The sequence below is a fragment of the Stutzerimonas stutzeri genome, assembly GCF_002890915.1.
In the GTDB taxonomy this organism is placed as follows: Bacteria; Pseudomonadota; Gammaproteobacteria; order Pseudomonadales; family Pseudomonadaceae; genus Stutzerimonas; species Stutzerimonas stutzeri_AF.
In genome coordinates this window covers 229,705-284,097 of sequence record NZ_POUT01000003.1, presented here as the reverse complement: position 1 = coordinate 284,097, position 54,393 = coordinate 229,705, and the positions used below count along the sequence as shown (strand labels likewise).

Genomic DNA, 54,393 nt, shown 5'->3' with positions numbered 1-54,393 from the left:
GAGGATGGGCTCGACCTTGCCCTCGATCAGGCCGGGTACGCGGATGCTGGCGGTCAGCGAGTCCCGATCGCTCAGTACCTCGACCGGGACGAACAGTGGCTCGTGCATGGTCGACAGCGTGCTGGCGAAGATCGCGAAGAGCGCCGTCGGCTCCTGTTCCTGGCCGCTGAGGATGGTCAGCAGCGCCTGGCGCTGAGGCTCACTGGCACGCTCGTCGATGAATGCCTGGCATTGCCCGTTCCCTTCGTGGATCGCCCCCGGCCAGGCGAAGGTACAGGCCACGTGCAGATCGTCGAGCGAGGTCTCGCCGAAATGCCCCTCGACGATGTGGAAGCCGACCGCCGCCTCGCACTTGCCATCCGTCGGAGGTGCGTTGAACTGACAGGGGCAGCCATAGTTGCAGTTGCACAGATCCACGCCGGGGCCGTGCAGACGCCAATCGGTATAGGTGGCCATGATCGTCTCCTCGCCGAGCGGAACGCTCTTCTAACAGCTTATGATGCGCAGCGGCGGACATTAGACGGAATCGGCATCTGGCCACCCGGGCTGAGCCATGAGCCGAATAACCTCGGGCGGTCTATGGCCAAAGGCCGGGCATGAAAGCGACGCCATCTCGATTCGGCGAACTACCGCGTTGCAACAGCCCCGCCGTTCGATCGGCCCGAGCATCCCGCTGCGGCCGCCCAGAACGGCAAGGCGGCCACGGTGAAGGCCATTCGAGGAGAATTCCCGGACGCAGCGGGCGGCGGATGGAGCAGCACCCGGGCGACGGAGAGTGGGAAGCCCCGGCACGGGTACCTGATGCAGGACGTGGCGGCAGCGCTCACCACGTCAAGGTGAAGGTAAGACGGCTAGATGAAGGTTTGCCGTGAGATGCCACGGGGAAGGCGATTGCGCCCCGGCAGTTGCTCAAGACGTTTCTGCCATTCGGCGCGAGGTGTCAGGACGGCCGCCGGCTTCGCAACCGCGGCACTCGCTTTCGCAGCTTTTGCGGCAGCTCTGAGCTCGGCAAGGCTGGGTGTCTTGCGCACCGGCTCATTGGCCCCTTTCTCAATGACGCGAAGGCAGAGCTTGCACGAAACCTGCGTTTGTTCCCGAGAGCTGTTCAGCCTGGATCCGGTTCGCCCACATGCGACATGCTCATTGGACGCGGAGTAATGAATCACCAACGTATTGTCTCCTGGATTTTGGGGCGCGGGATTCTACACCCTCTGTATCCATATGCGACCCCGGCAGTAGCTTGCCGATGCCGGGATGCCGCATACGAGAAGCCGTCCCAGGGTTCAGGCAGAGCCGGCAGAGGCGCGAGACCACGGCATTGGCCTGGCCCTCATGGGCCCGCTACAGCGGCGGTTACGGCATCGATGGCAGCGAGGTAGGCTGGTCAATGACCATATCCGGCGTAGCCGCCGCAATCGCATCGCGGACCGCCTGGCGGTCGAAGGCATCGACGATGGCCGCAGAGGTGCCAAGCTCGCGCAGGCGATCGACGCCCGGCCCGGCCCGCATCATCCCGATGACCCCGATGACCCCGATGACCCCGATGACCCAGGATGCACAGCGCGCGCACCAGGGGAAGGCCCACCGCACCGGTGGCCCCCGCAACAAAGACTCTCATGAGAGGAACGCCTTCGTAGTGCGAGCGCCGCGGTGCGCTTCACTCAGCTCTTGATTGCCGCCTGGGGCGTATTGCGGAAGCTGATCGCCATGCGGTTGAAGGCGTTCATCAGGCTGATCGCGATCGTGAGGTCGACCAGCTCTTTCTCACCGAAAAACTCACGCGCAGCCTGATAGGCGTCGTCCGGCACTCCGGTCTGGGCCACACGCGTCACCGTCTCGGCCCAGGCCAGCGCGGCGCGCTCAGTGTCGCTGAAGAGCTTGCCGCCTTCCGCCCAGGCCTGAACCAGGGCGAGTTTTTCGATCGACACCCCCTTCTTCACCAGGTCCCGGGTATGCATATCGAGGCAGTAGGCGCAGTTGTTGATCTGCGAGACGCGCAGATAGACAAGCTCCACCAGCTCGGCGGGCAGGCCGCTCTGCATGACATAACCATAGACCCCGCCGAGGGCCTTGGCACCGTTCGGCGCAATCTGGTTGTAGTCCAGTCGTTTGCTCATGTTGCTCTTCCCTCGAAGGTCATTTAGTGGGAGTGGTCAGCGGGTTGTCGCCGGTGTCGAGGACGAAGACCGCGAGCAGCTTCGCCGGCTCGGTCTTGCTCGCGTTGCGGCTGATCGAATGGCGCGCGTTCGGCGGTTCGGCAAAGCTCTCGCCGGCCTGATAGATACGCGTCTCGCCATCGTTCACCTTCGACTCGATCGCGCCCGAGATCACGTAGGCGTAGATGAAGGCCGATTTCGCGTGAGTATGGGCCGGGGAAGCCGCGCCGGGCGCATAATCGACTTCCACGGCGATCAACGACTTGCCGGGAAGATTGGGAATGGGCTGCTCGAAGTTCTGGGTGACGCTTTCGGCCTGGGCTTCGTGAGCCAAGACCGACGACGCACTGGCAACTGCGAGGGCCGCGCAGGTAGCGGTAACGATGGATCGCATCTTCATGGACTTTCTCCTTCTGCCACACGCAAGATAGCGCCGCACAGGACCAGAAAAAAGAACCAAAAACGCTGAAAAATACTGTACTACGACAGCATGACGAAGCCCCTGAACCTGAACCTTGACCGCTCCGCCAAGACGCCGCTCACCGAGCAAATCCGGCGCGGCATTGCGACCGCGATCGAAAGCGGCGTGCTGGAACCGGGCGCCCGCCTGCCCTCTTGGCAAGACCTCGCCGCCCAGCTCGGCGTCGCCCGGGGCACCGTGCAGGCAGCCTATGAGAAGCTGGATGCGGGCCAGCTGATCGTCGCGTCCCGCGCGAGTGGAACCCGCGTCGCCCCGCGTCCTCGCGCGGTGGTGAAGAGCGAACCGCGGCCGGATCCCGGGTCCTTCATGGAGATCTACCAGGAGATGACCCAGGGGCCGGCCCTCTTCCAGATGGGCGTCCCGGCAACGGAGACCTTTCCGGCCACGCTCTTCGCACGCATCCGCGCCAATGCGGTGCGCGCCGAAGCGAGCGCGGCGCCCCGCTATCCGGACCCGCGTGGCGAGCTCGAACTCAGGCGCGAGATCGCAGGCTACCTCGCCATCGCCCGCGGCATCGACTGCTCGCCGTCGCAGATCATCGTCACCGGTGGCTATGCCGCGGGACTGGGACTGGCGCTCCGGGTGCTGGGTCTCGAAGGCGAGCAAGCCTGGATGGAAGAGCCGGGCTTCCCGTTCACCCGCAAGGGGCTCGAACTGGCTCGCTTGTCTCTCTCGCCGATCCCTGTCGATGCTGACGGTATCGACATCGACCATGGCCTGCGCCACGCCCCCGACGCCAGGCTGGTGGTGGTGACGCCCGGGCAGCAGGCGCCGCTCGGAACGACCTTGTCACTCGAACGGCGCCTGCGCCTGCTCGACTGGGCCGCCGCGAGCGGGGCCTGGGTCATCGAGGACGACTATCTGAGCGAGCTGCAACTGGCCGGGCGGGCCGCGCCGGCGCTGGCATCGCTCGATCGCGCCGGGCGGGTCATCCACATCGGCTCGTTCAGCAAGACGATCAGCCCGACACTCCGCCTTGGGTTTATCGTTGCGCCAGTCGAGCTCATGGCCCGCTTTGCCGAGGTTGCAGCCTGTCTCGCCCCGCCGCCGGGCCCCTCCACGCAACTCGCGACTGCGGAATTCATGCGCGAAGGCCATTATCTGCGCCACCTGCGCCGTTTGAAGCGCGCCTATGCCGCCAAACGGGAAGATCTGCTGGCGGAGCTGCGGCCCCATTTCGACACCGATGGCCTCACGGCGACGGGCCTGGCCGTCCTGCTGCGGTTGCCCGATGGCACGTCGGATCTCAGCATTGCGCGTGAGATGCTGGCTTTCGGCATGCTTCCGGTCCCGCTCTCGGCTTGGTATGCCTCTACGCAGAGCAGCCGGTCCGGACTCTTGTTGGGCGTTGCGACATCACCGACCAAGGAACTCGCGAAAGCCTGCGATCGCTTGGTCGATATCGTCCGGCGTCTCGGCTTCAACCCGCGCCCATGAAAAAACCGGCCTAAGCCGGTTTCTTCATGCAGCGTTGCGGGATCACTCCCACTCAATTATCAACGAGAAGGCCGTAAACCGCATAAATGCTGGGCCTCCAGCTCAAGCCCCTTGAGAACAGGCGTCATATTTACCGTCCATCGGGAAATGTGCTCGGCCCTGTCGCTTGAGAGGGCGACGTTTGCAATGGTCGCAGACACGCAACACCTTGGCCAGCGCTCGTAGACTGCGTGACCGTAAGCGGCTCGGGGGCGCGGTACTGCAGAATGGCAGAGGCAACCGACACGGTAAGCGCCAGGATGGCCAGCCAGACGGTCCAGATGTGGCGCGCCCGCTGCTCATTCTGCCGTGCCAGCTCGGCAGCCAAGTATGGGATGTTAACGACGTGCTTGTCCGTCCCGACCTTAAGCTCGAACAACGATGCAGCAACCAACGTCGAGTTGTTCGGGTCACGCACGCGCAGCCGGTGCGCCAGGTCGTAGTAAAGCCGACCGAACAGCATGTCGGCGTTCATACCCAAGGAAGACGCGACAGCGCGGACGTCGATAGGGATCATGGGTCTCCCGTCGCCTGCGTTGACCTTGGTTATGAAGTCCTCTTTGTACAGATCGTGGACCGCTTCGAGCACTTCGCGGTCGGTGTGAACGTGGCCTGTCATGCCCCAGCGCACACGGCGCTGCGCCCATTTGATCGCCCGCCATCCTTTCATGCCGCCCCCGGCTCCGTTGCGAAGCCGGGAGTTATAGCGCAATGGCGGTGCAATTACCTACGCCCCAGGGCGCCGAGTGGATCGTAGCCTCGGCGCTTGTCGCCGCGCGGCGTGCTCGCATACGGGTTGTACTCGCGGCGCTGGTCGTTCCGCTCCAGATGCTCCTGCCCCGGCACGGTCAGCGCCACCGGCACAGCGAAGGTGACGGCCAGGGCGTCCGCCGAGTCGGGCGAGGCCAAGCCGCGCGCCTTCATCGACTCCTTCTTCTCCAGCAGGATCGCGTCGGCGGCGTTGTAGCCGTATTCCACCGCGCACAGGTCCGTCGCCAGTCCCTCGTCGCGCGGGATCGCACCACCGGCCAGCCATTCGCGCATCAGGCCCCAAATCTCCGCGCGCCGGTTGGCCCAGCGGCGCGGGTCCAGCGCCCTCGATCCGAACTGCACCTCGTTCACGTCGAAGCCGACCGACCGCAGCCGGTCAATCACTCCGCCGCCCACGCCGCCGCCGTCCACGTTGATGATGACGCTATGTCCAGCACCGCGCAGAAAGTTCGCGTGCTCAGCCACTCGCGCGGCCAGGGTCATCGTGTCCACACCCTGCAGGCGGATCGGAGGAATGTCCCGCGCGTTCCTCCCCTGCCGGGTCCAGATGACCGAGGCGTCGCCGCCGAAGCGGGCCGGGTCAACGCCGAGAATGACGGGCTGGAAACGCTCGATCTCGACCTCCCGCACCTGGGCGTCGTTGACCAGCTCGCGCCCGATGAACTGCAGGCTGCTGGCGCTCGGGAACTGGCCGAGCACGCGGACCTTCACGAAGTCGGAGCCGATGCCGTAGTCGTCGATCCACTCCTGAATCTGGTTCTTGTTGGTGATCTGGCAACTGCGGCTGTCGATCTGCCGGCTGTGCCAGCGGTGCCGCTGGCCGTTGAACGCCTCGAAGAAGCGCCCGCTGTTCCGGGTCGGGTTGCCGAAGGCATAGACGTGCGGCTCGCCGTCGGTCAAACCGCCCTCCAGAACCTCCCAAATCGCAGCCGGGATAGCGGACGCCTCGTCGAGCACGTAGAAGGCCGTCGAGTCGGCGGCGTGCAGGCCGGCGAAGCTCTCGCTGTTCTCCTCCCGGCACGTCTGCGCATCGCAGCGCCAGGACTCAGCGAAGCCCTTGGCCGTCATCCGCATGGACCCCTTGCCGGTCGTCACGTCGAACCATGCGCAGAACACGCTGCGCTTCGTCCACTTGCCGATCTCCGCCCAGGTCTTCGATTCGAGCTGCGGGGCGGTGTTGGCAGTGACCACGCCGCGCGCGTTCGGACGGGTGGACATGATCCAGTTGACCAGCCAGGCGGTAATCGCAGACTTGCCGATACCGTGGCCGGAGCTGATGGCCTCGCGGATCGCGTCCACCGCGTTGCGCCCATCGAAGCCGCGAGCGCGCACCGAGTCGCCCAAGTGCTCCAGCAGCTCGCACGCCCACGCATCCGGCCCGTGCTCGCTGTCGTAGATCAGCCTCCACCGTTCGGGCAGCTCAACGACGGCCAGCGAGCGGTCGCGCGTCCAGTCATAGGCGAACAGCACAAACTCTAGCGGTTTGTCGTACAGGTAGCCTGCCATTGCCGGCAGTGCCGTGGCAGGGTCGATTGCCGGCGTCTGCTCCCCACGTGGGCGCCCTGGCAGCACGTAGCCAATGCGCAGCCAGCCGCGCGCAATGCGCCCGGTGGCGTTGTCGCCCTCGGCCAGTTCCTGCAGCTCGTCGCGGGTGTGCGTCGGCGCAGGGCCAACGGTACGGGCGTGCAGGATCTGCTGGCGCAGGTCGCCCGTGCCCGCCGATGCCTTCGCCGCCTCCAGGGTCGCCAGCCGGCGCTCGAATGCTTGCACGCTCATACCAGGCCCTCCGCGTCGTAGCGGTCGCCCAGCAGTGCCGCCACACCGGGGCGGGGCTTGCCTTCCTCGATGGCGCGCAAGCGCCGCTCGTGCTCGTCCAGCACCACGGCCTTTCCGTAGGTGTCCAGCATCCGCAGCAGCTTGTCGCCGGCCTCGGCGCTGATCTGCCCCCCAGCCACTGCGGCCAGGATGGCTGTCGCCTTCGCCTGCAGGGTCGGCGCATCGGCCAGCCCCGGCACGACTACCTTCTCGGCCTCGGGCCGTGGCGCTGGTGCCAGTCGCTCCAGGCACAGGCGCAGCGACTGCGGGTCGCCGGCCTTGGCCAGTTCGACGGCCTTCGCAATGATCTCGGCCTTGTGCGGCTCGATCAGCGCACGCACCTGCTCGGCAGCGCTGGGGCCTTGCCCCTTCGGCCTGCCGGGGCTGCGGGGCGCGTGCCCTGGGATAAATAGCCCGCCCTCGGCGCGCTGTACTTCACTGGTCAATGTGCTGCTCCTCATGCTGCTGCACCGGCACGCGACGCATGATCGTGCGCTGGGCCGGCACGTTGCGGCGGTCGCCGACGGCCCAATGCCGCGCGGTCCACTCGCTCACGCCCAAGGCCTCGCCGATGGCTCGATAGGTCAAGCCCTGGGCGCGCATCTCGCGCGCTCGGGCCGGTAGGGTGTCGTCGTGTTTCGCGTTGGGATGGCTGGCGCCGACGGGGTGCCCCGTCGCGTTGCAGGCAAGCGCAACAAGCCGGGTCGGAACGTAGCCGGTGCCGTTATTTCCTCGGCGCACGGGGCGCTCTCCAGCGCATTGGCGTCTGCGCGCGTATCTCGTACCGGCAAATCTTCGCTATCAGCGACTTGCTCACCGGAAACCAGTCCAAGAGCCGGTCGTAGGACGCGCCGTGCTCCTCGTGCAGTTCGCGGATCGAGTCCACGTCTCGGTTGCTCAGCTTCGCGTTGCAGTGATCCTCACCAATGCGCAGATTCAGCTCGTTCACCGCCACCATGCGCTTTGCCATTCGCTCACCTCACGCTGCGGCCTGTAGTGCCTGCTCCCGCTCGATGTACTCGTGCAGGATCGCCACCAGATAAGGGTTGTGATGCACTTGGAGCGCGAGCGCGTCGGCGCCCCAATGCTGCCGGCGCAGCCAGTCGATAACGACCGGCTGCTGTTGCTCGAAACGCTCGGCCAGGGTCATGCCTGCACCCCCTTCATCCGTCGCATGTCCAGCAGGTCGCCGAGGCACGCGGCCCGCTGCGATGCCGCGAAGGCGTCGAGCAGGGCCACGCGCACCTCTCGGCGCACGTGCACGTCGTGCGCGTCGAGGATGCCGGCCTTGATGGCCAGCCCCTCGCACTGCTCGACCAGCGCAATGGTCTTGTCGGTGGTCATGCCAGCACCTCCTCGACGATGGCGAGCAGGGCCAGCGCGGCGGTAAGCAGCTCAAAGGTCAGCGGGATCATTTCAGTTTCCCCTTCTGGCGAAGGCTGCGCGCCTGCTTGGCGAACTTGAGGATGGTCTGCGGGTCGTCGCCCAGGCCGGTCTGCTCGATGATCTGCGCCACGCGCGGATCGCGCATCACCAGCTTGCGAGCGTCGGCGAGTGCGCGATCTGCATCCTTGCCGAACTCGCGCACCAGCAGCTTCGACGCCTCGGCGCGGGCCTGGCCGACGTCGAGCGGGTTGGCCTCGATCTGGCGGATGCGGTTGTTCAGCTCGCTCACGTCGTTGTTGCCGAAGCCCAGGTCGGCGGTCATCCGGCGCAGCTCGTGGGCGACGGCGACGCGCTGCTCCTGGGGCATGTCCGGCACGCTGTCGAATGCGTTCTCGGAAATGGCCGTGATCTGCTTTTCAGGCGGGTACATGCGAAGCGCGGGGTCTTCGGCCCGTGCCTGCTCGCGCATGGCTTGTATATCTGCCGGCACCTCGACCAGCGGCGCAGCCGGGGCGGTCTTGGCCTCGGACTTCGCCTCCGCCATGCTCGGAAACATGTTGGCGAACGGGTCGTCGTTGTCGTCGCGCTCGGCCTTCACCGGTTGGTTCAGCAAGCCCAGCTCCTCGCGCACCTGGGTTTCGGTTGCCGAGTGCTCGGATTCCCATTTCTCGTACATGGCTCAGTTCTCCTCGCCGCTGGCGTCGGTGTCGGTCTCGGTGCCGGCGTCGGCTTCCGGTGCAGGGCAAAGCAGGGTCGGCTCGGCGTCGTGCAACGGCGCAGCGCCGGCCAGGATCATCAGGTCGTAAAGGTCGGTCATGGTCAGGCTCCGTAGGACTCGCCCAGCACCAGGGCGGCGGTGATGGTGTAGGTCGGGGCGTCGCCGCTCAGCGTGTAGCTCAGGCGGGCGAACTTGCGCATCGGGAGGCCTTCGAGCGGCAGGCCGAACACTCGGCGCGCTGCCGGCTTGTTCACCGTCACCACGTCGGCGAAGGTCACGCCGTCGGCGCTGTCCTGCAGAGTCACGGCCAGGCTCGGGGCGGTGTCGCCGACTTCGAGCACGGTGTCGGTTTCCTCGATGACGGTAACGTGCAGCGCGAGGCTTTCGCCTGCCGGTGCGGCTTGGGGCGCCTCGATGGTGTTGGTGCTGGTGCCGCTGGCAATGAGCTGCTGGCGGTCGGAGAAGGTCAGTCCGTGGTCAAGGATCATCGAGTCATACTCCGCGCAGTTGGGCGTCAAGGTGTGCCAGCAGCTTGTCCTGGCGATAGTTCAGGCATTCAGCAAGAGGTTTCGCCTCAGCGCGCTTGAACATCCCCAAGGGGTCCGGTCGGCCCTCTGCCAAGGCGTCGCCGACATGCGCTGCGACCAGGGCCACTCCGAGAGAGTGATCTATGCCCGCGCGCGCCAGCGAAGCGGTCTGGTGCAGCTTCTGCAGGCGGAAGCGGTCATCCTTGTCAGTGATCGACTTGGTGCAGTCGTGCGCGGCGCGGCTGATCTGCGCGGACAGGTCATTGAACTCGGCCAGTTGCTTGCCCAGCACTGCGATGGTTTTGTCGATTTGGCCCGCAACCGCTTCGCGCTTGACGCACAAGCCTTTGGCCCGCTCGCGGGCCTCGACTGCGAAACTAAGACGCGCCGCTTCGGCGTCCTGGGCGTCCTTCACGTGGGCGCCACTGATAGCCGCCTCGAACAGCGCCAGGCGCTTCTGCAGGGCCTCAATACGGGCGACCGATGCCTCGACGGCCTCGATCAGATCCGGGTCGGTGGGGTCCGCGACGAGCTGCAGGGCGCGCTGGGCGTGGTCGATCCTTTGCTTGTCCAGCTCGGCCAGCAGCTCGCGCTGCTGTTGTCTGATTTGTTGAACGTGTGCGGTCATGTCTATCGCTCTCTGCTGGGACTGGTTACTGGTTGTCGGGTTGCTGTACCGGGCGCGAGTTAAGCCAGGCCTCGACGTCCTTCTCGCGGAACGCGATCCGGCGCGGAGAAAGGATCAAAGGCGCCGCGAACTCGCCGCGCTGGACCAGCCGGCGCACCGTCGATTCGTGCAGTCCGACCGCTTCGGCGGCTTCGGAGAAGGTAAGGAGCTTGATGGTTGCCATTCGCTAGTTCCTGAGTGCTAGTAATCACCCGTACAGGCTAAAGGCTGCTCAAGGAGTCACGTGCACCGCTGGAGGCCGCGCCATTCGGGGCTTCCAGAAAAGCGCACCAAGAAATGCGCCAGGGCGGGTCAGTGAATTACCGGCGCGCCGGGGCGGCGGACTTGACGGTAAAGAATCCAGCCGGATCGCTGAATGTCGCGCCGCTGCTGGGCGCACCGAGTCCGGTTAATGATTGGTAAGCAATGATTCGGATAGGCAGCGATAGGAAATGAGCGATTGGCGGGAGCCGTTACGCTGGCGGCATCCTCACGCTACCGGCAGCCGCGTGCGGCGAAGCAATTGGTTATTTTTTGACCAACTGCGTTTTCCGCAGAAATGTGCAGACTGCCCGTTGCGAAGCGCTTCGCTTTCGCGCGGTGCTGGCGGCGCTCGAACCTGAGATTTTCTGCAATCCGCCCTGTTCCGGTGGTTGCGGTTACAGCGGTTACGCTGGTTACGCTGATTCCATAAAGCCCAGCTAAAAGAAAAAAGAGAATTTCTTTCCAGGCTCCGATATAAAACCAGCGTAACCGCTGTAACCACTGTAACCGCACGCCATCCGCACACAGCAAAAGGCCGCCATCCCTGGCGGCCCCGATGCCCTCTGCAAACTGCCGACGCCCTTACGCCTTGTCGGCCACCAGATCCAGTAGGTAGTCCCGCGCGCAGTGCATATCGAGGGGGTCCAACTCGACCTTGGCCAACTCCCCCCGGATTGCTGCCGGGTCCGCCTCGGCCTTCCACCGCCCTTTGTTCCGCACCGCCGACACGCGCACGGCCTTGCCGTTGACCTTCACCGGCTTGGGTAGCGCCTCGATGCCGAACTGCTCCAGGGTCCGGCGATGCGCGGACGAGACCGAGCCGTCCGACTGGCCCGTCAACACCTCGAACAGTTGCGCCGCAGTGATGACGTCGGCGGGCCAGTGGTCAATTAGCATCTGGCACGCCTCGGCCATCGGCGACTGGCTGGCTTTCGTCGCGGCTTTCTTCGCCTCGGTGTTCGCGGCGTGCGCGCCGGGGTTGAAGCGGCTCAGGTCACGACTGCCAAGGAACGCAGCCACGGCGGCGATGAACTGCGGCGACTTCAAAGCGGCGTACAGCTTGGCGTAGTAGTCCGCGCCCCTCGGTGCGGCTTCGGTCGCCACGACCTCGACGCGCCGGTCGCCACTCTCCAGCGGGATCGCCGACAGGTGATTCGAGAACATCAGCCAGCGGCAAGCGTTGAACTCAACGGACTGGCGCCCGAACTTCGGGTTGATGACGCGGGTTTCCTCAGTGATGGTGCTTTTCAGCTTCTCGCTGTGCTCCCACTGCGAATCCCGCCCGCCCTCGCGAATCTCGTCGACCACCGCCAGCACCTTGCGCGACAGGCGCCCGTTGAAACCGGTGCGCAGCATGCCGACCAGATCCAGGTTGACGGCCACGGCGCCGGCCCACACGCGAGCCAGTACCGACGACAGCCAGTTGCGGCCCATGCCGAAGTTCTTGGCGATGTGCAGCCATCCGGTGTGTGGTAGCTCGCCTGGGCGCTGCTCGATGTGGGCAAGCCAGTCGAGGAAGCGGTCAGCATCGGCGCCGAACAGGAAGTTGACGTGCTCGACGAACAGGTCCACGCCAGCCACCTGCAGGTCATCCACTGCCAGGCTACGGTCGAACGGGCGCCAAGTGTTGAGCGCCATGCGCCCCTCCGGGTCGGGCAGCACCAGCGCACCGCCAGCCTTGAACGTCCGGCACACGGCGGTCTTGCGCCGGGGTGATGCGCGCCACAACTCGCTCACCGCGACAATCTTGTCGGGCATTTTCTTGGTCTTGCCGTTGGCCAGTTCCTTGTCGGGCTGCGGGAAAGTCTCGACCGATGCGGCATGCGCTGCGGCCCAGTCGGCGAAGGCCAGGTCATAGTGCGGGTTGAACACGTCGGCCACGCGCGAGCCATCGGCCAGGAACACGAAGCGGTTGATCGCCGCCTCCAGCGTGACCAGCTCGGCCACGGGGATCTTGTGCTCGCCCTCGCCGATCTTCTCGTTCTCCCGCTTCTGGTACTCCCGCCGTTCGGCTTCCAGGGCGTCACGGCCACCCTCGAATCGGGCACGCTCGACAGCAGCCTCTGCGATGCGCTCGGCGCGCTCCGCATTGCGCTGGCGGATTGCCTCCTGCTCGGCCTTCTCCTCCTCGCTCGGCTCGGGCAGATCGTCGAAGTCGTCGCCCAGGTAGCCGATCGCATGCAGGAAGTCGCCGTCGGTGCGCCCCGCGCAGTGGTCGTGCTTGCAGACGAAATGCCCGCGCTCGAAGCTGCCCGTGCCTTTCAGGAAGTAGGTCGTTGAGGAAGGCCCCGTGTCGCTGGTGTGCTCAGCGTCGAAGGGGCAGCGGATGTGCAGTCCGGTACCGTCCGGGGTTTCGCCGCGCACCTCCCACTTCCCCAGCAGGTACTCGGCCAGGTCGTCGTGCTCGCCGGTACGCTCCAGCGGGTTGCGCCGCTTGCGTTGCGCACGCTCAGCAGCCGCCGCGAGGATCGCCGGCTCAATGTCCAGCTCTACCGAGTCGCTGCACAGGCCATGCACGAAGCCGCTGCGCACGGGCACCGGGTCGGAGACGCCGACTTGGAACACGGGGGCGCTGGTGTAGTGGACTTGGATTGAGTCGAATACCGACGTGTCAGCGGGAAGACCGACAGCCCCGGCCCACTCTTTCAGCTCGGCAGACGTGCGCGGCTCCGACAGCCAGAACCAAATATGTACCTTGAGCTTGCCGACATTCTTGCGCCAGCCAGCGCTGTTCGATAGCTGCCAGTGGTAGCTGGCGCAAAGGAACGGGTCGGGCAGGCTGCTCTGGATGAACTCCTCGACCGCCAGCGCCGGCTCGAGGATCGGATCGGCGGTGATCGGCTCGAAGTCGTCTACCTCGATCAGCACCGAGTGCAGCGGCTGGTCGTCGAAATGCGTTTTCCGTCGCAGCACCTTGCCGCGCCTGTAGTCCTCCGGCGCGGTGCGTTCCTTCGCCAGTTCGTCGCCTACGTAGCGCCCGCGTATGACGCACGCATGCTTGTCGCGCTCCAGGCGCTGCAGCAATTCAGACAGCCCGAAAATGTCGCCCACCTCGACCGGCTCCAGGCTGAACTGCTTTCCGTCGCCGTAGGCGCTGATCTCGCCGTCGGCCAGCCAGGTTTTCGCCAGGTGCAGGTTGGAATGACGAAGAACCGCAAGGGTGTCGGACGTGCTCGCAGCTGGGCGGTTGCTCATTTCTTGTACAGCCGCCATACTGTCGACGCTTGTTCTCTCACCAAGCTGCTCTGCTGTATCGACGCCCGACGTGCTGGTCACACGTTGGGCGTTTTCATTTCCGGCGCTCATTCCTCACCCCCTTGCACCAGAGCAACCTGCACGGCAGGGAACAGCAGGCGGCGGCTGGCGAGTTTGCGGGGGCGAACGCCGTGATATGAGCCGGTCCGGCAAATGCGCTCGCGGACGGTTTCGGGCTTGACGCGGTTCAGCGCGGCGAACTCCGCGCAGGTCAGGCGGTATTCTTCGATGCCGCTGGTGATGTGCTCGATTTCCATTGTGTGACCTCGGGTCCGAAGTCACTGCGCGCAGAAATGAAAAAGGCGCAGTGACTTCTCACTGCGCCATCTGCCGGATGCACCCGGTATTCGCTGCGCCGGCCAGCCTCCCGTCGGATGGCGATCACGGCGGCGCAACTGGTGGCGATCCGGGACTTGAGCCACCCGGCCGGCTTTCTGCTGGGGCCATTTAACCAACCGCCAAAAGCAACGTCAAACATCTAGCCGGTTGTACGGATCAACGAAAAGGCCCGCGCGATGGCGGGCCTTCAGGGTGGATCGGCTGGACTATTTGTTCTGCAGCTTGCCGGCGGATTCCAGGGCCTGTTGCAGCAGATCCTGGGCAGCCCACATCGCGTTAAGCACTTCGTATTGGGCCAGGGTGCCCTCGGCCGCCCGGCACGCGCTGAGGACGGCCTGCGCTTGAAGCAAGCGGGCTACGAGGGCGTCCATTGCTTGCAGGTTCATGCCCGCACCTCCAGGGCCACACGCCCACGGCTGGACTTGCGCAGCGCCACGTCCGGCGCCGGGGTGGACTTGGCCGGCGCAGCCATACGCTCGTCGAGCCAAGCGTCGACCTCTGCTTCGAACCAGACGGCGCAGCGCGGCGTCAGCATGAAGTGCTGGGGGAACTCGCCGCGCTTCTCCAGGTTGTAGATGGTGGTGGCCGAAAGGCCGGTTTTCGCCAGGACTTCCGGGCGGCGGATCGTTCGCTTGATTGGTTGCATCGTGTCGTTCTCCGGTGCGGATAGGAATGGAACGACACGGATAGTTAGGCACAGGGCGATACAAAGTCGTCCGTGTGATTTGTTGCGCGTTCTGCAGGGGGCAAGAAAAAGGCCCGTACGCGGCGGGCCTACTCCTTCGGTTGCTTCCTTCGCTTCTGGCGAATGTGCTCGATCTTTCGCTTGAGCTGGTGCGGCTTAGCCTTGCCGACGTCCACCACCAAGTCGGCGATCTCGGCCAGCTCCGAGGCTGTTGCGCCGTCGCCGGCAAACTCCACCCAATCGGCCAGCTCCCGGTTGGTGTCGATCCGGCCTTCGAGGCCCAGCGCCATGCGGGCCTTTTCCGCGCGCCGATTCGCCGGAAGGTCCGACGGCAGCACCTTAGCCACAACCTGCACGGCCACTTCACGCGCCCAGGCGAGCGTCGTCGCGTCGTCCGCCCTGCCCTCGGCGATGGCTTGCCACAGCTCGGCCGCAGCCGTGGCGTCGCCTCGCATGGCCTCGCGTAGCAGCTCGGCGGGCGAGCGCATCACAGATCCCCGTCGATACCGTCGGCGGCTTCCATCGCCGCGATTCGGGCCTCGCTGATGATCGTCTTCGCGCTCTCGCCGCGCACCCACGCGTCGACCATATCGGCCCAGGCTTGCAGCATGACGCGGCGCTGGCCGGCGAACTGCGCCTTGTTGTAGATCGCCCGCACAGACTTCTGCTCGTGCGCCAGGCACTTCTCGATCCAGTCGGAATTGAAGCCCGCCTCGTGCAGCAGCGTCGAGCCGGTGCGCCGCAGGTCGTGGACGGTAAACGGCGGCATCGGGTCGCCGTCCTTCTCCAGCTTCTTGAGGGTCAGGGTAATGACTCGGTTCAGCGTGGCGTCGCTGATCGGCTGGTCCGTCTCATACCGACCGGGCAGCACGTAGGGGCTGCTCCCTGCCCACGCCTTGAGCGCGACCAGAAGGTCGATCATCTGCCGGCTCAGGTAGATGCGGTGCGCCCTGCCGGCCTTCATCCGCGCCGCTGGGATGGTCCAAACCGCGCCGGCGAAGTCGACCTCGTTCCACTTCGCATGGATGATCTCGCCCTTGCGGCACATCGTCAGCAGGATCGCGCGCAGCGCCAGCTTGAACATGGGCATAGTGCCGCCCAAGCCATCCAGCGCCACCAAGAAGCGGCGGATCTCGTCCGGCGCCAGTGCACGCTCGCGCGGCTTGAAGGTGGCGATGCTGGACGACTTGACCGCCTCGGCGGGGTTCTCTAGGTCCAGGCCGCGCCCGCTGGCGTGACGGTAAATCTGCTGGATGATTTCGCGGGCGTGCACCGCCGTGGCCGGCGCCCCTCGCCCCTTGATCTTGTCGCACAGGGCGATGACGTGCGACGGCTTGATCTCGTCCATTCGGCGCTTGCCCAGCTCGGCCAGCACGTCCCGGTCGAGGATGCTCTTGCGCATAGCTGCGGTGCTCTCGGCCAGGTCGGCGTCGCGCAGCCAGATACCGGCATGCGCCTCGAACGTGTCGATATCGCTGGTGGCCTTCTTCCCCTCGGCCTTCTGCTGGGCTGGAGAAATACCGTCATGCACCAGCTTGCGCGCCAGGGTCAGCTCCTCGCGCGCCTCGGCGAGCGACATAGCGTCCGCCCCGTAGCGCCCAATGGTCAGCGTCTCGCGCCGTCCGGCGATCCGGTAGTCGTACCGGAAGGTCACGGTGCCCTTGGGCGACACGACCACGTAAAGCCCTTCGCGGTCCGCCACCTTGTAAGCCTTCTCCCGGCCCTTAAGGCTCTTGAGTTTCGTATCCGTCAGCACGTTCGCGCCCTCTACCGTCACCGTTTACCGTCACAGGGGGCTGGCGGTAAAAATCCGGTCGGTGAGGTGTCGGCAGAAACCGCCGCCAGATCGACCGTCGCCAGCAAGTGTTTCCCGATGATAGTTAGTGAACGGCAGAAACACAAAGGCCCCTGTGTTTACAGGGGCCTCGGCGGGTTTTGCAAATGACGTTGAACGGTAAAAAACGCTACTGGATCATTCCCACTCGATGGTCGCCGGCGGTTTGCTCGACACGTCGTAGGTGACGCGGGAGATGCCTTCGATCTCGTTGATGATACGGTTGGAGACCTTCTCCAGCAGCTCGTAGGGCAGGTGCGCCCAACGCGCGGTCATGAAGTCGATGGTTTCCACCGCGCGCAGGGCGACGACCCAGGCGTAGCGGCGGCCGTCGCCGACCACACCGACCGATTTCACCGGCTGGAACACCACGAAGGCCTGGCTGGTCTTGTGGTACCAGTCGAAGTTGCGCAGTTCCTCGATGAAGATGTGGTCGGCACGGCGCAGCAGGTCGGCGTATTCCTTCTTCACCTCGCCGAGGATGCGCACGCCCAGGCCCGGGCCCGGGAAGGGGTGGCGGTAGACCATGTCGTAGGGCAGGCCCAGTTCCAGGCCGATCTTGCGCACCTCGTCCTTGAACAGCTCGCGCAGCGGCTCGACCAGTTGCAGGTTCATTTCTTCCGGCAGGCCGCCGACGTTGTGGTGCGACTTGATCACGTGGGCCTTGCCGCTCTTGGCGCCGGCCGACTCGATGACGTCCGGGTAGATGGTGCCCTGGGCGAGGAACTTGATGTTCTCCAGCTTGCTGGCCTGGGCGTCGAACACGTCGATGAAGGTGCGGCCGATGATCTTGCGCTTCTTCTCCGGGTCGGCTTCGCCGGCCAGGTTGGCGAGGAACTGCGCCTCGGCATCGGCGCGGATCACCTTGACGCCCATGTTCTCGGCGAACATGGCCATCACCTGGTCGCCCTCGTGCAGGCGCAGCAGGCCGTTGTCGACGAACACGCAGGTCAACTGGTCGCCGATGGCCTTGTGCAGCAATGCGGCGACCACCGAGGAATCCACCCCGCCGGAAAGGCCGAGCAGCACGTTGGCATTGCCGACCTGGGCGCGCACCTGAGCGATAGCGTCCTCGACGATGTTGGATGGCGTCCACAGCGCCTCGCAGCCGCAGATTTCCAGGGCGAAGCGCGACAGGATGCGCCCGCCCTGGCGGGTGTGGGTCACTTCCGGGTGGAACTGCACGCCGTAGTAGCCGCGGGTGTCGTCGCCCATGGAGGCGATCGCGCAGCTCGGCGTGCTGGCGAGGATGTGGAAGCCGGCCGGAATCTCGGTGACCTTGTCGCCATGGCTCATCCAGACGTCGAGGCCGAACACGCCGTCGTCGTCCATGTGGTCCTCGATGCCGTCGAACAGCTTCGACTTGCCGACCAGGTCGACGCGCGCATAGCCGAACTCGCGGATATCCGAGCCCTGTACCTTGCCGCCGAGCTGCTCGGCCATGGTCTGCATGCCATAGCAGATACCGAACAGCGGCACGCCGAGGTCGAACACCACCTGCGGCGCGCGCGGGCTGCCTTGCTCATGGACCGACTCCGGGCCACCGGCGAGGATGATGCCGCGCGGAGCGAAGGCACGGATATCCTCTTCGCTCATGTCCCATGGGTGCAGCTCGCAGTAGACGCCGATCTCGCGCACACGGCGGGCGATCAATTGGGTGTATTGCGAACCGAAGTCGAGGATCAGGATGCGGTGGGCGTGAATGTCAGGATGAGACATGGTGGCTTTCCTTCGGAAAGAGCTTGAAGCTGAAAAGCCGGAAGCTGGAAGTGAAAGCCGGAAGTCATCGCTTCCGGCCCCAGCTTCCAGCTTCCGGCACCTGTTGAGTCAACCGATCAGCCGACCCGGTAGTTCGGCGCTTCCTTGGTAATCTGCACATCATGCACGTGCGACTCGGCCATGCCGGCGCCGGTGATGCGGACGAACTGCGGCTTGGTGCGCATCTCGTCGATGGTGGCGCTGCCGGTGTAGCCCATGGACGCGCGCAGGCCGCCCATCAGCTGGTGGATGATCGCCGCCAGCGAGCCCTTGTACGGCACGCGGCCTTCGATGCCTTCGGGCACCAGCTTCTCGGCACCGGCGGAGGAGTCCTGGAAGTAGCGATCCGAGGAACCCTGGGCCTGGGACATGGCGCCCAACGAACCCATGCCGCGGTAGGCCTTGTAGGAACGGCCCTGGAACAGCTCGATCTCGCCCGGCGCCTCTTCGGTGCCGGCGAACATCGAGCCCATCATCACCGCGTTGGCGCCGGCGACGATGGCCTTGGACAGGTCGCCGGAGAAGCGGATGCCACCGTCGGCGATCATCGGCACGCCGGTGCCTTCCAGCGCCGCGGAGACGTTGGCGATGGCGGAAATCTGCGGCACGCCGACGCCGGCGACGATACGGGTGGTGCAGATCGAGCCCGGGCCGATACCGACCTTGACCGCGTCGGCGCCGGCCTTGACCAGGTCCAGCGCGGCTTCGGCGGTGGCGATGTTGCCGCCGATCACCTGCACCTGCGGGAAGTTGTCCTTGACCCAGCGTACGCGTTCGATCACGCCGCGCGAGTGGCCGTGGGCGGTGTCCACCACCACCACGTCGACCCCCGCCGCGGCCAGCGCCTCGACGCGGGCGCCGGTATCGGCACCGGTGCCGACCGCCGCGCCGACGCGCAGGCGGCCCTGGCTGTCCTTGGAGGCCAGCGGGTAGGTCTTGGCCTTCTCGATGTCACGGAAGGTCACCAGCCCGCGCAGGTTGAAGCTGCCGTCGACCACCAGCATCTTCTCGATGCGGTGTTCGTAGAGCTTGGTCTTGATCTCTTCCAGGCCGGTGCCTTCGAGCACGGTGACCAGCTTGTCCTTGGGCGTCATGATCGCCGCCACGGAGTCGCCGGCATTCGGCGTGAAGCGCAGGTCGCGGCCGGTGACGATGCCCACCAGCTCCTTGCCGGACACCACCGGGAAGCCGGAGAAGCCCAGCTCGTGGGCCTTGCGCAGCAGGTCGCTGATCTTGGTCTCCGGGGTCACGGTGACCGGGTCGTGGACGATGGCCGTCTCGTGGCGCTTGACCTTGCGCACCTCGGCGGCCTGCTGCTCGATGCTCATGTTCTTGTGGATGATGCCGATGCCGCCTTCCTGCGCCATGGCGATGGCCAGGCGGGCTTCGGTGACGGTGTCCATGGCTGCGGAAACCAGCGGAATGTTCAGCTCGATTTCGCGGGTCAGGCGGGTTTTCAGGCTGACATCCTTCGGCAGAACCTCGGAATAACCCGGGATCAGGAGAACATCGTCGAAAGTCAGGGCTTCTTGGCTGATACGCAGCATGGCGGGGGCTCCCAGGCGGGAAAAAGGAAGCGCGGCATTATACCCACGCACCTCCTTGCGCTCAATGCGGATGTGAGCGGCGGCGCGAACGACGGCAGGCGCCGCCTCTCCGGAGTGACTGCCCGGTCACGGATGATCGATCACCAGAGCCACCGCAAAGCCCAGACGTTCGGCGAACTCGTCGAGAAAGGCCTGTTCGAAGCCGGCCTCGCCCCAGCCGTTGAAGATGAAGCCGAGGTTGGAGAAGGCGCAGGCCGGGATGAACAGGAAGCCGTTGATGTCGTCCTCGAAGCCGCATTCCGGGCAGCTGAAGTTGTCGGTCTGGCCGGGCATCCAGTCATCCAGGCTCTCGAACAGCGCCTCGCCGATTTCCCGGCGGCACTCGGGACAGCCGGCCTCCTCGGCGAAATCGCGGGTCGGCGTGTAGATGCAGCGCCGGGTGACGACCTCCAGACCGTTGATCGCCTCGCCGAACGGCAGCAGTTCCGGGTGCCGCACCACGTCGCGCGCTCCTGGGGCGATCGCATAGGCCATGCCGCCCACGCCGCGGCCGCAGGTGGTCGGCAGCGCCTCGACGATGCGGCGCTCGGCGAGCCAGCGCAGGATCACCCGCGCCCGGGGCTCATGCGCGGGAAAGGTGGAAATGCGCGGCACGATGATCGCTTGGCTGTGGCTCATGAACGGCTCGGACGGAAGGCGAAGGGCAGCGCGCAGCTTAATGCGCTGGCCGCCCAGGTCAATCGCGCCCGGTCGCCGGCGCCCTTCGCGCCTTTTTCCCGTATCATCGCCGCCATGCTCAAAGATCCTTTCCAGCGCCTCGGTCTCGACCGCGAAGTGCTCACCGTCAGCCAGCTCAACGGCCGCGCCCGGCTGTTGCTCGAGGACGTGTTCGCCCAAGTCTGGGTCGAAGGCGAAATATCCAATCTCGCCCGCCCGGCGTCCGGCCACATCTATTTCACCCTCAAGGACAAGAACGCCCAGGTGCGTTGCGCGCTGTTCCGGCAGAACGCTGCGCGAGTACGCCAGGCCTTGCGCGACGGCCTGGCGGTGCGCGTGCGCGGCAAGGTTTCGCTGTTCGAGGGTCGCGGCGACTACCAACTGATCCTCGACAGCGTCGAACCGGCCGGCGATGGCGCGCTGCGCCTGGCCTTCGAGGCGCTGAAGGAAAAGCTCGCCGCCGAGGGTCTGTTCGCCGCCGAGCGCAAGGCCGCCCTGCCCGCCCATCCGCGGCGCATCGGCATCGTCAGCTCGCCGACCGGCGCGGTGATCCGCGACATCATCTCGGTGTTCCGCCGCCGCGCGCCGCAGGTCGAGCTGACCCTGATCCCCACCGCGGTACAGGGCCGCGAAGCCACCGGGCAGATCGTCCGTGCCTTGCAGCTGGCCGACGCCCAGGGTTTCGATGCACTGATCCTGGCCCGCGGCGGCGGCTCGCTGGAGGACCTCTGGTGCTTCAACGAGGAAGCCGTGGCACGCGCGGTGGATGCCTGCGCCACGCCGATCGTCAGCGCCGTGGGCCACGAGACCGACGTGTCGATCGCCGATTTCGTCGCCGACGTGCGCGCGCCGACACCCTCGGCGGCCGCCGAGCTGCTGGCGCCCAGCAGCGCCGACCTCCAGCAGCGCCTGAACGGCCTGCAGCAACGCCTGCTGCTGCGCATGCGCGACCGCCTGCACCGCGATGCCATGCGTCTGGAGAGCCTGACCCGGCGCCTGCGCCATCCCGGCGAGCGCCTGCAGCAACAGGCCCAGCGTATCGACGATCTCGAACAGCGCCTGCTGCGCGCCATCGACCGGCGCCTGTGCAGTGGCCAGGAACGCCTGGCGCGCCTAGACACGCGCCTCGCCGCACAGCATCCGGGGCGCACGCTGAAACTGCTGCGCCAGCGCCTCGAGCATCTCTCCGAGCGCCTGCCGCGGGCGATGCAAGCCTCGCTGAACGGCCGGCGCCAGCAGCTGCAGGGCCTGGTGCAGACGCTCCATATCGTCAGCCCGCTGGCCACCCTCGGCCGTGGCTACAGCATCCTGCTCGACGAACGCGGCCAGGCGATCCGCCGCGCCAGCCAGGCGCACCCCGGCCAACGGCTCAAGGCCCGGCTCGGCGAAGGCGAGCTGGAGGTCAGGGTGGAAGACAATCATCTCGAGCCGGTCACGCTGCCGCTGCTTTAAAAGCACCAAAAACATCGCCCCGAGGTCGGGCCTCCCACAAAGGCAACCGGTGCACTCCGAACCCGGTGGGAGGCGCGACTTCGCGGCGATGCAGGCCGCAGGCCTGCCAAACATCGTCCCCTTTCCCTCGCCAGGCGTTTACGCGAGGATGAGCCATCCCTCCCAGCGGAACCCCCCATGCCACGTACCGTCGTCCTGCTGCTGTCCCTCGCCTTTGCCCTTCCCGCCCATGCCGAAGGCTTCATCACCCGCCTGCTGAACAAACCGGTGCCCGGGGGCGTTGCCGTCATCGCAGCCGGGCATGGTCCGCAGGCGCCGCAGGTGCGCTACCAGGACAAACCGGCGCTGGTGATCAAGGAAGACGGCCAGCGCTGGATCGCCATCGTCGGCATCCCACTCACGGTGCAACCCGGCGAGCAGCAGCTGCAGGTCGACGGCCGCCCGCAGCGCTTCCGGGTCGACGCCCGCGAATACCGCGCGCAGCACATCACGCTGAAGAACCAGCGCCAGGTCAATCCGAACCCGGACGATCTCAAGCGCATCGCGCGCGAACTGGACGAGCAGACCCGCGCCTATCGCCAGTTCAGCCAGAACCAGCCGAGCAACCTGCTGTTCGACCGGCCGGTGGACGGCCCGCTGTCCTCGCCGTTCGGTCTGCGCCGCTTCTTCAACGGCGAGGAGCGCAACCCGCATTCGGGGCTGGACTTCGCCGCCAAGGCCGGCACGCCGATCAAGGCACCGGCCGCCGGCACGGTGACGCTCGTCGGCGACTACTTCTTCAACGGCAAGACGGTCTTCCTCGACCACGGCCAGGGGCTGATCAGCATGTTCTGCCACCTGTCCGCGGTCGACGTGAAGGTCGGCGACCGGCTCGGCCGCGGCGAGGTGCTCGGCAAGGTGGGCGCCACCGGCCGCGCCACCGGGCCTCACCTGCACTGGAACGTGAGCCTCAACGACACCCGGGTCGACCCGGCCATCTTTATCGGCGCGTTCAAGCCCTGAACGCATCACCACGAGGAATGACAGCGATGCGCATCAAAGCCACGGAATCCACCCTGCTGGTCGTCGATATACAGGAACGGCTGTTCCCGGCGATCCTCGACGGCGCCGCCATGGCCGAGCACACCGCCTGGCTGCAACAGGTCGCCCGGCAGGTCGGCGTACCGGTGCTGCTCACCGAGCAGTACAGCAAGGGCCTCGGCCTCACCGTCGCGCCCCTGCGCGAGGGCGTGGACGAGGCGGCGATCCTCGAGAAGCTGCACTTCTCCGCGGCCGGCGACGGCGAGCTGTTCAAGCGTCCCGGTGGCGAGCGTCGACAGTTCGTGGTCTGCGGCTGCGAGACCCATGTCTGCGTCCTGCAGACGGTGCTCGACCTGCTGGCGCGGGACCATGAGGTGTTCGTCGTCGAAGAGGCGGTCGGTTCGCGCCGCGCCTCGGACAAGGCGCTGGCACTTGCGCGCATGCGCCAGGCCGGCGCGGTGATCGTTTCGCGGGAGATGGTCGCCTTCGAATGGATGGAGCGCGCCGGCACCGAGCTGTTCAAGCGCATCAGCCGCGAATTCATCCGCTGAATCGCCGCGGACGCAACAGCCGGCTGGGCGTCTCCATGCGGCTTTGCTAAGGTCGCGCCCCAGCGGCCCTTCCCGCCGCCCCACAACCCGATGGAGCCCCCATGACTGACGACCTGGCCGGCTGGCTGGACTGGCTCAGAGCCCACCCCGAACTGCAGACGCTGCTCGCCAGCGCGACCCTGCTCCTCGCCGCGTGGTTGTCCAACTGGATCGTCAAGCGCATCCTGGTACGCGGCCTCTACCACCTACTGCGACATGTGCGCGATACCCAGCTGCAGGACTTCGGCGTCATCAAGCGTTTGTCGAACATCGTCCCGGCGCTGGTATTGTCGCTCGGCGTCGGCACCGTTCCGGGACTGCCGGACGCCGCGGTGACGGTGGTCCGCAACGTCTGCGGCGGCTTCATCGTACTGACCGTCGCCCTGGCCCTCGGCGCGGTGCTGGACATCGTCAACCTACTCTACCAGCGGCGCTCGGACGCCCACCTGCACCCGATCAAGGGCTACCTGCAGGTGGTGAAGATCGTGCTCTACGCGATCGCCACCATCCTGATCATCGCCACCCTGATCGACCGCTCGCCACTGATCCTGCTGTCCGGCCTCGGCGCCATGGCCGCGGTGCTGATGCTGATCTTCCAGGACACCCTGCTGTCGCTGGTGGCCAGTGTGCAGATCACCTCCAACGACCTGATCCGCGTCGGCGACTGGGTGGAGATGCCGCAGCTCAATGCCGACGGCGACGTGATCGACATCGCCCTGCACACGGTCAAGGTGCAGAACTGGGACAAGACCATCACCAGCATCCCGACCAAGCGCTTCATCTCCGATTCGTTCAAGAACTGGCGCGGCATGCAGGAGTCCGGTGGCCGGCGAATCAAGCGCAGCCTCTACCTGGATCAGCAGAGCGTGCACTTCCTCGATGCCGAGGAGCGCAAGCGGCTGTATCGCTTCAGCCTGCTGGAGGACTATCTGGTCAACAAGCGCCAGGAGATCGATGCCTGGAACGCCAAGCTCGCCGAGCGTGGCCAGGAGCCGGTCAATACCCGCCGCGTCACCAACATCGGCACCTTCCGCGCCTATGTCGAGCGCTACCTGCGCAGCCACCCGGGCATTCACCAGGGCATGACGCTGATCGTCAGGCAACTGAGCCCGACCGCCGATGGTTTGCCGCTGGAAATCTACTGTTTCACCAATACGGTGGCCTGGACGCAGTACGAGGCGATCCAGTCGGACATCTTCGACCACCTGCTGGCGATCCTGCCGGAGTTCGGCTTGCGCGTGTTCCAGCACCCCAGCGGGGCGGACATGCGCGAGTGGCGCCAATCGCTGGAGCCGCACGACGCACCGGCATTGCACCGGTCGGCGGGGCATTCGGTGGAAATGACCAGTCAATCGTAGGTTGGCGCTGAGGCACGAGGCATGGCGCGGCGCCGAGCGCTGCCCATTGCCTCATCCCTGAAGCCAGCGCCATGAGCCGCACCACAGCGCCCCGCGCCTCAGCGCCAACCTACGTCCGGAGTGGGGATGAGACGGCATCCCCACTCTTGCAGCGGTTGTGCCGGATCAGAAGCTCATGTCGACGCGCGCCCAGTAGGTACGCCCCGGCTCGTTGACGCGGCTGGTGGCATCGAGCCCATAGTCGGCGAAGCCGGCACTGCCGGCCAGGTTGAGGTGCTCGCTGTAGTTCTTGTCCAGCAGGTTGTCGACGCCAGCGCTGAGCTTGAAGTGCTTGTTCAGCCGATACGCGCCATTGACCGCCAGTACGCCGAACCCGGCGCTCTCGTCGAAGTCCTTGCCGACCACGGTGCCCTGGTTCTCGGCCACCCGGTTCTGCGCCGCGACCACACGCCAGAGCGCGCTGGTGCTCCAGTTGTCACGCTCGTAGGTGAGGCCCAGGCGCCCTTCCAGCGGAGGGATCTGCGGCATGGCGCGATCGTCGCTGCGGTTCTCGCCCCAGGCGTAGGCCAGGCTGGCATCGCCCTTCCAGTTGGGGGTGAAGCGATAGCTCGCGCCCATCTCGGCACCGGCGATGGTGGCGTCGATGTTGCTGACTTCGGCACGGATCATGTTGGGCATCGCCCCGGGCACGTAGCTGAACAGGATGTAGTCCTCGACCACACCGGCGTAGGCGGACACCCAGGCTTCCAGCGGCCCCTTGGCATACTGCAGGCCGATATCGAGCTGCGTGGTCTTCTCCGGGCGTACCGTGTCGAACGGCTGTACGGTGCCGACCGGCCCCGGGTTGGAGACGAACAGTTCCCAGTAGTCGGGGAAGCGCTCGGCATGGCCGAGGCCGGCATACCAGGTCGCCGGCAGGCCGGCGAGCTCTTCCTCGTAACGCACGAAGCCGCTGTACAGCGTGTCGCGGCGGGTTTCGCCGGCGGTGGGGTTGTCCCAGTCGCGCGAGACGATGGGCATGCTGGAGGTATCGTGGCTGCGGAAGAATGCGCGCTGGTCCTCGGCCTCGTGCAGGTCTATCCGCAGGCCGCTGACAATCTTCCGGGTCTCGCTCATGTCCCAGGTCAGCTCGCCGAACAGGCCGTAGCTGTGCAACATGGCGTCCGGTACCCAGGGCAGCGCATCGCTGCCAGCCGCAGTGACCATCTGGTTGGCGGCACCCGCCGGGTTCATCACCTTGCGGTGCTCGCTGCGTTGCGCGTCGACACCGGCCTTGAGTTCGACATCGGTCCACTGCCAGGTGCCGACCAGACGTCCGCCGAGCGTACGGCGATCCACTCGGGAAAGCGTCGGATTCGGCATCATCATCGAGGGCACGAAGTCGCGCAGGCTGTAGTTGTCCATGATGTGGTCGGCGTAGTTGTAGTAGACCTGCGCCTCCAGGCCGTAGAAGGTCTCGCCGATATTGGTCTTCTTGAAGCGCAATCCCAGGCTCTCGCGCTGGAACTGGCTGCCGTCCATGCCACGTCCGGCATAGCGTGCGTAACCGTCACCACGGCCCGCGGTCAGCTCGACCAGGGTGTCGGCATCCGGCGTCCAGCCCAGGGCGACATCGGTGTTCCACTTGTCGTAGCGCGACGGCACGGTGTCGCCGTTGCCGTCCTCGTAGTCGTCGGCCTGCGAGCTGTTGGCCATCAGCCGCGCGTAACCCTGGCTATTGCCGGCGGCCGCATCGAGGTTGCGATCGAAACGCCCGTTGGAACCGGCCAGCAGGCTGCCATTGAGGCGGTAGTCGGGTTCGCTGAACTGTTCCGGCTCCCGTTCGAAGAGCACGGTGGCGGCCGAGGTGCCTGGGCCCCAGAGCACGGTCTGCGGTCCCTTGATCACCGTCAGCTTGTCGAAGGTGTCCGGGCTGATGTAGGAACTCGGCGAATCCATCCGGTTCGGACAGGCGCCGAGCATTTCGCCGCCGTTGCTGAGCAGCTTCAGCCGCGAGCCGAACATGCCGCGGAACACCGGATCGCCGTTCACCCCGCCGTTGCGCACGGCGGAAAAGCCCGGAATGGTTTTCAGGTAATCGGCGCCGTCGCTGGCCGGCATCGGCTGGCGCGGAATCTTCGGGTCGGTGACCACGGTCAGCGGCGATTGCTGGCCAACGCCAGTGATGACCATCGGCGCCAGCTCGACGGCGTCCGCCTGCTCGGCATGGCCGGTATGGTCGGTCTCGGCCGCCAGAGCGCCACCGGCAAGCATTGCCAGCAGCGCCGCATGGGCGAACTGCCAACGCAGACGGGATGGTTGAATCGAAAAACGGTCGGACAGGCGCGCACGCGCCTCATAGCCACGAATATTGCTGGGCATAGGTATTTCCACTTCTGCAGGTGTGTACAGCCGCGGCGAAGCGGCTCATGGGCAATCAGCAGTGGAAATACGGTGGAGCGCGCGGGTGGCCGCTGCTGCGGCGCAAGGCCGGCGGCAGCGGTTGCTCGGGGAGCGGCTGGAAGTAGCCGGGTTCATGACGGGGCAGGACCAGCGCGACGGAAAGCGTGAGCGGCGGGTTGACCGTCAGCAGTTCGCAGTAGCCGCAGAGCTCGAGCGCCGACAGCCATGCGGGCTCCCCCACCGCCTGCCGATGATGACCATGGGCGGACGGCGCAGGCTCGTGCCCGGCATGCTGATGATGGTGCTCGTTCGCCTGGGCGGCCTGAACGGCCGAATACAACGGCCCGACATGGATCATCAGCATGGCGAACAGGCCAAGCCAGATGCTCATTGTCGTTAGCCGTTTGCGTGACACCGATCGGTCCTTCAGTAAAGCGTGACTTGTACCCTGCGGGGGTGCCGGGATGATCGCATGCCTGCTTCAGGCACCACGCTGCGACATGAGGCCGCAATCCTCGCGAGCAAACAAGCACATGTTTTCGCGCGCATCGCAGCACGAAATTCTTCTTATTCTTCTATATTGGAGTTTTTCACCATTTTTCTTTCAACTCTTGCACGAGACAACCATAAAGCACTAACTTCGCACCATAACTCATTGAATCAGGCGAGCAGAAAAGCGGCTCGCCCGAAGAACGCTCGGGAAACCACCATGACCATGCTCAAGAATCCATCGAAAAAATATCGCGCCTTTCCGGCCATCGATATCCCCGATCGCACCTGGCCATCGAAGGCCATCACCCAGGCGCCGATCTGGCTCAGTTCCGACCTGCGCGATGGCAACCAGTCGCTGATCGAGCCGATGGATGCAGCGAAGAAGATGCGCTTCTTCAAGACCCTGGTGCAGGTGGGCGTGAAGGAAATCGAGGTGGGCTTCCCCTCCGCCTCGCAGACCGACTTCGACTTCGTCCGCGAGCTGATCGACGGTGGCCATATTCCCGACGACGTCACCATCCAGGTGCTGACCCAGGCCCGCGAGGACCTGATCACCCGTACCTTCGAGTCGCTCAAGGGCGCCAAGCGGGCCATCGTCCACTACTACAATGCCACCGCGCCGAGCTTCCGCCGCATCGTCTTCAACCAGGACAAGGCCGGCGTGGTGAACATCGCGGTCAGTGCCGCGCAGATCATCAAGCGTCTGGCCGCTGCCGCGCCGGAAACCGACTGGCGCTTCGAGTACTCGCCCGAGGTGTTCAGCTCCACCGAGACCGATTTCGCCGTCGAGGTGTGCAACGCGGTGATCGAGGTGTTCCAGCCGACGCCCGCGCAAAAGCTGATCCTCAACCTGCCGGCCACCATCGAGGCGGCCACGCCGAACATCTATGCCGATCAGATCGAATACTTCGGCCGCCGCATCGCCCGGCGCGACAGCGTGCTGATCAGCCTGCACACCCACAACGACCGCGGCACCGGCGTGGCGGCCACCGAGCTGGGCCTGATGGCCGGCGCCGATCGCGTCGAGGGCTGCCTGTTCGGCAACGGCGAGCGCACCGGCAACGTCGACCTGGTCACCGTGGCGCTGAATATGTACACCCAGGGCGTCGACCCGCAGCTGGACTTCTCCGACATCGACGCGGTGCGCAAGGTGGTCGAGGAATGCAACCAGTTGCCGGTGCACCCGCGCCACCCCTACGTCGGCGACTTGGTGCACACCGCCTTCTCCGGCTCGCACCAGGATGCGATCCGCAAGGGCTTCGCCCAGCAGGACCCGAACGGCCTCTGGGAAGTCCCCTACCTGCCGATCGACCCGGCCGATATCGGCCGCAGCTACGAGGCGGTGATCCGCGTCAACAGCCAGTCCGGCAAGGGCGGCATCACCTACCTGCTCGAACAGGAATACGGCATCAGCCTGCCACGCCGCATGCAGATCGAGTTCAGCCAGGTGGTGCAGAAGGAGACCGACCGCCTCGGCCTGGAAATGAGCGCCAAGCAGATTCATGCGCTGCTCGAAGCCGAATACCTGCAGGCCACCGCGCCGTACACGCTCAAGGGCCATCGCCTGCAGGAAGAGAACGGCACCAGTGCAGTGGACGTGGAGGTCGCGAGCGACGGTGAGACCGCCCACTGGCGCGGCATCGGCAAGGGCCCGCTGGAGGCGCTGGTCGCCGCCTTGCCGGTCAAGCTGGAGATCATGGACTACCACGAGCACGCCATCGGCGCCGGCAGCAACGCCAAGGCCGCGGCCTACATCGAGGTGCGCCTGGACGGCGAGCGGCCGCTGCATGGCATCGGCATCGACGAGAACATCACCACGGCGAGCATCCGCGCCCTGTTCAGCGCGCTGAACCGCGCGGTGCGCGAGGCCGAAGCGAAGGCCGCCTGACCTCCACCGGCGAGCCTCCAGCGGGCTCGCCGCTTTTCCTGCGAAGGGGTGGGCCGGGCGGCGCTCCACTTCAGCCTAGCAAAAGCCTACCCTAGGCTAAAGCCCACGAACCATCGCTTGTTGCACGAGCATCGGCCTCCAGCCCGCGCGTTGATTTGGAGCCGGGGGGACGCCGAGTCCTTGCCGGCGATCGCCGCCGCGGTTCGCCCGCAAGCGGGCTCCTGCGATGGTTCTTCCAGCAGGAACGCGTCAGGCATCGGCAGGATCGTGCAATCGCTCCAGCCGGGATCGGTACTAGGATTGACTCACCCCTTCAATCCAAAGGAGCCGCCATGAGCAAGGCCATCGGTTACGCCGCCCTCGACCCGAGCACGCCGCTCGCCCCCTATTCGTTCTCGCGCCGTGCCGTCGGAGCGAACGACGTGCAGATCGACATTCTCTACTGCGGTGTCTGTCACTCGGACCTGCACACCGCCCGCAACGAATGGAACAACACGCTCTACCCCTCGGTTCCCGGCCACGAAATCGTTGGCAGGGTCACCGCGGTCGGTTCGGCCGTATCGCGTTTCAAGGTCGGCGACATCGCCGGCGTCGGCTGTCTGGTCGACAGTTGTCGCAACTGCCCGTCCTGCGGCGAAGGCCTCGAGCAATACTGCGAGAACGGTTTCGTCGGCACCTACAACGGCCCGGCGTTCGGCGGCGGCGAGAACACCCTGGGCGGCTACTCCGACATTATCGTGGTGGACGAGAAGTTCGTGCTGCGCGTCAGCCATACCGACAACCTGGCCGCCGTCGCGCCGCTGCTCTGCGCCGGCATCACCACCTACTCGCCGCTGCGCCAGTGGAAGGTCGGCCCGGGGCAGAAAGTCGGCGTGGTCGGCCTCGGCGGCCTCGGCCACATGGCGGTGAAGATCGCCAATGCCATGGGCGCCAAGGTCGTGCTGTTCACCACCTCGCCGGACAAGAAGGAAGACGCCCTGCGCCTCGGCGCCTCGGAAGTGGTGGTATCGAAGAACCAGGACGAGATGGCCGCGCACGCCAACAGCTTCGACTTCATCCTCAATACGGTTGCCGCGCCGCACAACCTCGACGCCTTCCTCAACCTGCTCAAGCGCGACGCCACCATGACCCTGGTGGGTGCCCCGGCCTCGCCGCACCCGTCGCCGAACGTGTTCGGGCTGATCTTCAAGCGCCGGCGGATCGCCGGGTCGCTGATCGGCGGCATCGCGGAGACCCAGGAGATGCTCGATTTCTGCGCCGAGCACGGCATCGTCGCGGACATCGAGATGATCCGCATGCAGGACATCAACGACGCCTACGAGCGGATGCTCAGAAGCGACGTGAAGTACCGATTCGTCATCGACATGGCGACGCTGAAGGCCGCCTGAGCAGCGGAGTGTGCAGCCTTGCTGGCGGTGCCGTTGAATGGCCATCGCCAGCAAGCTGGCTCCCATATGGGGCGATCAGGCGCCGGACATCTCCTCTTAGCCCCCTTTCGCCTCGCCGCCCATCCCCCCACTTCACTTGAGCAACCAACTAACTCATTGTTTTTCATGATTTTTAGTTGTTCGGCAGGTAACATGCGCGGCCCCGCACGGATGCGTCTCTCAGTCAGTCGTCGAGATACCCATGCGTCGCTTCAGCGTGTTCCTGCTTGCCCTGCTGTTTTCCTCCAATGCTCACTCCGAGGCGCCGCGCACCTTCCGCGAAGCGAAGAAGCTGGCCTGGAAGATCTATGCCGAGCGCCCCGTGGACTTCTACTGCGGTTGCCGCTTCCAGGGCAACCGTATCGATCTCGCCAGTTGCGGCTATGTCCCGCGCAAGCAGCCCCAGCGTGCCGAACGGGTCGAATGGGAACACATCGTCCCCGCCTGGGTGATCGGCCACCAGCGCCAGTGCTGGCAACAGGGCGGACGCAAGAACTGCACCGCCAACGATCCGCTGTTCAGCCGTGCCGAGGCCGACCTGCACAACCTGGTGCCGGTGGTCGGCGAGGTGAACGGCGACCGCAGCAATTTCGGTTTCGGCATGCTCGCCGAGAAGCCCGGCCAGTATGGCGCCTGCCCCTTCGTGGTGAATTTCAAGCAGCGTACGGCGATGCCGCCCGAATACAGCCGTGGCGCCATCGCCCGGACATATCTGTACATGAGCGAGCGCTACAAATTGCGCCTGTCACGCCAGGACCAGCGGCTGTACGACGTCTGGAACCGCCAGTATCCGGTCAGCGAGTGGGAACGCTGGCGCAACCGCAGCATCGCCTGCGTGCAGGGCAACGCCAACCCTCACGTCGGCGAGGTCGACCCGCGCAGTTGCGGCCGGCGCAAGGCCGTGGCCAGCCGCTGAAGACCGCCGGCGACGCGCCGGCCGCTTGCCGCCACCCATGCCGGGGGGCATGCTGTAGGCCCGCATGAATTGGGCAGGGCCGGTATGCCGCAGACGACCTTTTACGCAACCCTCGGGCTGGCGGTGCTGCTAGCCCTGATCGTTTCCGGCATCGCCCCCTACGACCGCGCGACCTGGCTGCTCGAAGTCGCACCGGTGCTGATCGCCGCGCCGGTCCTGCTGCTGACCTACCGGCGTTTCCCCCTGACTCGCCTGCTCTATGTCCTGATCACCGTGCACGCACTGGTGCTGATTCTCGGTGGCGCCTACACCTATGCACGCGTGCCGCTGGGTTTCTGGGTGCAGGAGCTGTTCGACCTGCAGCGCAATCCCTACGACAAGCTCGGCCACTTCATGCAGGGCCTGGTGCCGATGCTGGTCGCCCGGGAAATCCTGCTGCGCCGGCGCTACCTCGCCCGCGGAGCGATGCTCAACTTCCTGGCGATCTGCGTGGCGCTGGCGTTCAGCGCCTTCTACGAACTGATCGAATGGTGGGTGGCGCTGATTGCCGGCGGCGGCGCCATCGATTTCCTCGGCACCCAGGGCGACCCCTGGGATACGCAGTCGGACATGCTGCTCGCACTGCTCGGCGCCAGCCTGGTGCTGCTCGGCCTCGACCGCCTGCAGGACCGGCAGATTGCCGCGCTCGAGCGGCATGCCGTGGACGCGCGCTAATGCTCTACCGGCTCGGCGCCGATGCCCTGCTGGTGCTGCACCTGGGGTTCGTGCTGTTCGCCCTGTTCGGCGGTCTGCTGGTGGCATGCCGGCGCTGGCTGCTGTCGCTGCATCTGCCGGCGGTGGGCTGGGCGATCTACGTGCAGCTGGCCGACCGCGGCTGCCCGCTCACCGGCTGGGAACAGGCCCTGCGCATCCGCGCCGGGGAGGTCGGCTACAGTGGCGGTTTCATCGAGCACTACCTGTTGCCGATCATCTACCCGCACTGGCTGACGCTACCGCTGCAGTACGTGCTGGCGGCGGTGGTCGTCGCGATCAACCTGCTGGTCTATGGCTGGCTGTGGCACAGGCGCCGGGTATCGCGCTGATCAGCGCATCGCCGAGTCCAGCTGGATCTCCTCTCCCGCCAGCATGAACCGGCCATAACCGCGATGGTGCAGCGTGCGCGGTGCCGTGACTGCGGGATCGTGCCAGGCCTGCAGCACCTCGAGAATGAAGAAGTTGTAGCTGCCGACCAATTGCCGGTCGGCCACGCGGCATTCCAGATTCGCGTAGCACTCCTCCACCCGCGGTACCGCCACCCGGGCGGACGGCACCGCGGTGAGGCGGAAGCGGGCGAACTTGTCGGTTTCGTCGCCGTGGCTGTTGCCGCACCCCACCAGTTGCCGGGCCAGGTCATCGGTGGGGACGTTGAGCACGCATTCGCCGGTCGCCTGCAGCGCAGCGAAGGAGTAGTTCGCCGCGCTGACCACACAGCCGACCAGGGGCGGCTCGAACTCCAGCATGCAGTGCCAGGACATGGCCATCAGGTTGGCGCGGCCATCCTGCGCGGTACCGAGCAGCAGCACGGGGCCGGGCTCGAGAATGGCATAGACATCGGACAGGGAAAGCGGGGTTTTCATCGAACCACTCCCGAATCGAACAGCATGATCAGACCATAGCCCATCCATCGCCCCGGGTCGGCTCCCACAAAAGCAGCCAGCCCACACCGAACCCTGTGGGAGGCGCGCCCTCGCGGCGATGCAGGCCACAAGCCTGCCCAAAACCAAAAGCATCGCCCCGGGGTCGGGCCTCCCACAAAAGCAGCAAGCATCCAGCGAGCCTGTGGGCACGCCCTCGCGGCGATGCAGGCCGCAGGCCTGCCGCCAAAGCCAAAGCCAAAGCCAATGCGCAAGCTACCGGACCAGCGTCAGGCCTTCAGCTCGAATTCGTCGCCATCGTGATAGGCCGGGAAGCGCTCGCGGAAAGCGGCCAGGTCCCTGGCCCTCAGCGAGCACCGGAACACCCCGTCGGCCTCGCCGGCTGCCAGCAACGTATCGCCTTTGAAATCCAGCACCTGGCTGTCGCCGCTGTAGGGATAGCCCTTGCCGTCCTCGCCGACGCGATTGACCGCCGCGACGAAGCACAGGTTCTCGATGGCCCGGGCCGGCAGCAAGCGGTTCCAGGCATCGCGCCGGGCGGCCGGCCAATTGGCGGTATAGAGCAGCAGATCGGTGCCGTGGGGGTCGCGGCTCCAGACCGGGAAACGCAGGTCGTAGCAAATCAGCGGCCGCACGCGCCAGCCATTCACCTCGAACAGGGCCTGTTGCAGCCCCGGCGTGTAGTGCTTGTGCTCGCCGGCCATGCGGAACAGATGGCGCTTGTCGTAGTGCAGCACCTCGCCATCCGGCCGCGCCCAGAGCAGGCGGTTGCGGTGGCTGCCGTCGGCGGCCTCGATGATCACGCTGCCGGTCACCACCGCATCCAGCCGGACGGCCTGCTCGCGCAGCCAGACATAGCTCGGCCCTTCCTCGGGCTCGGCCAGGGCGGCGGAGTCCATGGAGAAGCCGGTGGTGAACATTTCCGGAAGAATGATCAGATCGGCGCCGCGCGCCTGTTCCAGCAGCACGGTGAAGCGCTCGCGGTTGGCCGCCGCATCCTGCCAGACCAGGCTGGTCTGTATCAGGGCCAGTTCGAGATCCGGCAAATCGTTCAGATCGCGCATAGTCGTTCCGCCGCCTGACGCAGCGTCTCCTCCCGTTTGGCAAAACAGAAACGCACCAGCCGCAGATCCGCCGGCGCCTGCTGATAGAAGACCGAGATCGGAATGCTCGCCACGCCATGTTCGCGCGTCAACCATTCGGCCATCGCCACATCGTCCAGATCCGGCCGGATCGCCGAATAGTCGGCCAGCTGGAAGTAGGTCCCCGCGGCCCGCTTGAAACCGAAGCGTGAACCGGCCAGCAGGTCGCAGAACAGATCGCGCTTGGCCTGGTAGAAGGCCGGCAGCTCGGCGATGTGCTCGGGATGCGCGGCCATGAAGTCGGCCAGCGCCCATTGCAGCGGCGTCACGCCGGTGAAGCTGACGTACTGGTGAACCTTGCGCAGCTCGGCGCTGAGTGCCGGCGGCGCCACCACGTAGCCGGTCTTCCAGCCGGTGACGTGGTAGGTCTTGCCGAACGAGCTGACGACGAAGCTGCGCCGGTACAGCTCGTCGTGGCGCAGCACGCTGGCGTGCTCGCGGCCGTCGAAGACCAGGTGCTCGTAGACCTCGTCGCTGAGCAGGTAGATATCGCGCTCGCGGATCAGTGCGGCGAGGCGATCCAGGTCGTCGCCGTCGATCAGCGCGCCACTGGGGTTGTGCGGGGTGTTGAGGACGATCAGCCGCGTGCGCGGGCCGATCACATCGGCCAGGCGCTGCCAGTCGATGCGAAAATCCGGCAGGCTCAGCTGCTGGTGGATGCAGATGCCGCCAGCCAGTTGCACGGACGGCTCGTAGCTGTCGTAGCAGGGATCGAAGACGATGACCTCGTCGCCCGGCCGGATCAGCGCCTGGATCGCGCAGAAGATCGCCTGGGTGGCGCCGGGGGTGATCGTCACCTCGCTGGCCGCATCCACCGGCCGGCCATACAGCGTGGCCACCTTGGCCGCGACCTGCTCGCGCAGCGCGGGCAGGCCGGTCATCGGCGCGTACTGGTTGTGCCCGGCCATGACATGTCGCGCCAGCGCCTCGCGCAGGGCATCGGGGCCGTCGAAATCGGGAAAGCCCTGGGACAGGTTGAGCGCACCGCTATCCGCAGCCAGCTGGGACATGGTGGTGAAGATGGTCGTGCCGACATGGGGCAATTTACTGATGAGCATCACAGCCTTCCGACAGGCCTGCCCGACGGGATGCGGCAGGGAGAAACAGGATAGCCGATCGCGGCGGCCGGATACGAGCGCGTCCGGGGTGTGAGGATTCGGCCTGCTACAGTTGTAGCGACAAGGCACAGATCGATAGCCACAAGGAATTCACCATGCAGTTTCACTCTGCCAGCTCTTCATGGAACGACTTGCGTGCCCAGGCGGAACGGGCCCTGGATACCGAACCGGCACTGGCCGATCTCTTCCGGCAGACGGTACTCGAGCACCCGGACTTCGGCTGCACCCTTGCCCAGCGGGTCGGCCAGGCCCTGGCGGACACTGCCGAGCAACGACAGGCGCTGGCCGAACGTTTCGCCGAGATCCACCGCCAGCAGCCACAGCTGGCCGAATCGGCCTGGCGCGACCTGCAGGCGATCGTCAGCCGCGACCCGGCCTTCGACAGCGCGCTGGAAGTGTTGCTGTTCTCCAAGGGCTTCCTCGCCCTGCAGGCCTATCGCATCGGACACCACCTGCAGCGGCAGGGCGAACGGCTGCTGGCGCTGTTCATCCAGGCACGTTGCAACGAACGCCTGGGCATCGACATCAATCCCGCGAGCAGGATCGGCAGCGGCATCATGCTCGACCACGGCACTGGCATCGTCATCGGCGAGACGGCTGTGGTCGGAGACGATGTATCGATTCTGCAGGGCGTGACCCTCGGCGGCACCGGCAAGGAAGGCGGCGACCGCCATCCGAAGGTGCGCAGCGGGGTGATGATCGGCGCGGGGGCGAAGATTCTCGGCAATATCGAGATCGGCGAGGGCGCCAAGGTCGGTGCCGGCAGCATCGTGCTGCACACGGTCCCGCCGCATACCACGGTGGTCGGCAACCCGGCGCGTCAGGCCGGCAAGCCGCGGCACGCGCGGCCGGCACTGGATATGGATCAGTCGTTCGACGAGGAAGGCTGAGACCCGTTCGCGATCGGTTGCGTTAAAAACGCTTCATCGCGCTTTCTCGGGGGAAGCAAGGATTGATATCGGACTGGCAAGTTTGGGTGATGGTGCTGCTGTTCGGTTTGTCTGGAAGTTTGTCGTTAAATCGATTATCGAGTGTGCTGATACTTCTGGTTTCGGCCCCCCCGGCCGAGTCACTTTCTTGTTGCTTGCCCAACAAGAAAGTAACCAAAGAAGAAGGGCACCCGACATCCGGGTCTGTCCGCTGCGCGGCCAGACTTCCCTCCTTCCGGTGCCGCTCCGGGGGCCGTCACGAAGGGACGTCCCTGTCCCTTCGTTCCTCGCTCGGCGTCCATGCCTCGCGTCCCCCTGCGCGACACCTCCACTCGGCCTCCTGACGGGGAATGGAGTCCGAGTTGCCTGGACGATCAAAGTTTTTGCTTTTCGCTTTTTGCTCAATGCACGAACTATCAGGCAACTCCAAACGCCCCATCAGGAGGGTGAGTGGAATCGTTGCGCAGAGGGGCGAGCCGCAGGGACGCGGCGAGAGTCGTAAAGGGCCATGGATGGCCCTTGTACGACGACCCTCGGAGCGGCGATGGAGCGAAACGGAGCGTAGCGGAGTAACAGCCGCAGGCTGGCCCGGAGGGCGAGCGAAGCGAGTAACGAACCCTGCGCGTAGCGCAGGGCCGGATGCAAGGGGCAAGCCCTTTTGGTTCCTTTTGGCGGGGCCGGCCATCCGGGCGACTGCCAAAAGGAACTCGCCCAGCAGGGCGAAACCAAGCCTTCAAGCAACTCGCTAAACGCCCATGAAAGCAAAACTTTCATTCAACACACCCAAACTTGCCAGTCCGGTGTCAGGCAACCCTGTCCTCCATAAACGCGAAGAACCTTAACAGAAACGCTCAGCGCTTCTTGTCGCGGCGCTTCTTCTCGGCCTTCTTGTGGTGCGACATGAGGCGGCGCTTCTTGTTCACCTGGCGATCGGTCAGGGTGTTCTTCTTGCCCTCGTAAGGGTTGTCGCCGCCCTTGTACTCGATGCGGATCGGCGTACCGACCAGCTTCAGCACGCGCCGGTAGGTGTTCTCCAGATAGCGCGTGTAGGACTTGGGCACCGCATCCACCTGGTTGCCGTGGATCACGATCAGCGGCGGGTTGGCGCCACCGAGGTGCGCGTAGCGCAGCTTGATGCGCCGGCCGTTGACCATCGGCGGCTGGTGCTCCTGCACCGCGTCCTCGAGGATCTGCGTCAGGCGGCTGGTCGGCCAGCGGGTGATCGCCGACTTGAAGGCGGCCTGCACCGACTTGTACAGATGACCGACGCCGGTGCCGTGCTTGGCCGAGATGAAGTGGATGTCGGCATAGTCGACGAAGAACAGCCGGCGCTCCAATTCGGTCTTCACATAGTCCTTCTCGCCCGGCTCCATGCCGTCCCACTTGTTCAGCGCAATGACCAGCGCGCGCCCGGTCTCCAGCACGAAGCCGAGCAGGTTGAGGTCGTGCTCGACCACCCCCTCGCGGGCATCCATGACGAAGATCACCACGTTGGCATCCTGGATCGCCTGCAGCGTCTTGACCACCGAGAACTTTTCCACCGCCTCGAAGATCTTGCCGCGGCGGCGCACGCCGGCGGTGTCGATCAGCGTGTACTTCTCCTCGTCGCGCTCGAACGGGATGTAGATGCTGTCGCGGGTAGTGCCGGCCTGGTCGTAGACGATGACCCGCTCCTCGCCGAGCATGCGGTTGACCAGCGTCGACTTGCCGACATTGGGTCGGCCGATGATGGCGATCTTGATGCCATCCTTCTCGCTCGGCCCGGGAACACGGCGCGGCTCCTGACCCTCGGCAACGACCTCGGCCCCCTCGCCTTCCTCGCCCTCGGCACCCTGCTCGTCCTCCGCGACATCGTCCCGGGGAAAGATCCCCAGCGCTTGCTCGAGCATGTGGCTGATGCCGCGACCGTGGGCGGCGGCGATCGGCAACGCGTCGCCCAGGCCCAGCGGGCTGAATTCGGCGCGGGCGATGTCCGGATCGACGCTGTCGACCTTGTTCGCCACCAGGAAGCAGCGCTTGTTCCGCTTGCGCAGGTGTTCGCCGATCATCTGGTCGGCCGCCGTCAGCCCGGCGCGCGAATCGACCATGAACAGCACCGCATCGGCCTCTTCGATGGCCTGCAGCGACTGCTCGGCCATCTTCGCATCGATACCTTCCTCGTCGCCGGAGATACCGCCGGTGTCGATCACGATATAGGTGCGGCCCTGCCATTTGGCCTCGCCATATTGGCGATCGCGGGTCAGCCCCGCGTACTCGGCAACGATGGCATCGCGGCTCTTGGTCAGGCGATTGAACAGGGTGGACTTGCCGACGTTCGGACGGCCCACCAGGGCGATTACGGGAACCATGCGGCTCTCCACTGCGATATTTCAGAAAACACGAAGGCCGCTGCAAGGCAGCGGCCGGATATTCAGGGCTCCACCAAAGGCGGAGCCACGGGCCCGATGCGCGCTCAGTCGGCCTGACGAATCGTCAGCGCGACCAGCTTGCCGTCGTTGCCGTAAGCGTAGAGCCAGTCGCCCTCGACCACCGGACGCACACGCACGCCGGCGCTGTCGACGCGCTCGCGCGCGACGAAACGGCCATCGACCTGGCTCAGCAGATGCAGGTAGCCCTCGATGTCACCGACCACCACATAGCTGGACAACACCGCCGGGGCCGAGAGCTGCCGCCGGGCCAGCGACTCGTTGCGCCACAGCGCCGTGGTGGAGCGCTCGTCGATGCCTTCGACGGTGCCGTCGGCCAGGCTCAGGTAGACGCTGCCATAGCCCAGCGCCACACCGGCATAGCTGGAGGCGTCGCGCTGCCAGAGCATGCGCCCGCTTTCCAGCTCCAGCGCCGCGGCGCGGCCCTGGTAGGTGGTGACGTACAGCGTACCGCCGGACAGCAGCAGGCCGCCGTCGATGTCCACCACCCGCTCCAGTTCGGAACGACCTTGCGGAATCGCCACCCGCTGCTCCCAGACCGGCAGGCCGCGGCGGGTATCCAGGGCGACCACCTTGCCGCTGGACAGGCCGGCGATCGCCAGCTGGTTGGTCAGCAGCGGCGCGCCGGTGCCACGCAGGGTCAGTACCGCGGGTGAGCTCTCGTAGCTCCAGCGCTGCGCGCCGGTATCGATTTCCAGGGCGATCAGCCGGTCGTCCTGGGTCTGCACCAGGACGATGTCGCCGTTGACGGCCGGGGCGGCCAGCACTTCACTGCTGACCTGGCTGCGCCAACGCTCCTCGCCGCTGCTGACATCCAGCGCCAGCACCTCGCCGCGCAGGGTGCCAACCAGGATCAGGCCGTAGCCGGCACCGACCGCGCCGGAGACCGGCACGTCCAGCTTCTTCTTCCAGTTGACCTTACCGGTCAGCCGGTCCATGGAAACCACCAGGCCCTCGACGTCGGCGGCGTAGATCTGGTCGCCATAGACCACCGGCGTCAGCAGATTGTAGGTCTCACCCTGGCCTTCGCCGATGGAGCGGCTCCACTCCTTCTTCAAGGAGATTTCCGCGTCGAACTTGGTCAGCTCGGCGGGCCCGGGTTCCTTCGTGTCGTTACTGCTGCAGCCCGCGGCCAGTACGGCCAGGGTCAGCAGCGCGGCAGTCTTCCAGCGCATCGATTACGCCTCCCCTCGGGCCAGGTCATCCAGCTTCAATTGCAGACCGCCAATGGCCGCGTCCTGGGACAGCGATTCCTTGGCCTTGCTGTAGGCGGCATGGGCTTCGTCCTTGCGGCCGAGCAGCACCAGCAGATCGCCCCGGAGTTCTTCGCGGCTGGCGGCAAACGCCTTGTCCGCCTCGCCGTCCAGCAGCTTGAGAGCTTCCTCGGCTTTCTCCTGGACGGCCAGCACCCGGGCCAGGCGTTGGCGTGCCAGTTCGTCGAGGGTCGCGTCGGCCGGCTTGTCGATGATCGCACGGAGCTCGCTGGCCGCCTCGTCGAGACGCCCGGACTCAACCGCGACCTTGGCGACGAACAGGCTGCCGTATTGCGCGTAATGGGTGCCGGCGAAGTCCTTCTTCAGCTGGTTGCCCAGGCGCGACACTTCCGCGGCATCGACTTCGCCGCCCTCCAGTGCCGCGGTCAGCAGTTGCTGATAGACCACCGAGGCGCTCTGCGCCTGGCTGATCTGGTACTTCTGCCAAAACTGCCAGCCGAACACGATCACCAGGGCGAGCGCGCCCCCCAGCAGCAGCGGCGTGCCGTTGCGCTGCCACCACTCCTTGATTTGCGCCAGTTGTTCTTCTTCGGTACCCGAGGTCACACTGTCACTCCTTTCATTCGCTTAGTCTCAGACCTGCTCGAGGCAGGCAGCCAGACGCTCGGGCAGAGCATCCCAGGCAATGCTTTGTTGTTCGCTGTCGTCGCGCAGCGGCTTGCAACCTACCACGCGCCCGGCCAGTTCGTCCTCACCGAGAATCAACGCAAAGCGCGCACCGCTCTTGTCGGCCTTCTTGAACTGGCTCTTGAAGCTGCCGCCACCGGCATTGACCAGCAGCCGTAGCCCCGGCAGGGCGTCGCGCAGGCGTTCGGCCAGCGCCAGTGCCGCCAGTTCGGCAGCCTCGCCGAAGGCGCAGATATAGGCATGCGGGGCAGGGTTCAGTTCTTCCGGAACCAGCATGAGGGTTTCCAGCAGCAGCACCAGGCGCTCGACGCCCATGGCGAAACCGACGCCCGGCGTCGGCTTACCGCCGAACTGGCTGACCAGCCCGTCGTAGCGGCCACCGGCGCAGACGGTACCCTGCGCACCCAGCTTGTCGGTCACCCACTCGAATACCGTGCGACCGTAGTAATCCAGCCCGCGCACCAGCTTGGGATTGATCTCGTAGACGATGCCGACCGCATCCAGGCGCGCCTTGAGCCCCTCGAAATGCGCGCGCGACTCCTCGTCGAGGTAGTCGTGCAGGGTCGGCGCATCCGCCAGCAACGCCTGGGTCTGGGCGTTCTTGCTGTCGAGGATGCGCAGCGGATTGGTGGTCAGGCGGCGCTGGCTGTCCTCGTCGAGTTGCTCGAAACGCTGCTGCAGGTAGGCCACCAACGCATCGCGGTAGCGCGCACGCGCCTCGCTGGAGCCCAGGCTGTTGAGCTGCAAGGTCACTGCATCGGCCATGCCGAGCAGCTTCCACAGCCGCGCGGTGAGTACGATCAGCTCGGCATCGATATCCGGTCCGGGCTGGTTGAAGACTTCCACGCCGATCTGGTGGAACTGCCGGTAGCGGCCCTTCTGCGGCTTCTCGTAGCGGAACATCGGCCCGGTATACCAGAGCTTCTGCACCTGGCCGCCGCCGGTGAGGCCATGTTCGAGCACGGCGCGCACGCAGCCGGCGGTACCTTCCGGACGCAGGGTCAGGGACTCCTCGTTGCGGTCGAGGAAGGTGTACATCTCCTTGTCCACCACGTCGGTGCCTTCGCCGATGCCGCGGGCGAACAGGTCGGTGAACTCGAGGATCGGCAGGCGGATCTCGCTGTAGCCATAGCTGTCGAGCAGTTGCGCGAAGGTGCTTTCCAGGTAGCGCCAGGTCGGCGTCTGCGCCGGCAGGATGTCGTTCATGCCACGAATGGCTTGCAGGGACTTGCTCAATGGGGTTCCTTAAAAATCAACTGCGTGCGATCAGCGCCGCATCGGCCGCGAGCTTCTCGGCGGCCTTGCGCCGGATCAGCTGTTCCAGCTCGTCGACGAGGTTGTCGTTGTTCAGTTTCTGCGCCGGCTTGCCGTCGATGTAGACGAGGTTGTTCGGGCTCCCGCCGGTGAGGCCGATATGCGCCTCCTTGGCCTCGCCCGGGCCGTTGACCACGCAGCCGATCACCGCGACGTCCATCGGCACCAGCAGGTCCTCCACGCGGGTTTCCAGCTCGTTCATGGTCTTGACCACATCGAAGTTCTGCCGCGAGCAGCTCGGGCAGGCGATGAAGTTGATCCCGCGCGAGCGCAGGTGCAGCGACTTGAGGATGTCGAAGCCGACCTTGATCTCCTCCACCGGGTCGGCGGCCAGCGACACGCGGATGGTGTCGCCGATGCCGTCGGCCAGCAGCATGCCCAGCCCGACCGCCGACTTCACCGTGCCCGAGCGCAGGCCGCCGGCCTCGGTGATGCCCAGGTGCAGCGGCTGCTCGATCTGGCGGGCCAGCAGGCGGTAGGCCTCGACGGCCATGAACACGTCGGACGCCTTGACGCTGACCTTGAAGTCCTGGAAGTCCAGCCGATCGAGGTGCTCGACATGGCGCAGCGCGGACTCCACCAGCGCCTGCGGGGTGGGCTCGCCGTATTTCTTCTGCAGGTCCTTTTCCAGGGAGCCGGCGTTGACGCCGATGCGGATCGGGATGCCCTTGTCGCGCGCGGCATCGACCACCGCGCGCACGCGATCCTCGCGGCCGATGTTGCCCGGGTTGATGCGCAGGCAATCGACGCCGAGTTCGGCCACCCGCAGGGCGATCTGGTAATCGAAGTGGATATCGGCGACCAGCGGCAGCTGCACGCGCTGCCTGATCCGGCCAAAGGCCTCGGCGGCCTCCATGGAAGGCACCGAGACCCGCACGATATCGGCGCCGGCATTGGCCAGGCGCTGGATCTGGCCGACCGTCGCCTCGACGTCGCAGGTTTCGGTATTGGTCATGCTCTGCACGGAAATCGGCGCATCGCCACCGACCGGAACGCTGCCCACCCAGATCTTGCGGGACTGGCGGCGCTTGATAGGGGATTCGGAATGCATGATCAGCCTACTACTGTCCGAGCTTGAAGCGCGCCGTCTCGCCGCGCATGTATGAAGCGACGCTCACGGCCTCGCCGTTGTAACTGACTTGGGCGCCACGGGCGTAGCCCAGGTGCACGTCCAGCGGCGCCTTGCCGCTGACGCTGGTGCTGCTGCCGGCCTTGGCCAGCGCGCTGTACAGCACGCGGCCGTCGGCATCGGTCACCCGGGTCCAGCAATCGGCGGTGAAGCGCAGGTCCAGACGCGCCTCACCAGGCGCCGCGACGCTCGCCGGGGCATCCGCGACGGGCGTTTGCGCCGGCGGCGCGGATGCCTCGACGGCCGGTTCGGCCGGCGCTTCGGCGGTCGGTTCGCTCGGCGCAGGCTCGACAGGCGCTTCGGCCTCAGCCGGCTCGGTGACGGCCTGCGCTGCATCGGTGGCCGGCTCATCCGCAAGCGGCAGCGGCGCCTCTTCGGCCGGCTCCGAGTCTTCGGCACGGTCGAGCATGTGAATCTGCGTGGTGCCGTCGGCGCTTTCCACCTCGATGCGCTCCAGGGCGGTCACGGCGGGGGCCGATTCCTCGCGCGCCGCACGCTCCTGCCACCAGTAGAAGGCGGCGCCGGCCAGCACCAGCAACAAGGCGAAGCCGAAGAAGCGCATGACGTTGCGCGACAGGCGTCCGGGCTCCTCGATACGGCCCAGGCTGGTGACGCTGCTACCCGAGGCGTCGGTGCCGGTGTGCTGGTCGAACTCCTGGACCAGCCGGTTCTGGTCCAGCCCCAGCAACTTGGCATAGGCCCGCACATAGCCGCGGGCGAAGGTATGCCCGGGCAACTGGCTGAAATCCCCGGCCTCGATACGAGCCAGGGCGCGTTCGGTGAGGTTCAGCTGCTGGGCCACCGCAGACAGGGTCCAGCCCTTGCCTTCGCGAGCGCTGCGCAGCGTCTCGCCGGGATTGCTGCCCATCGCCACCGGTGCAGCGGATTCTGGATGCGGCGCGGTCATCGTTGCTCCGAGAGAAATTGCTTGTACTCATCCGTGCCAGGATACAGCCGCCTCAGCTGGAGCCCGAGGCTGGCAGCGGTATCGCGCTCCTGATGGATGTTGGCCAGGCGAATGCCGAGCAGCAGGCTACGCGCATTCTGCTCGGCCAACTGGCTGAAGCTGTTGTAATAACGCTTGGCCGGAACGTACTGCTTGTCCTCGTAGGCCATCATCGCCAGTTCCAGCAGCGCCATGGGCTGGCGGCTGTCCAGGCGCAGCGAGCGCGTGAAATAGCGCTCGGCGTCGTCGCGGCGCCCCAGCTTCAGCGCCGTCAGGCCGAGATTCTGGAAGACCCGGGCGCGCTCGGGGTAGAGGTTGTCTTCGGTCGCCTGGGTGAAGCGTTCCATGGCTTCTGAATAGCGCTGCTGCTCGTACAGGAAGCTGCCGTAGTTGTTGAGGATACGGGCGTCGCGACGATTGGAGAGCGCCTCGCGGTAGTGCTTGTCCGCCAGGTCGTTCTCCATCTCGGTCTGGAACACCAGCGCCAGCGCGGCATGCGCATCGGCACTGCGCGGGTCGATTTCCAGCGCCTTGCGCAGCGGTGTCTTGGCGCGCGAAGCGGCGCCCTGCTGCAGATAGCCGATGCCCAGCTGGATATAGGCATCGCGGGCCTGCTGCCGGCCCTCCTCGGTCTTCAGCGGATCGACAGTTCCAGAAGACACACAACCGGCCATCAGGCCGGTCAGTAGAAGCAGCAGCGCAGTGCGCAAAATCATCGGCATCCCCCTCAGGATCGGTTCGAGGCAATATGCGCCGCACCTGGGTCGCTCTGCAGCTCACGCACAGCGATGTATCTCTCGCTTCGACGCGTGCGGTCCATGACCTGGCCGACGAGCTGACCACAGGCCGCGTCGATGTCTTCGCCGCGGGTGGTACGCACCGTCACATTGTGCCCGCCTTTGTGCAGGATGTCCTGAAAACGGCGGATGGCATTGTTGCTCGGCCGCTCATATCCGGAATGGGGGAAGGGGTTGAACGGAATCAGGTTGATCTTGCAGGGAATCTCCGCCAGCAGCGCCATCATCTGCTCGGCATGCTCGGGCTGGTCGTTGACGCCCTTGAGCAAGGTGTATTCGATGGTCAGCACGCGCTTCTCGCCCAGTTGCGAGATGTAGCGCTGACAGGCGGCAAGCAGCATGGCCAGCGGGTATTTCTTGTTGATCGGCACCAGCTGGTCGCGCAGCTCGTCGTTCGGCGCGTGCAGCGACAGCGCCAGGGAGACGTCGATGACCTTGGCCAGCTCGTCGATCATCGGCACCACGCCGGAGGTCGACAGGGTCACCTTGCGCTTGGAAATGCCGTAGCCGAGGTCGTCCATCATGATCTGCATGGCGGCGACGACGTTGTCGAAATTGAGCAGCGGCTCGCCCATGCCCATCATCACCACGTTGGTGATGGCACGATCGATCTTGGCCGGGACGCTGCCAAAGGATTTGTTGGCAATCCACACCTGGCCGATCACTTCGGCGGCGGTGAGGTTGCTGTTGAAGCCTTGCTTGCCGGTGGAGCAGAAGCTGCAGTCCAAGGCACAGCCGGCCTGCGAGGACACACACAGCGTACCGCGCCCGCCCTGCGGGATGTACACCGTCTCCACGCAACTGCCCGAGGCGACGCGAACCACCCATTTGCGGGTGCCGTCGCTGGAAATGTCCTCACTGACGATTTCCGGGCCGCGAATCTCGGCGCAGGCCTTGAGCTTTTCGCGCAGGGCCTTGCCGAGATTGCTCATGGCGTCGAAGTCGTCGACGCCGAAGTGGTGAATCCACTTCATCACCTGACCGGCACGAAAACGCTTCTCCCCGATGGACTCGAAGAAGCTTTCCAGTTGCGGCTGGGTCAGGCCCAGCAGATTGACTTTACCGGTCGTGGCGATCATTGGATTCACCTTCGCTCACTCAGCGAATGCGTGCGCACACTTCGGTGGCAGCGAAGAAGTAGGCGATTTCGCGCGCGGCCGAGGCTTCGGAGTCGGAGCCGTGCACGGCGTTTTCGTCGATGGAGACGGCGAAATCGGCGCGGATGGTGCCGGCAGCGGCTTCCTTCGGGTTGGTGGCGCCCATCAGCTCGCGGTTCTTGGCGATGGCGTTCTCACCTTCCAGGACCTGAACGATGACCGGGCCGGAGGTCATGAACGCAACCAGGTCCTTGAAGAAGCCGCGCTCGCTGTGCTCGGCGTAGAAGCCGGCAGCTTCGCGCTCGGACAGCTGGACCATCTTGGAAGCGACGACGCGCAGGCCGGCCTTCTCGAAACGGGTGGTGATTTCACCGATCACGTTCTTGGCGACGGCGTCGGGCTTGATGATGGAGAAGGTGCGTTGCAGGGCCATGTAGGACTCCAAAACTGAGGGGTTAAAGCGAACGAGTAAACCCGCGGATTATACGCGGGTCGGGGAGGAAAATATAAGGGCGGCGGCAAGCATAGCAGGGTGGAAAACTCGCAAAGCGATTTTCCACGTGGAGGTACATGAATATGCCTCGTGCCGACGTGACGCCAGGTTCGCGTGGATGGCTTCGGCCATCCACCCTATCCGAAGCCTGAAGCCCGGGGGCTGCCTTTCAGGCTTCTTCGATCCAGGCCGCCTGGATCGCTTCGAGCACCTTCTCGCCGCCGCGCTGGGGATCGTCGGAGAAGTCCGGCAATTCCAGCACCCAGCGGTGCAGTTCGACGAAGTTCACATAGCGCGGATCGACGTCGGTCTTGCGTTCGGCCAGCTCGATGGCGATGTCCTGCACGTCCGTCCATTTGAGAGTCATGACTATTCCCTCGCCTCAATGCCCTTCGGAAACCTGGTTGATGGTGTACTTCGGAATCTCCACCACGAGGTCCGTATCGGCCACCACCGCCTGACAGGACAACCGCGAATGCGGCTCCAGCCCCCAGGCCTTGTCGAGCATGTCGTCCTCCAGTTCGTCGGACGCCTCGAGCGAGTCGAACCCCTCGCGCACCACCACGTGGCAGGTGGTGCAGGCGCAGGACTTCTCGCAGGCATGCTCGATGTCGATGCCATTGCGCAGCGCGGCGTCCAGCACCGTCTCGCCGGTTTGCGCCTCGATGACGGCGCCTTCGGGGCAATGGTCGGCGTTGGGCAGGAAAATGATCTGCGGCATCTGGGTCAATCCTCGATATCGTTTAGCCGCCGCCCGGCCAGCGCGGCCTTGACGGTGGAATCCAGCCGACGCGCAGCGAAGGCATCGGTGATCTGGCTCAGGCGCTTGATCTGGCGCTCGACGGCGATGACGTCCTGGCTGTCGAGCAGCCCGCGCAATTCGCTCATCTGCACTTCGATGGCCTCGCGCTCTTCGACGCTGAGCAGCCGCTCGCCATCGGCCGCCAGCGCCGCCTCGACGGCCTCCAGCAGACGCTGGGCGTCGACCAGCTGTTCACGCAGGGCGCGCGCCTGGCGATCCTCGTCCGCCTTGCGGAAGGAATCCTCGAGCATCCGCGCGATCTCGCCATCGGTCAGGCCGTAGGACGGCTTGACCTGGATGCTCGCCTCTACGCCAGAAGCCAGCTCACGCGCCGAGACGCTGAGCAGGCCATCGGCATCGACCTGGAAGGTCACGCGGATCTTCGCCGCGCCGGCGACCATCGACGGGATGCCGCGCAGCTCGAAGCGCGCCAGCGAACGGCAGTCGGCGATCAGCTCGCGCTCACCCTGCAGCACGTGGATCATCATGGCCGACTGGCCATCCTTGTAGGTGGTGAAATCCTGCGCCCGGGCAACCGGAATGGTGGTGTTGCGCGGAATGATCTTTTCCATCAGGCCGCCCATGGTTTCCAGCCCCAGGGACAGCGGAATCACGTCGAGCAGCAGCAACTCTTCACCGCCCCGGTTGTTGCCGGCCAGGGTCTCGGCCTGGATCGCCGCGCCGATCGCCACCACCTCGTCGGGATCGATATCGGTCAGCGGCTCGCGACCGAACAGCCCGGCGACAGCCGAACGCACACTCGGCACGCGGGTCGAGCCGCCGACCATGACCACCGCGGTCACTTCTTCCAGCTCGATGCCGGAATCGCGCACCGCACGGCGGCAGGCCTTCAGGCTGCGGGCGATCATCGGCTCGATCAGCGCATCGAAGGTCTCGCGGTCCAGCATGCCACGCCAGCCGGCGTAGGCGACCTCCACTTCAGCGACATCGCTCAGGCGCTCCTTGGCCTCGCAGGCGATCTTCAGCAGCGCGCGCTGGGCACCCGGATCGAGATTCCCGGAAACGCCGGCCTGGCCGAGAATCCAGCCGGCCACGGCATGATCGAAGTCATCGCCGCCCAGGGCGGTATCGCCGCCGGTGGCCAGTACCTCGAAGACGCCCTTGGTCAGGCGCAGGATCGAAATATCGAAGGTGCCGCCACCCAGGTCGTAGATGGCGACCACGCCCTCGGCCTGGCGATCCAGCCCGTAGGCAACCGCCGCGGCCGTCGGCTCGTTGAGCAGGCGCAACACGCTGAGGCCGGCGAGCCGCGCGGCATCCTTGGTCGCCTGGCGCTGCGCATCGTCGAAATACGCCGGCACCGTGATCACCGCGCCGACCAGCTCGCCCCCCAGCGTGGCTTCGGCACGCTGGCGCAGCGCCGTGAGGATATCGGCGGAAACCTGCACCGGACTCTTCGGCCCCTGCACCGTCTCGATGTAGGGCATCTGCGATTCGCTTTCGCTGCTGAAGCGGTACGGCAGTTGCTCGCCCAGCTGCTTGACGTCGGCCAGCCCGCGCCCCATCAGGCGCTTGACCGAAACGATGGTGTTGAGCGGGTCCATGGCCGCCGCCTGCTTGGCGGTCCGACCGACCTCGACCCGGTCGGCGTGATAGCGCACCGCCGACGGCAGGATCACGCGCCCTTCGCCATCGGCCAGCGGCGCGGTGACGCCACTGCGCAGCGCAGCGACGAGGGAATTGGTGGTACCCAGGTCTATCCCGACGGCCAGGCGACGCTGATGCGGCTGTGGGCTTTGTCCTGGCTCGGCAATCTGAAGTAAGGCCATGTCTGTCTGATATCGGGCGCAGCGCCGGGCGCTACGCGGGGTTAATCGTCGAGGCGCTCTTCGAGTTGGCGCACTTCCTGGGATAGCTTGTCGAGAAACTGCATGCGGCGCACCAGGCGCTCGGCCTCGGCGCGGCGCGAAGGGTCCCGCCAGATCTGCGCGAAGTCGCCGTTCAATGCCTGCTGCGCCTGCTTCAGGCGCGACTTGAAGGTCGCCACGCCAGCCAGATCCGCCTGCTCCTGCAGCTCTTCCAGTTCCTCGCGCCAGTGCATCTGCTGCATGAGGAACTGCGGGTCCTGCACGGTTGCCTCCAGCGGCACCTCATGCCCCTCGACCGCGAGCAGATAGCGCGCGCGTCGGCTCGGACTCTTCAGTGTCTGGTAGGCCTCGTTGAGGTTGGCGGAGCGCTCCAGCGCCTGGCGCTGCTCGTTCTCGGCGGCATCGGCGAAGCGATCGGGATGCGTCTGGCGCGCCAGCTCACGATAGCGGGCAGCCAGTCTATCCAGATCCAGCTCGAAGTCGGGTTGCAGGCCGAAGAGCGCGAAATGACAAGGAGTTCCCACAGCGCCCTCAGATATTGAAGCTCTCGCCGCAGCCGCATTCGCCACGCACGTTCGGGTTGTTGAACTTGAAGCCCTCGTTGAGCCCTTCGCGAACGAAGTCGAGCTCGGTGCCGTCGAGATAGACGAGACTCTTCGGATCGATGATCACCTTGACCCCGTGACTCTCGAACACCGAGTCCTCGGCTGCCGTCTCGTCGACGAACTCGAGCACATAGGCCAGCCCGGAGCAGCCGGTGGTGCGCACTCCGAGCCGCACACCCACGCCCTTGCCACGCCCTTCGAGCGAGCGACGAACGTGCTGGGCGGCAGCCGCTGTCATGGTGATAGCCATCGCAATCTCCTTCAGAGCAGGCCTTTCTTCTCGCGGTAATCGCGCACGGCGGCCTTGATCGCATCCTCGGCAAGCACCGAGCAATGGATCTTCACCGGCGGCAGCGCCAGTTCCTCGGCCAGCTGGGTGTTCTTGATGGTTTCGGCCTCTTCCAGCGTCTTGCCCTTCATCCACTCGGTGGCGAGGGAACTGGAGGCGATCGCCGAACCGCAGCCGTAGGTCTTGAACTTGGCATCCTCGATGACACCCTGCTCGTTGACCTTGATCTGCAGGCGCATCACGTCGCCGCAGGCCGGCGCGCCGACCATGCCGGTACCGATGTTCGGGTCTTCGGCGTCGAACTTGCCGACGTTGCGCGGATTTTCGTAGTGGTCGATGACCTTGTCGCTGTATGCCATGGTGCAATCCTCTCTATATCAGGCGATGCGGCGCTGGACGCGGATCAGTGGGCCTGCCACTCGACCTTGGAGATGTCGACGCCGTCTTTGAACATGTCCCACAGGGGCGAAAGCTCGCGCAGCTTGGTCACGGCCTCGGCCACCTTCTGCGCGGCATAGTCGATTTCCTCCTCCGTGGTGAAGCGGCCGAAGGTGAAGCGAATGGAGCTGTGCGCCAGCTCGTCGTTGCGCCCCAGGGCGCGCAGCACGTAGGACGGCTCCAGCGAGGCGGAGGTGCAGGCGGAACCGGAAGAGACCGCCAGGTCCTTGAGCGCCATGATCAGCGACTCGCCCTCGACGTAGTTGAAGCTGAGGTTGAGGTTGTGCGGCACGCGCGCAGTCATGCTGCCGTTCACGTAGAGCTCTTCGAGGTGCTCGACCTGCTTGTAGAAACGATCACGCAGCGCGCGGATGCGCTCGTTTTCCTGGGCCATCTCCTCCTTCGCGATACGAAAGGCTTCGCCCATGCCGACCAGCTGGTGGGTCGCCAGCGTACCGGAGCGCATGCCGCGCTCGTGACCGCCGCCGTGCATCTGCGCCTCGAGGCGCACGCGCGGCTTGCGCCGGACGTAGAGCGCGCCGACGCCCTTCGGACCATAGGTCTTGTGCGCGGAGAAGGACATCAGGTCGACCTTCATCTGCTCCAGGTCGATCTCCACCTTGCCGGTGGACTGGGCGGCGTCGACATGGAACAGGATGCCGCGCGAGCGGGTCAGCTCGCCAATGGCGGCGATGTCGTTGATGGTGCCGATCTCGTTGTTGACGTGCATCACCGAGACCAGGATGGTGTCGTCACGCAGCGCCGCCTCGACCATCTCCGGGGTGACGATGCCATCCTCGCCCGGCTCGATGTAGGTGACTTCGAAGCCTTCGCGCTCGAGCTGGCGGGTGGTATCCAGCACGGCCTTGTGTTCGATCTTGGTGGTGACGATGTGCTTGCCCTTGGTGGCATAGAAGTGCGCGACGCCCTTGATCGCCAGATTGTCGGACTCGGTCGCACCGGACGTCCAGACGATCTCGCGGGGGTCGGCATTGACCAGTTCGGCGACCTGCCGACGGGCATTCTCCACAGCTTCTTCGGCCTTCCAGCCGAAGGCATGCGAGCGCGAGGCCGGATTGCCGAAATTGCCCTCGAGGGTCAGGCATTCGATCATCTTCTCGGCGACACGCGGATCCACCGGTGTGGTGGCGGAGTAGTCCAGGTAAATCGGCAATTTCATTCAGATATCTCCTATCAGGCAGTCGCCCTGCTCATTCGACGGCGGACGCTTCTATCTTGTCCAGATGCGGCGCGGCGCCATTGGCCTTGCGCATATCCTGGCGCAGCGCGACCTGCTGCACATCCTGGCGCTTGACCAGATCGGCCAGGCTGATGCCGCTGAGAAACTCGTGGATCTGCTGGCTGAGATCGCACCACAGATGATGGGTCAGGCAGGTGTCACCGGAGTGGCAACCACCCAAGCCCTGGCAGCGAGTGGCATCGACGGACTCGTTCACGGCGTCGATCACCTGCGCCACCTGAATCCCGCCCATGTCGCGCGACAACTGATAACCGCCGCCCGGGCCACGCACGCTGGTCACCAGGTTGCTGCGACGCAACTTGGCGAACAATTGTTCGAGATAGGAAAGCGAAATGCCCTGCCGCTCGGAAATGTCGGCCAGGGAAACCGGGCCATGCTGCGCATGCAGCGCCAGGTCAAGCATGGCGGTTACGGCATAACGGCCTTTAGTGGTCAATCGCATCGGTCTGCACCAAGCATCACGGTTTGACGCGATTATGCAATTCCCGAGTATTTGAGTCAACTATAAGACCCATTGAAACAGTCGGTCTTTAGTCGAGTCCCGCCGAGTCGGCGGGGCGCTGGCCGCGCATGATAACAGCTAGCGCACCGGCCCGCACTTCAGGGACGCGTTTCGGCGCCCTCGGATTTCACTTCGACGAAATCCTCCTCGCGCAACTCCGGGAGTTCCTTGGCGCAATAATCGCTACCCAGCGCCTTGAGCGCGCCGCACATGCCCTCCAGACGCTCCTCGACGGCCTGCACATGGTCGAGCAGCTGCCCGATCGCCCGCGCCACGGGATCGGGCATGTCGCCGCTGACGCCATAGGCATCGAAACCGATCTTCTCCGCGATGGCCTTGCGCCTGGCCTCCTGCTCATCGCTGGCCTTGACGATGATCCGCCCCGGGATTCCCACCGCAGTGGCCCCGGCCGGGACTTCGCGGGTCACCACCGCATTGGAGCCGATCTTGGCGCCCGCCCCCACGGTGAAAGGCCCGAGGATCTTCGCCCCGGCGCCGACGATCACCCCATCTTCCAGGGTCGGGTGGCGCTTGCCCTTGTTCCAGCTGGTACCACCCAGCGTAACGCCATGGTAGAGCGTCACGTCATCGCCTATTTCCGCAGTCTCGCCGATCACGATGCCCATGCCGTGATCGATGAAAAACCGCCGGCCGATCTTCGCCCCGGGATGAATCTCGATCCCGGTCAGCCAGCGCCCGAGATTCGAGCTCATGCGCGCCAGCCATTTCCATTCGTGAGTCCACAACCAGTGCGACAACCGATGAATCCAGATGGCATGCAGCCCGGGATAGCAGGTCAGCACCTCGAACGCATTACGGGCCGCCGGATCGCGATGAAACACGCTCTGGATATCTTCGCGCATGCGCTCGAACATCAGTTCTTTCTCCGCTTGTGAGGCTCGCCGCGGGCGGCCTTCTGGGTCTCGGTGAGAATACCGCGCAGGATATTCATTTCCAGCTTGCTGATGCCGCTACGCCCATAGAGCCGCCGCAGCCGAGGCATGAGGTGCCGCGGCTTCTCCGGGTCGAGAAAACCGATATCCACCAGCGTCTGCTCCAAATGCCCGAAGTAATGCTCCAGCTCATCCATGGTCACCGGCTGGGCATCCAGCATCGCCGTGGTTTCCAGCTTCTCCATCTTGGTTGGCCGCCCCTCGGCAGCCAGCCAGGCCATGCGCACTTCGTAGCTGAGCACCTGCACGGCAGCCGCCAGGTTCAGGGAGCTGAATTCCGGATCGGAAGGAATATGCACATGAAACTGACAGCGCTGCAGCTCTTCATTGGTCAGCCCGGCGTATTCCCGGCCGAACACCAGCGCCACCTCGCCGCCCGAAGCCGCCTGCTCCACACTGGCCGCCCCACACTCGCGCGGGTCCAGCAACGGCCAGGGAATCCGCCGATCACGCGCACTGGTGCCCAGCACCAGGCTGCAACCGACCAGCGCCTCCTCCAGGGTAGCGACGACCTGCGCGGCATCGAGGATATCGGTCGCCCCGGATGCCCTGGCGACGGCGTGCGGGCTCGGAAAATCCTCCGGATCGACCAGTACCAGCCGCGACAGCCCCATGTTCTTCATGGCCCGGGCGGCCCCGCCGATATTGCCGGCATGACTGGTGTTGACCAACACCACGCGAATGTTTTGCAGCGACACGGAGATTCTCGACTCGTAAACGAGCGGAAAGCTTACAGGAAGCGCCTCGGCATTCGCCATCCACCGCCCGCGCCATCCATGCATGGCGCTACATGCGCCGCCGCTTTCCTGATAGAATTTCGCGCTTTCTTTAAACGACCAGGTAATTGCTCCATGCAGCCCATGCTGA

Annotated in this window: 62 protein-coding genes (2 of these 62 cut by a window edge); 12 read left to right on the top strand and 50 right to left on the bottom strand. The window is 65.5% G+C overall.

From position 1 onward, the window contains the following. From CXK94_RS08425 to CXK94_RS08405, 5 genes are all read right to left on the bottom strand, one after another. Window positions 1-456, bottom strand: the 5' portion of a protein-coding gene (locus CXK94_RS08425) for a DUF1326 domain-containing protein (RefSeq protein WP_102893974.1). 183 nt of this gene lie to the left of the window's left edge; only the first 456 of its 639 coding nucleotides appear in the window; the start codon lies at window positions 454-456; its stop codon lies off the left edge, out of view. A gap of 395 nt (window positions 457-851) precedes the next feature. After that, window positions 852-1,169, bottom strand: a complete 318-nt coding sequence (locus CXK94_RS22620; protein ID WP_102893973.1) for a hypothetical protein — start codon at window positions 1,167-1,169, stop codon at window positions 852-854. Between the two features lie 184 nt (window positions 1,170-1,353). Further along, entirely contained in the window at window positions 1,354-1,590 is a 237-nt protein-coding gene (locus tag CXK94_RS08415) for a hypothetical protein (protein ID WP_102893972.1), read from the bottom strand. 71 nt (window positions 1,591-1,661) lie between these two features. Further along, window positions 1,662-2,117, bottom strand: a complete 456-nt coding sequence (locus CXK94_RS08410; RefSeq protein WP_102893971.1) for a carboxymuconolactone decarboxylase family protein — start codon at window positions 2,115-2,117, stop codon at window positions 1,662-1,664. A gap of 19 nt (window positions 2,118-2,136) precedes the next feature. Beyond that, window positions 2,137-2,556, bottom strand: coding sequence for a cupin domain-containing protein (locus CXK94_RS08405; protein WP_102893970.1), 420 nt, complete (start codon window positions 2,554-2,556; stop codon window positions 2,137-2,139). A gap of 90 nt (window positions 2,557-2,646) precedes the next feature. Between CXK94_RS08405 and CXK94_RS08400 the strand changes: the two genes are divergently transcribed. Continuing rightward, window positions 2,647-4,074 carry a PLP-dependent aminotransferase family protein gene (locus tag CXK94_RS08400; protein WP_102893969.1) on the top strand — a complete coding sequence of 476 codons (1,428 nt, stop codon included), beginning with the start codon at window positions 2,647-2,649 and terminating at the stop codon, window positions 4,072-4,074. Between the two features lie 130 nt (window positions 4,075-4,204). Here the strand turns inward: CXK94_RS08400 and CXK94_RS08395 are convergent, their stop codons facing one another. From CXK94_RS08395 to CXK94_RS08310, 21 genes are all read right to left on the bottom strand, one after another. Next, entirely contained in the window at window positions 4,205-4,783 is a 579-nt protein-coding gene (locus CXK94_RS08395) for a hypothetical protein (RefSeq protein ID WP_102893968.1), read from the bottom strand. 53 nt (window positions 4,784-4,836) lie between these two features. Then, entirely contained in the window at window positions 4,837-6,660 is a 1,824-nt protein-coding gene (locus tag CXK94_RS08390; protein WP_180984402.1) for a terminase, read from the bottom strand. Then, the gene (locus tag CXK94_RS08385) at window positions 6,657-7,145 is read right to left on the bottom strand and encodes a hypothetical protein (protein WP_146032307.1); all 489 of its coding nucleotides are present in this window, start codon (window positions 7,143-7,145) and stop codon (window positions 6,657-6,659) included. Before CXK94_RS08385 ends, CXK94_RS08390 begins: the two co-directional genes overlap by 4 nt. Further along, window positions 7,135-7,440 carry a hypothetical protein gene (locus CXK94_RS22255; RefSeq protein WP_146032306.1) on the bottom strand — a complete coding sequence of 102 codons (306 nt, stop codon included), beginning with the start codon at window positions 7,438-7,440 and terminating at the stop codon, window positions 7,135-7,137. The genes CXK94_RS08385 and CXK94_RS22255 overlap by 11 nt, the downstream gene beginning before the upstream one ends. Continuing rightward, entirely contained in the window at window positions 7,424-7,669 is a 246-nt protein-coding gene (locus CXK94_RS08380; RefSeq protein WP_102893966.1) for a hypothetical protein, read from the bottom strand. The genes CXK94_RS22255 and CXK94_RS08380 overlap by 17 nt, the downstream gene beginning before the upstream one ends. A gap of 9 nt (window positions 7,670-7,678) precedes the next feature. Then, window positions 7,679-7,849, bottom strand: a complete 171-nt coding sequence (locus tag CXK94_RS22400; RefSeq protein ID WP_180984401.1) for a hypothetical protein — start codon at window positions 7,847-7,849, stop codon at window positions 7,679-7,681. After that, window positions 7,846-8,043 carry a hypothetical protein gene (locus CXK94_RS08375; protein WP_102893965.1) on the bottom strand — a complete coding sequence of 66 codons (198 nt, stop codon included), beginning with the start codon at window positions 8,041-8,043 and terminating at the stop codon, window positions 7,846-7,848. The genes CXK94_RS22400 and CXK94_RS08375 overlap by 4 nt, the downstream gene beginning before the upstream one ends. Before the next feature lie 67 nt (window positions 8,044-8,110). Further along, window positions 8,111-8,761 (bottom strand): hypothetical protein, encoded by a 651-nt coding sequence (locus tag CXK94_RS08370; RefSeq protein WP_102893964.1) that lies wholly within the window; start codon window positions 8,759-8,761, stop codon window positions 8,111-8,113. 3 nt (window positions 8,762-8,764) lie between these two features. Next, entirely contained in the window at window positions 8,765-8,902 is a 138-nt protein-coding gene (locus tag CXK94_RS22395) for a hypothetical protein (protein ID WP_180984400.1), read from the bottom strand. A 2-nt stretch (window positions 8,903-8,904) separates the two neighbouring features. Further along, a complete protein-coding gene (locus CXK94_RS08365; protein ID WP_102893963.1) occupies window positions 8,905-9,291 on the bottom strand; it encodes a hypothetical protein in 387 nt (128 codons plus the stop codon). Between the two features lie 4 nt (window positions 9,292-9,295). Next, window positions 9,296-9,958, bottom strand: coding sequence for a hypothetical protein (locus CXK94_RS08360; RefSeq protein WP_102893962.1), 663 nt, complete (start codon window positions 9,956-9,958; stop codon window positions 9,296-9,298). 25 nt (window positions 9,959-9,983) lie between these two features. Further along, on the bottom strand, window positions 9,984-10,181 hold the full coding sequence (locus CXK94_RS08355) for a helix-turn-helix transcriptional regulator (RefSeq protein ID WP_102893961.1): 198 nt from the start codon (window positions 10,179-10,181) through the stop codon (window positions 9,984-9,986). 662 nt (window positions 10,182-10,843) lie between these two features. After that, the gene (locus CXK94_RS08350) at window positions 10,844-13,567 is read right to left on the bottom strand and encodes a primase-helicase family protein (RefSeq protein WP_146032305.1); all 2,724 of its coding nucleotides are present in this window, start codon (window positions 13,565-13,567) and stop codon (window positions 10,844-10,846) included. Further along, window positions 13,564-13,773, bottom strand: coding sequence for a hypothetical protein (locus CXK94_RS08345; RefSeq protein ID WP_102893959.1), 210 nt, complete (start codon window positions 13,771-13,773; stop codon window positions 13,564-13,566). Before CXK94_RS08345 ends, CXK94_RS08350 begins: the two co-directional genes overlap by 4 nt. A 288-nt stretch (window positions 13,774-14,061) precedes the next feature. Next, window positions 14,062-14,241 (bottom strand): hypothetical protein, encoded by a 180-nt coding sequence (locus tag CXK94_RS08340; RefSeq protein WP_102893958.1) that lies wholly within the window; start codon window positions 14,239-14,241, stop codon window positions 14,062-14,064. Further along, window positions 14,238-14,501 carry a helix-turn-helix transcriptional regulator gene (locus tag CXK94_RS08335; protein WP_102893957.1) on the bottom strand — a complete coding sequence of 88 codons (264 nt, stop codon included), beginning with the start codon at window positions 14,499-14,501 and terminating at the stop codon, window positions 14,238-14,240. Before CXK94_RS08335 ends, CXK94_RS08340 begins: the two co-directional genes overlap by 4 nt. Window positions 14,502-14,629: 128 nt before the next feature. After that, window positions 14,630-15,028, bottom strand: a complete 399-nt coding sequence (locus tag CXK94_RS08330; RefSeq protein WP_102893956.1) for a hypothetical protein — start codon at window positions 15,026-15,028, stop codon at window positions 14,630-14,632. Continuing rightward, a complete protein-coding gene (locus tag CXK94_RS08325; protein WP_102893955.1) occupies window positions 15,028-16,296 on the bottom strand; it encodes a tyrosine-type recombinase/integrase in 1,269 nt (422 codons plus the stop codon). Before CXK94_RS08325 ends, CXK94_RS08330 begins: the two co-directional genes overlap by 1 nt. A gap of 216 nt (window positions 16,297-16,512) precedes the next feature. Beyond that, window positions 16,513-18,093: a glutamine-hydrolyzing GMP synthase gene (guaA, locus tag CXK94_RS08320; protein ID WP_102893954.1), complete on the bottom strand. Its 1,581-nt coding sequence runs from the start codon at window positions 18,091-18,093 to the stop codon at window positions 16,513-16,515. 116 nt (window positions 18,094-18,209) lie between these two features. Further along, the gene (gene guaB, locus CXK94_RS08315; RefSeq protein ID WP_037042326.1) at window positions 18,210-19,679 is read right to left on the bottom strand and encodes an IMP dehydrogenase; all 1,470 of its coding nucleotides are present in this window, start codon (window positions 19,677-19,679) and stop codon (window positions 18,210-18,212) included. 126 nt (window positions 19,680-19,805) lie between these two features. Next, window positions 19,806-20,357 carry a hypothetical protein gene (locus CXK94_RS08310; protein ID WP_037042324.1) on the bottom strand — a complete coding sequence of 184 codons (552 nt, stop codon included), beginning with the start codon at window positions 20,355-20,357 and terminating at the stop codon, window positions 19,806-19,808. Window positions 20,358-20,471: 114 nt separating this feature from the next. On the opposite strand from CXK94_RS08310, the gene xseA reads away from it, so the two are divergent. The 4 genes from xseA to CXK94_RS08290 all read left to right on the top strand — a co-directional run bounded on the left by xseA (window position 20,472) and on the right by CXK94_RS08290 (window position 24,816). Further along, window positions 20,472-21,848 (top strand): exodeoxyribonuclease VII large subunit, encoded by a 1,377-nt coding sequence (gene xseA, locus CXK94_RS08305; protein WP_037042347.1) that lies wholly within the window; start codon window positions 20,472-20,474, stop codon window positions 21,846-21,848. A 177-nt stretch (window positions 21,849-22,025) separates the two neighbouring features. Next, on the top strand, window positions 22,026-22,850 hold the full coding sequence (locus CXK94_RS08300) for a peptidoglycan DD-metalloendopeptidase family protein (protein ID WP_037042320.1): 825 nt from the start codon (window positions 22,026-22,028) through the stop codon (window positions 22,848-22,850). A 26-nt stretch (window positions 22,851-22,876) separates the two neighbouring features. Further along, window positions 22,877-23,419: a hydrolase gene (locus CXK94_RS08295; RefSeq protein WP_037042318.1), complete on the top strand. Its 543-nt coding sequence runs from the start codon at window positions 22,877-22,879 to the stop codon at window positions 23,417-23,419. Window positions 23,420-23,520: 101 nt separating this feature from the next. Further along, window positions 23,521-24,816 (top strand): mechanosensitive ion channel family protein, encoded by a 1,296-nt coding sequence (locus tag CXK94_RS08290; RefSeq protein WP_102893953.1) that lies wholly within the window; start codon window positions 23,521-23,523, stop codon window positions 24,814-24,816. A 165-nt stretch (window positions 24,817-24,981) separates the two neighbouring features. On the opposite strand, the gene CXK94_RS08285 is transcribed toward CXK94_RS08290, so the two are convergent. Both CXK94_RS08285 and CXK94_RS08280 read right to left on the bottom strand, forming a co-directional pair. Next, window positions 24,982-27,177 (bottom strand): TonB-dependent copper receptor, encoded by a 2,196-nt coding sequence (locus CXK94_RS08285; RefSeq protein WP_102893952.1) that lies wholly within the window; start codon window positions 27,175-27,177, stop codon window positions 24,982-24,984. Window positions 27,178-27,232: 55 nt separating this feature from the next. Further along, the gene (locus tag CXK94_RS08280; protein WP_037042314.1) at window positions 27,233-27,589 is read right to left on the bottom strand and encodes a DUF2946 domain-containing protein; all 357 of its coding nucleotides are present in this window, start codon (window positions 27,587-27,589) and stop codon (window positions 27,233-27,235) included. A 318-nt stretch (window positions 27,590-27,907) separates the two neighbouring features. On the opposite strand from CXK94_RS08280, the gene leuA reads away from it, so the two are divergent. The 5 genes from leuA (at window position 27,908) to CXK94_RS08255 (ending at window position 33,003) form a co-directional block, all read left to right on the top strand. Beyond that, window positions 27,908-29,578: a 2-isopropylmalate synthase gene (leuA, locus tag CXK94_RS08275; RefSeq protein ID WP_037042312.1), complete on the top strand. Its 1,671-nt coding sequence runs from the start codon at window positions 27,908-27,910 to the stop codon at window positions 29,576-29,578. A gap of 332 nt (window positions 29,579-29,910) precedes the next feature. After that, the gene (locus CXK94_RS08270) at window positions 29,911-30,966 is read left to right on the top strand and encodes an NAD(P)-dependent alcohol dehydrogenase (protein ID WP_102893951.1); all 1,056 of its coding nucleotides are present in this window, start codon (window positions 29,911-29,913) and stop codon (window positions 30,964-30,966) included. 241 nt (window positions 30,967-31,207) lie between these two features. Beyond that, window positions 31,208-31,921: an endonuclease gene (locus CXK94_RS08265; RefSeq protein ID WP_102893950.1), complete on the top strand. Its 714-nt coding sequence runs from the start codon at window positions 31,208-31,210 to the stop codon at window positions 31,919-31,921. 84 nt (window positions 31,922-32,005) lie between these two features. After that, window positions 32,006-32,635: a DUF2238 domain-containing protein gene (locus CXK94_RS08260; RefSeq protein WP_037042308.1), complete on the top strand. Its 630-nt coding sequence runs from the start codon at window positions 32,006-32,008 to the stop codon at window positions 32,633-32,635. Continuing rightward, on the top strand, window positions 32,635-33,003 hold the full coding sequence (locus CXK94_RS08255; protein WP_102893949.1) for a DUF2784 domain-containing protein: 369 nt from the start codon (window positions 32,635-32,637) through the stop codon (window positions 33,001-33,003). Before CXK94_RS08260 ends, CXK94_RS08255 begins: the two co-directional genes overlap by 1 nt. Here the strand turns inward: CXK94_RS08255 and CXK94_RS08250 are convergent, their stop codons facing one another. The 3 genes from CXK94_RS08250 to CXK94_RS08240 all read right to left on the bottom strand — a co-directional run bounded on the left by CXK94_RS08250 (window position 33,004) and on the right by CXK94_RS08240 (window position 35,755). Then, entirely contained in the window at window positions 33,004-33,537 is a 534-nt protein-coding gene (locus CXK94_RS08250) for a flavin reductase family protein (protein WP_102893948.1), read from the bottom strand. A 287-nt stretch (window positions 33,538-33,824) separates the two neighbouring features. After that, on the bottom strand, window positions 33,825-34,619 hold the full coding sequence (locus tag CXK94_RS08245) for an amidohydrolase (protein WP_037042298.1): 795 nt from the start codon (window positions 34,617-34,619) through the stop codon (window positions 33,825-33,827). Beyond that, a complete protein-coding gene (locus CXK94_RS08240; RefSeq protein ID WP_102893947.1) occupies window positions 34,607-35,755 on the bottom strand; it encodes a pyridoxal phosphate-dependent aminotransferase in 1,149 nt (382 codons plus the stop codon). Before CXK94_RS08240 ends, CXK94_RS08245 begins: the two co-directional genes overlap by 13 nt. A gap of 155 nt (window positions 35,756-35,910) precedes the next feature. On the opposite strand from CXK94_RS08240, the gene cysE (CXK94_RS08235) reads away from it, so the two are divergent. After that, on the top strand, window positions 35,911-36,705 hold the full coding sequence (gene cysE, locus CXK94_RS08235) for a serine O-acetyltransferase (protein ID WP_102893946.1): 795 nt from the start codon (window positions 35,911-35,913) through the stop codon (window positions 36,703-36,705). 890 nt (window positions 36,706-37,595) lie between these two features. Here cysE (CXK94_RS08235) and der read toward each other — a convergent pair. The 19 genes from der to trmJ all read right to left on the bottom strand — a co-directional run bounded on the left by der (window position 37,596) and on the right by trmJ (window position 54,284). Next, window positions 37,596-39,092, bottom strand: coding sequence for a ribosome biogenesis GTPase Der (der, locus tag CXK94_RS08230; protein ID WP_037045011.1), 1,497 nt, complete (start codon window positions 39,090-39,092; stop codon window positions 37,596-37,598). A 104-nt stretch (window positions 39,093-39,196) separates the two neighbouring features. Beyond that, the gene (bamB, locus tag CXK94_RS08225) at window positions 39,197-40,345 is read right to left on the bottom strand and encodes an outer membrane protein assembly factor BamB (protein ID WP_037045009.1); all 1,149 of its coding nucleotides are present in this window, start codon (window positions 40,343-40,345) and stop codon (window positions 39,197-39,199) included. 3 nt (window positions 40,346-40,348) lie between these two features. Next, window positions 40,349-40,990 (bottom strand): YfgM family protein, encoded by a 642-nt coding sequence (locus CXK94_RS08220; protein WP_037045007.1) that lies wholly within the window; start codon window positions 40,988-40,990, stop codon window positions 40,349-40,351. A 27-nt stretch (window positions 40,991-41,017) separates the two neighbouring features. Beyond that, window positions 41,018-42,307 carry a histidine--tRNA ligase gene (hisS, locus tag CXK94_RS08215; protein WP_037045005.1) on the bottom strand — a complete coding sequence of 430 codons (1,290 nt, stop codon included), beginning with the start codon at window positions 42,305-42,307 and terminating at the stop codon, window positions 41,018-41,020. 16 nt (window positions 42,308-42,323) lie between these two features. Further along, window positions 42,324-43,436, bottom strand: a complete 1,113-nt coding sequence (gene ispG, locus CXK94_RS08210) for a flavodoxin-dependent (E)-4-hydroxy-3-methylbut-2-enyl-diphosphate synthase (RefSeq protein ID WP_037045004.1) — start codon at window positions 43,434-43,436, stop codon at window positions 42,324-42,326. A gap of 10 nt (window positions 43,437-43,446) precedes the next feature. Beyond that, complete coding sequence (locus tag CXK94_RS08205) at window positions 43,447-44,421, bottom strand: RodZ domain-containing protein (RefSeq protein ID WP_102893945.1); 975 nt, start codon at window positions 44,419-44,421, stop codon at window positions 43,447-43,449. Then, window positions 44,418-45,176: a type IV pilus biogenesis/stability protein PilW gene (gene pilW, locus CXK94_RS08200; protein WP_037038446.1), complete on the bottom strand. Its 759-nt coding sequence runs from the start codon at window positions 45,174-45,176 to the stop codon at window positions 44,418-44,420. The genes CXK94_RS08205 and pilW overlap by 4 nt, the downstream gene beginning before the upstream one ends. 11 nt (window positions 45,177-45,187) lie before the next feature. Continuing rightward, window positions 45,188-46,336, bottom strand: coding sequence for a 23S rRNA (adenine(2503)-C(2))-methyltransferase RlmN (gene rlmN / locus CXK94_RS08195; RefSeq protein ID WP_102893944.1), 1,149 nt, complete (start codon window positions 46,334-46,336; stop codon window positions 45,188-45,190). Window positions 46,337-46,355: 19 nt separating this feature from the next. Beyond that, window positions 46,356-46,787 (bottom strand): nucleoside-diphosphate kinase, encoded by a 432-nt coding sequence (gene ndk / locus CXK94_RS08190; RefSeq protein WP_003288300.1) that lies wholly within the window; start codon window positions 46,785-46,787, stop codon window positions 46,356-46,358. Window positions 46,788-47,016: 229 nt separating this feature from the next. Next, entirely contained in the window at window positions 47,017-47,214 is a 198-nt protein-coding gene (gene iscX, locus CXK94_RS08185) for a Fe-S cluster assembly protein IscX (RefSeq protein ID WP_037038440.1), read from the bottom strand. Between the two features lie 15 nt (window positions 47,215-47,229). Then, on the bottom strand, window positions 47,230-47,568 hold the full coding sequence (gene fdx / locus CXK94_RS08180; RefSeq protein ID WP_037038438.1) for an ISC system 2Fe-2S type ferredoxin: 339 nt from the start codon (window positions 47,566-47,568) through the stop codon (window positions 47,230-47,232). Window positions 47,569-47,573: 5 nt separating this feature from the next. Beyond that, complete coding sequence (gene hscA, locus CXK94_RS08175) at window positions 47,574-49,439, bottom strand: Fe-S protein assembly chaperone HscA (RefSeq protein WP_037038437.1); 1,866 nt, start codon at window positions 49,437-49,439, stop codon at window positions 47,574-47,576. 41 nt (window positions 49,440-49,480) lie between these two features. Beyond that, on the bottom strand, window positions 49,481-50,002 hold the full coding sequence (hscB, locus tag CXK94_RS08170) for a co-chaperone HscB (protein ID WP_102893943.1): 522 nt from the start codon (window positions 50,000-50,002) through the stop codon (window positions 49,481-49,483). Between the two features lie 7 nt (window positions 50,003-50,009). Further along, window positions 50,010-50,333 carry an iron-sulfur cluster assembly protein IscA gene (gene iscA, locus CXK94_RS08165; protein WP_037038435.1) on the bottom strand — a complete coding sequence of 108 codons (324 nt, stop codon included), beginning with the start codon at window positions 50,331-50,333 and terminating at the stop codon, window positions 50,010-50,012. Window positions 50,334-50,344: 11 nt separating this feature from the next. Beyond that, the gene (gene iscU / locus CXK94_RS08160) at window positions 50,345-50,731 is read right to left on the bottom strand and encodes a Fe-S cluster assembly scaffold IscU (protein ID WP_011914136.1); all 387 of its coding nucleotides are present in this window, start codon (window positions 50,729-50,731) and stop codon (window positions 50,345-50,347) included. Between the two features lie 44 nt (window positions 50,732-50,775). Further along, entirely contained in the window at window positions 50,776-51,990 is a 1,215-nt protein-coding gene (locus CXK94_RS08155; protein ID WP_102893942.1) for an IscS subfamily cysteine desulfurase, read from the bottom strand. 31 nt (window positions 51,991-52,021) lie between these two features. After that, window positions 52,022-52,513 (bottom strand): Fe-S cluster assembly transcriptional regulator IscR, encoded by a 492-nt coding sequence (gene iscR / locus CXK94_RS08150; RefSeq protein WP_037038433.1) that lies wholly within the window; start codon window positions 52,511-52,513, stop codon window positions 52,022-52,024. A 158-nt stretch (window positions 52,514-52,671) separates the two neighbouring features. Continuing rightward, complete coding sequence (gene cysE, locus CXK94_RS08145; protein WP_037038432.1) at window positions 52,672-53,448, bottom strand: serine O-acetyltransferase; 777 nt, start codon at window positions 53,446-53,448, stop codon at window positions 52,672-52,674. Continuing rightward, entirely contained in the window at window positions 53,448-54,284 is an 837-nt protein-coding gene (gene trmJ, locus CXK94_RS08140) for a tRNA (cytosine(32)/uridine(32)-2'-O)-methyltransferase TrmJ (RefSeq protein WP_256046182.1), read from the bottom strand. Before trmJ ends, cysE (CXK94_RS08145) begins: the two co-directional genes overlap by 1 nt. Window positions 54,285-54,377: 93 nt before the next feature. On the opposite strand from trmJ, the gene suhB reads away from it, so the two are divergent. After that, window positions 54,378-54,393 carry the beginning of an inositol-phosphate phosphatase gene (gene suhB, locus CXK94_RS08135; RefSeq protein ID WP_102893940.1) on the top strand. Its footprint extends 800 nt past the window's final position, so the window shows 16 of its 816 coding nt (coding positions 1-16); it begins with the start codon at window positions 54,378-54,380; its stop codon lies beyond the right edge, outside the window.

Bases quoted from the DNA above. Each gene is read 5' to 3' on its own strand.
- CXK94_RS08340 (WP_102893958.1), bottom strand. From the start codon at position 14,241: ATGAACCTGCAAGCAATGGACGCCCTCGTAGCCCGCTTGCTTCAAGCG.
- pilW (WP_037038446.1), bottom strand. From the start codon at position 45,176: ATGATTTTGCGCACTGCGCTGCTGCTTCTACTGACCGGCCTGATGGCC.
- cysE (WP_102893946.1), top strand. From the start codon at position 35,911: ATGCAGTTTCACTCTGCCAGCTCTTCATGGAACGACTTGCGTGCCCAG.
- CXK94_RS22400 (WP_180984401.1), bottom strand. From the start codon at position 7,849: ATGACCCTGGCCGAGCGTTTCGAGCAACAGCAGCCGGTCGTTATCGAC.
- CXK94_RS08405 (WP_102893970.1), bottom strand. From the start codon at position 2,556: ATGAAGATGCGATCCATCGTTACCGCTACCTGCGCGGCCCTCGCAGTT.
- hscA (WP_037038437.1), bottom strand. From the start codon at position 49,439: ATGGCCTTACTTCAGATTGCCGAGCCAGGACAAAGCCCACAGCCGCAT.
- CXK94_RS08365 (WP_102893963.1), bottom strand. From the start codon at position 9,291: ATGATCCTTGACCACGGACTGACCTTCTCCGACCGCCAGCAGCTCATT.
- der (WP_037045011.1), bottom strand. From the start codon at position 39,092: ATGGTTCCCGTAATCGCCCTGGTGGGCCGTCCGAACGTCGGCAAGTCC.
- CXK94_RS08345 (WP_102893959.1), bottom strand. From the start codon at position 13,773: ATGGAAATCGAGCACATCACCAGCGGCATCGAAGAATACCGCCTGACC.
- CXK94_RS08155 (WP_102893942.1), bottom strand. From the start codon at position 51,990: ATGAAATTGCCGATTTACCTGGACTACTCCGCCACCACACCGGTGGAT.
- CXK94_RS08250 (WP_102893948.1), bottom strand. From the start codon at position 33,537: ATGAAAACCCCGCTTTCCCTGTCCGATGTCTATGCCATTCTCGAGCCC.
- CXK94_RS08400 (WP_102893969.1), top strand. From the start codon at position 2,647: ATGACGAAGCCCCTGAACCTGAACCTTGACCGCTCCGCCAAGACGCCG.
- guaB (WP_037042326.1), bottom strand. From the start codon at position 19,679: ATGCTGCGTATCAGCCAAGAAGCCCTGACTTTCGACGATGTTCTCCTG.
- CXK94_RS08370 (WP_102893964.1), bottom strand. From the start codon at position 8,761: ATGTACGAGAAATGGGAATCCGAGCACTCGGCAACCGAAACCCAGGTG.
- CXK94_RS08240 (WP_102893947.1), bottom strand. From the start codon at position 35,755: ATGCTCATCAGTAAATTGCCCCATGTCGGCACGACCATCTTCACCACC.
- CXK94_RS08330 (WP_102893956.1), bottom strand. From the start codon at position 15,028: ATGCGCTCGCCCGCCGAGCTGCTACGCGAGGCCATGCGAGGCGACGCC.
- ndk (WP_003288300.1), bottom strand. From the start codon at position 46,787: ATGGCCCTGCAACGCACCTTCTCCATCATCAAGCCCGACGCCGTCGCC.
- CXK94_RS08390 (WP_180984402.1), bottom strand. From the start codon at position 6,660: ATGAGCGTGCAAGCATTCGAGCGCCGGCTGGCGACCCTGGAGGCGGCG.
- CXK94_RS08280 (WP_037042314.1), bottom strand. From the start codon at position 27,589: ATGAGCATCTGGCTTGGCCTGTTCGCCATGCTGATGATCCATGTCGGG.
- CXK94_RS08360 (WP_102893962.1), bottom strand. From the start codon at position 9,958: ATGACCGCACACGTTCAACAAATCAGACAACAGCAGCGCGAGCTGCTG.
- xseA (WP_037042347.1), top strand. From the start codon at position 20,472: ATGCTCAAAGATCCTTTCCAGCGCCTCGGTCTCGACCGCGAAGTGCTC.
- CXK94_RS08270 (WP_102893951.1), top strand. From the start codon at position 29,911: ATGAGCAAGGCCATCGGTTACGCCGCCCTCGACCCGAGCACGCCGCTC.
- CXK94_RS08375 (WP_102893965.1), bottom strand. From the start codon at position 8,043: ATGACCACCGACAAGACCATTGCGCTGGTCGAGCAGTGCGAGGGGCTG.
- CXK94_RS08395 (WP_102893968.1), bottom strand. From the start codon at position 4,783: ATGAAAGGATGGCGGGCGATCAAATGGGCGCAGCGCCGTGTGCGCTGG.
- CXK94_RS08260 (WP_037042308.1), top strand. From the start codon at position 32,006: ATGCCGCAGACGACCTTTTACGCAACCCTCGGGCTGGCGGTGCTGCTA.
- CXK94_RS08255 (WP_102893949.1), top strand. From the start codon at position 32,635: ATGCTCTACCGGCTCGGCGCCGATGCCCTGCTGGTGCTGCACCTGGGG.
- CXK94_RS08295 (WP_037042318.1), top strand. From the start codon at position 22,877: ATGCGCATCAAAGCCACGGAATCCACCCTGCTGGTCGTCGATATACAG.
- fdx (WP_037038438.1), bottom strand. From the start codon at position 47,568: ATGCCGCAGATCATTTTCCTGCCCAACGCCGACCATTGCCCCGAAGGC.
- CXK94_RS08355 (WP_102893961.1), bottom strand. From the start codon at position 10,181: ATGGCAACCATCAAGCTCCTTACCTTCTCCGAAGCCGCCGAAGCGGTC.
- guaA (WP_102893954.1), bottom strand. From the start codon at position 18,093: ATGTCTCATCCTGACATTCACGCCCACCGCATCCTGATCCTCGACTTC.
- cysE (WP_037038432.1), bottom strand. From the start codon at position 53,448: ATGTTCGAGCGCATGCGCGAAGATATCCAGAGCGTGTTTCATCGCGAT.
- iscX (WP_037038440.1), bottom strand. From the start codon at position 47,214: ATGACTCTCAAATGGACGGACGTGCAGGACATCGCCATCGAGCTGGCC.
- CXK94_RS08380 (WP_102893966.1), bottom strand. From the start codon at position 7,669: ATGGCAAAGCGCATGGTGGCGGTGAACGAGCTGAATCTGCGCATTGGT.
- trmJ (WP_256046182.1), bottom strand. From the start codon at position 54,284: ATGGCGAATGCCGAGGCGCTTCCTGTAAGCTTTCCGCTCGTTTACGAG.
- CXK94_RS08265 (WP_102893950.1), top strand. From the start codon at position 31,208: ATGCGTCGCTTCAGCGTGTTCCTGCTTGCCCTGCTGTTTTCCTCCAAT.
- CXK94_RS08300 (WP_037042320.1), top strand. From the start codon at position 22,026: ATGCCACGTACCGTCGTCCTGCTGCTGTCCCTCGCCTTTGCCCTTCCC.
- CXK94_RS08290 (WP_102893953.1), top strand. From the start codon at position 23,521: ATGACTGACGACCTGGCCGGCTGGCTGGACTGGCTCAGAGCCCACCCC.
- CXK94_RS22395 (WP_180984400.1), bottom strand. From the start codon at position 8,902: ATGACCGACCTTTACGACCTGATGATCCTGGCCGGCGCTGCGCCGTTG.
- leuA (WP_037042312.1), top strand. From the start codon at position 27,908: ATGACCATGCTCAAGAATCCATCGAAAAAATATCGCGCCTTTCCGGCC.
- CXK94_RS08285 (WP_102893952.1), bottom strand. From the start codon at position 27,177: ATGCCCAGCAATATTCGTGGCTATGAGGCGCGTGCGCGCCTGTCCGAC.
- bamB (WP_037045009.1), bottom strand. From the start codon at position 40,345: ATGCGCTGGAAGACTGCCGCGCTGCTGACCCTGGCCGTACTGGCCGCG.
- iscA (WP_037038435.1), bottom strand. From the start codon at position 50,333: ATGGCTATCACCATGACAGCGGCTGCCGCCCAGCACGTTCGTCGCTCG.
- iscU (WP_011914136.1), bottom strand. From the start codon at position 50,731: ATGGCATACAGCGACAAGGTCATCGACCACTACGAAAATCCGCGCAAC.
- CXK94_RS08310 (WP_037042324.1), bottom strand. From the start codon at position 20,357: ATGAGCCACAGCCAAGCGATCATCGTGCCGCGCATTTCCACCTTTCCC.
- CXK94_RS08410 (WP_102893971.1), bottom strand. From the start codon at position 2,117: ATGAGCAAACGACTGGACTACAACCAGATTGCGCCGAACGGTGCCAAG.
- CXK94_RS08335 (WP_102893957.1), bottom strand. From the start codon at position 14,501: ATGCAACCAATCAAGCGAACGATCCGCCGCCCGGAAGTCCTGGCGAAA.
- rlmN (WP_102893944.1), bottom strand. From the start codon at position 46,336: ATGATCGCCACGACCGGTAAAGTCAATCTGCTGGGCCTGACCCAGCCG.
- CXK94_RS08245 (WP_037042298.1), bottom strand. From the start codon at position 34,619: ATGCGCGATCTGAACGATTTGCCGGATCTCGAACTGGCCCTGATACAG.
- CXK94_RS08205 (WP_102893945.1), bottom strand. From the start codon at position 44,421: ATGACCGCGCCGCATCCAGAATCCGCTGCACCGGTGGCGATGGGCAGC.
- ispG (WP_037045004.1), bottom strand. From the start codon at position 43,436: ATGCATTCCGAATCCCCTATCAAGCGCCGCCAGTCCCGCAAGATCTGG.
- iscR (WP_037038433.1), bottom strand. From the start codon at position 52,513: ATGCGATTGACCACTAAAGGCCGTTATGCCGTAACCGCCATGCTTGAC.
- CXK94_RS08350 (WP_146032305.1), bottom strand. From the start codon at position 13,567: ATGAGCGCCGGAAATGAAAACGCCCAACGTGTGACCAGCACGTCGGGC.